At 66.8% G+C, this 55,158-nt stretch carries 57 protein-coding genes (2 of these 57 running past the window's edge); 22 read left to right on the top strand and 35 right to left on the bottom strand.

From position 1 onward, the window contains the following. Positions 1-440 carry the final stretch of an SMP-30/gluconolactonase/LRE family protein gene (locus D4765_RS00835; protein ID WP_136640315.1) on the top strand. Its footprint begins 532 nt before the window's first position, so only the last 440 of its 972 coding nucleotides appear in the window; its start codon lies off the left edge, out of view; the stop codon is at positions 438-440. On the opposite strand, the gene D4765_RS00830 is transcribed toward D4765_RS00835, so the two are convergent. Further along, positions 412-2,661 carry an exo-beta-d-1,3/1,6-glucosidase gene (locus D4765_RS00830; RefSeq protein ID WP_420824517.1) on the bottom strand — a complete coding sequence of 750 codons (2,250 nt, stop codon included), beginning with the start codon at positions 2,659-2,661 and terminating at the stop codon, positions 412-414. The genes D4765_RS00835 and D4765_RS00830 overlap by 29 nt on opposite strands. A gap of 53 nt (positions 2,662-2,714) precedes the next feature. Between D4765_RS00830 and D4765_RS00825 the strand changes: the two genes are divergently transcribed. Together D4765_RS00825 and D4765_RS00820 are read left to right on the top strand one after the other, a co-directional pair. Continuing rightward, the gene (locus D4765_RS00825; RefSeq protein ID WP_136640314.1) at positions 2,715-3,377 is read left to right on the top strand and encodes a TetR/AcrR family transcriptional regulator; all 663 of its coding nucleotides are present in this window, start codon (positions 2,715-2,717) and stop codon (positions 3,375-3,377) included. A gap of 76 nt (positions 3,378-3,453) precedes the next feature. After that, entirely contained in the window at positions 3,454-4,632 is a 1,179-nt protein-coding gene (locus D4765_RS00820) for a glycoside hydrolase family 1 protein (protein WP_136640312.1), read from the top strand. A 24-nt stretch (positions 4,633-4,656) separates the two neighbouring features. Here D4765_RS00820 and D4765_RS00815 read toward each other — a convergent pair whose 3' ends face one another. The 17 genes from D4765_RS00815 to D4765_RS00735 all read right to left on the bottom strand — a co-directional run bounded on the left by D4765_RS00815 (position 4,657) and on the right by D4765_RS00735 (position 24,058). After that, positions 4,657-5,331 (bottom strand): GntR family transcriptional regulator, encoded by a 675-nt coding sequence (locus tag D4765_RS00815; protein WP_136640311.1) that lies wholly within the window; start codon positions 5,329-5,331, stop codon positions 4,657-4,659. Positions 5,332-5,432: 101 nt separating this feature from the next. Beyond that, positions 5,433-7,025, bottom strand: a complete 1,593-nt coding sequence (locus D4765_RS00810; protein WP_136640310.1) for an ABC transporter substrate-binding protein — start codon at positions 7,023-7,025, stop codon at positions 5,433-5,435. Between the two features lie 56 nt (positions 7,026-7,081). After that, a complete protein-coding gene (locus D4765_RS00805; protein WP_136640309.1) occupies positions 7,082-8,068 on the bottom strand; it encodes an ABC transporter permease in 987 nt (328 codons plus the stop codon). Beyond that, complete coding sequence (locus tag D4765_RS00800; protein WP_201799190.1) at positions 8,065-8,991, bottom strand: ABC transporter permease; 927 nt, start codon at positions 8,989-8,991, stop codon at positions 8,065-8,067. Before D4765_RS00800 ends, D4765_RS00805 begins: the two co-directional genes overlap by 4 nt. Further along, a complete protein-coding gene (locus D4765_RS00795) occupies positions 8,988-10,889 on the bottom strand; it encodes an ABC transporter ATP-binding protein (RefSeq protein ID WP_136640308.1) in 1,902 nt (633 codons plus the stop codon). Before D4765_RS00795 ends, D4765_RS00800 begins: the two co-directional genes overlap by 4 nt. Next, positions 10,873-11,760: a polysaccharide deacetylase family protein gene (locus D4765_RS00790; RefSeq protein ID WP_136640307.1), complete on the bottom strand. Its 888-nt coding sequence runs from the start codon at positions 11,758-11,760 to the stop codon at positions 10,873-10,875. The genes D4765_RS00795 and D4765_RS00790 overlap by 17 nt, the downstream gene beginning before the upstream one ends. After that, positions 11,757-13,385, bottom strand: a complete 1,629-nt coding sequence (locus D4765_RS00785; protein ID WP_201799189.1) for an amidohydrolase family protein — start codon at positions 13,383-13,385, stop codon at positions 11,757-11,759. The genes D4765_RS00790 and D4765_RS00785 overlap by 4 nt, the downstream gene beginning before the upstream one ends. Then, entirely contained in the window at positions 13,382-14,095 is a 714-nt protein-coding gene (locus D4765_RS00780; protein WP_136640306.1) for an aspartate/glutamate racemase family protein, read from the bottom strand. Before D4765_RS00780 ends, D4765_RS00785 begins: the two co-directional genes overlap by 4 nt. Continuing rightward, a complete protein-coding gene (locus D4765_RS00775) occupies positions 14,095-15,195 on the bottom strand; it encodes a carbohydrate kinase family protein (RefSeq protein ID WP_136640305.1) in 1,101 nt (366 codons plus the stop codon). The genes D4765_RS00780 and D4765_RS00775 overlap by 1 nt, the downstream gene beginning before the upstream one ends. Further along, positions 15,192-16,382 (bottom strand): SIS domain-containing protein, encoded by a 1,191-nt coding sequence (locus D4765_RS00770; RefSeq protein ID WP_136640304.1) that lies wholly within the window; start codon positions 16,380-16,382, stop codon positions 15,192-15,194. The genes D4765_RS00775 and D4765_RS00770 overlap by 4 nt, the downstream gene beginning before the upstream one ends. A gap of 50 nt (positions 16,383-16,432) precedes the next feature. Further along, a complete protein-coding gene (locus tag D4765_RS00765; RefSeq protein ID WP_136640303.1) occupies positions 16,433-17,215 on the bottom strand; it encodes a BtpA/SgcQ family protein in 783 nt (260 codons plus the stop codon). 222 nt (positions 17,216-17,437) lie between these two features. Further along, a complete protein-coding gene (locus D4765_RS00760) occupies positions 17,438-18,208 on the bottom strand; it encodes a glucosamine-6-phosphate deaminase (RefSeq protein ID WP_136640302.1) in 771 nt (256 codons plus the stop codon). A 9-nt stretch (positions 18,209-18,217) separates the two neighbouring features. Further along, positions 18,218-19,246, bottom strand: coding sequence for a Gfo/Idh/MocA family protein (locus tag D4765_RS00755; protein WP_237280190.1), 1,029 nt, complete (start codon positions 19,244-19,246; stop codon positions 18,218-18,220). After that, positions 19,243-20,268 (bottom strand): Gfo/Idh/MocA family protein, encoded by a 1,026-nt coding sequence (locus tag D4765_RS00750; RefSeq protein WP_136640301.1) that lies wholly within the window; start codon positions 20,266-20,268, stop codon positions 19,243-19,245. The genes D4765_RS00755 and D4765_RS00750 overlap by 4 nt, the downstream gene beginning before the upstream one ends. A gap of 13 nt (positions 20,269-20,281) precedes the next feature. After that, positions 20,282-21,661 carry an MFS transporter gene (locus D4765_RS00745; protein WP_338054609.1) on the bottom strand — a complete coding sequence of 460 codons (1,380 nt, stop codon included), beginning with the start codon at positions 21,659-21,661 and terminating at the stop codon, positions 20,282-20,284. Beyond that, on the bottom strand, positions 21,654-22,832 hold the full coding sequence (locus D4765_RS00740) for an ROK family protein (protein WP_161580297.1): 1,179 nt from the start codon (positions 22,830-22,832) through the stop codon (positions 21,654-21,656). Before D4765_RS00740 ends, D4765_RS00745 begins: the two co-directional genes overlap by 8 nt. 14 nt (positions 22,833-22,846) lie before the next feature. Next, complete coding sequence (locus D4765_RS00735; RefSeq protein ID WP_161580296.1) at positions 22,847-24,058, bottom strand: ROK family transcriptional regulator; 1,212 nt, start codon at positions 24,056-24,058, stop codon at positions 22,847-22,849. Positions 24,059-24,200: 142 nt separating this feature from the next. Here D4765_RS00735 and D4765_RS00730 point away from each other — a divergent pair, with 142 nt between their 5' ends. From D4765_RS00730 to D4765_RS00710, 5 genes are all read left to right on the top strand, one after another. Further along, on the top strand, positions 24,201-25,553 hold the full coding sequence (locus D4765_RS00730; protein WP_136640298.1) for an ABC transporter substrate-binding protein: 1,353 nt from the start codon (positions 24,201-24,203) through the stop codon (positions 25,551-25,553). A gap of 11 nt (positions 25,554-25,564) precedes the next feature. Beyond that, entirely contained in the window at positions 25,565-26,509 is a 945-nt protein-coding gene (locus D4765_RS00725) for a carbohydrate ABC transporter permease (protein WP_136640297.1), read from the top strand. After that, entirely contained in the window at positions 26,506-27,327 is an 822-nt protein-coding gene (locus D4765_RS00720) for a carbohydrate ABC transporter permease (protein ID WP_136640296.1), read from the top strand. The genes D4765_RS00725 and D4765_RS00720 overlap by 4 nt, the downstream gene beginning before the upstream one ends. Before the next feature lie 5 nt (positions 27,328-27,332). Continuing rightward, on the top strand, positions 27,333-28,163 hold the full coding sequence (locus tag D4765_RS00715) for an acyltransferase domain-containing protein (protein ID WP_136640295.1): 831 nt from the start codon (positions 27,333-27,335) through the stop codon (positions 28,161-28,163). 152 nt (positions 28,164-28,315) lie between these two features. Next, positions 28,316-29,368 carry an SURF1 family cytochrome oxidase biogenesis protein gene (locus tag D4765_RS00710; protein WP_161580295.1) on the top strand — a complete coding sequence of 351 codons (1,053 nt, stop codon included), beginning with the start codon at positions 28,316-28,318 and terminating at the stop codon, positions 29,366-29,368. Here D4765_RS00710 and D4765_RS00705 read toward each other — a convergent pair. The 3 genes from D4765_RS00705 to D4765_RS00695 all read right to left on the bottom strand — a co-directional run bounded on the left by D4765_RS00705 (position 29,365) and on the right by D4765_RS00695 (position 34,346). Next, positions 29,365-31,050 carry a chitinase gene (locus D4765_RS00705; RefSeq protein WP_136640293.1) on the bottom strand — a complete coding sequence of 562 codons (1,686 nt, stop codon included), beginning with the start codon at positions 31,048-31,050 and terminating at the stop codon, positions 29,365-29,367. The genes D4765_RS00710 and D4765_RS00705 overlap by 4 nt on opposite strands. Next, entirely contained in the window at positions 31,047-33,428 is a 2,382-nt protein-coding gene (locus D4765_RS00700) for a glycosyltransferase family 2 protein (RefSeq protein ID WP_136640292.1), read from the bottom strand. Before D4765_RS00700 ends, D4765_RS00705 begins: the two co-directional genes overlap by 4 nt. Before the next feature lie 246 nt (positions 33,429-33,674). Beyond that, on the bottom strand, positions 33,675-34,346 hold the full coding sequence (locus tag D4765_RS00695) for a pentapeptide repeat-containing protein (protein WP_136640291.1): 672 nt from the start codon (positions 34,344-34,346) through the stop codon (positions 33,675-33,677). Between the two features lie 117 nt (positions 34,347-34,463). Between D4765_RS00695 and D4765_RS00690 the strand changes: the two genes are divergently transcribed. After that, positions 34,464-34,898 carry a helix-turn-helix domain-containing protein gene (locus D4765_RS00690; RefSeq protein WP_136640290.1) on the top strand — a complete coding sequence of 145 codons (435 nt, stop codon included), beginning with the start codon at positions 34,464-34,466 and terminating at the stop codon, positions 34,896-34,898. 130 nt (positions 34,899-35,028) lie between these two features. On the opposite strand, the gene D4765_RS00685 is transcribed toward D4765_RS00690, so the two are convergent. Beyond that, complete coding sequence (locus tag D4765_RS00685) at positions 35,029-35,976, bottom strand: ketopantoate reductase family protein (protein WP_136640289.1); 948 nt, start codon at positions 35,974-35,976, stop codon at positions 35,029-35,031. Positions 35,977-36,056: 80 nt separating this feature from the next. On the opposite strand from D4765_RS00685, the gene D4765_RS00680 reads away from it, so the two are divergent. After that, the gene (locus D4765_RS00680; RefSeq protein ID WP_136640288.1) at positions 36,057-36,608 is read left to right on the top strand and encodes a TetR/AcrR family transcriptional regulator; all 552 of its coding nucleotides are present in this window, start codon (positions 36,057-36,059) and stop codon (positions 36,606-36,608) included. A 57-nt stretch (positions 36,609-36,665) separates the two neighbouring features. Here the strand turns inward: D4765_RS00680 and D4765_RS00675 are convergent, their stop codons facing one another. After that, complete coding sequence (locus D4765_RS00675) at positions 36,666-37,049, bottom strand: winged helix-turn-helix transcriptional regulator (RefSeq protein WP_136640287.1); 384 nt, start codon at positions 37,047-37,049, stop codon at positions 36,666-36,668. A 103-nt stretch (positions 37,050-37,152) separates the two neighbouring features. Here D4765_RS00675 and D4765_RS00670 point away from each other — a divergent pair, with 103 nt between their 5' ends. From D4765_RS00670 to D4765_RS00660, 3 genes are all read left to right on the top strand, one after another. Further along, the gene (locus D4765_RS00670) at positions 37,153-38,010 is read left to right on the top strand and encodes an SDR family oxidoreductase (protein ID WP_136640286.1); all 858 of its coding nucleotides are present in this window, start codon (positions 37,153-37,155) and stop codon (positions 38,008-38,010) included. Between the two features lie 103 nt (positions 38,011-38,113). After that, complete coding sequence (locus tag D4765_RS00665; RefSeq protein ID WP_136640285.1) at positions 38,114-38,686, top strand: pyridoxine/pyridoxamine 5'-phosphate oxidase; 573 nt, start codon at positions 38,114-38,116, stop codon at positions 38,684-38,686. 56 nt (positions 38,687-38,742) lie between these two features. Further along, a complete protein-coding gene (locus D4765_RS00660) occupies positions 38,743-39,513 on the top strand; it encodes a class I SAM-dependent methyltransferase (RefSeq protein ID WP_136640284.1) in 771 nt (256 codons plus the stop codon). On the opposite strand, the gene D4765_RS00655 is transcribed toward D4765_RS00660, so the two are convergent. From D4765_RS00655 to D4765_RS00640, 4 genes are all read right to left on the bottom strand, one after another. Continuing rightward, positions 39,506-39,757 (bottom strand): hypothetical protein, encoded by a 252-nt coding sequence (locus tag D4765_RS00655; RefSeq protein ID WP_136640283.1) that lies wholly within the window; start codon positions 39,755-39,757, stop codon positions 39,506-39,508. The two genes, D4765_RS00660 and D4765_RS00655, sit on opposite strands and share 8 nt — an antisense overlap. 34 nt (positions 39,758-39,791) lie before the next feature. Beyond that, entirely contained in the window at positions 39,792-40,313 is a 522-nt protein-coding gene (locus D4765_RS00650; RefSeq protein ID WP_136640282.1) for a MarR family winged helix-turn-helix transcriptional regulator, read from the bottom strand. A gap of 73 nt (positions 40,314-40,386) precedes the next feature. Further along, entirely contained in the window at positions 40,387-41,196 is an 810-nt protein-coding gene (locus tag D4765_RS00645) for an alpha/beta fold hydrolase (protein ID WP_201799188.1), read from the bottom strand. Positions 41,197-41,221: 25 nt separating this feature from the next. Then, positions 41,222-43,432, bottom strand: a complete 2,211-nt coding sequence (locus D4765_RS00640; protein WP_420824516.1) for an MMPL family transporter — start codon at positions 43,430-43,432, stop codon at positions 41,222-41,224. A gap of 68 nt (positions 43,433-43,500) precedes the next feature. Here D4765_RS00640 and D4765_RS00635 point away from each other — a divergent pair, with 68 nt between their 5' ends. The 3 genes from D4765_RS00635 to D4765_RS00625 all read left to right on the top strand — a co-directional run bounded on the left by D4765_RS00635 (position 43,501) and on the right by D4765_RS00625 (position 47,201). Continuing rightward, positions 43,501-45,027 (top strand): SulP family inorganic anion transporter, encoded by a 1,527-nt coding sequence (locus D4765_RS00635; RefSeq protein WP_136640280.1) that lies wholly within the window; start codon positions 43,501-43,503, stop codon positions 45,025-45,027. 162 nt (positions 45,028-45,189) lie between these two features. Next, entirely contained in the window at positions 45,190-46,647 is a 1,458-nt protein-coding gene (locus D4765_RS00630; protein ID WP_136640279.1) for an alpha/beta hydrolase, read from the top strand. A gap of 176 nt (positions 46,648-46,823) precedes the next feature. After that, positions 46,824-47,201, top strand: a complete 378-nt coding sequence (locus D4765_RS00625) for a hypothetical protein (protein WP_136640278.1) — start codon at positions 46,824-46,826, stop codon at positions 47,199-47,201. A 6-nt stretch (positions 47,202-47,207) separates the two neighbouring features. On the opposite strand, the gene D4765_RS00620 is transcribed toward D4765_RS00625, so the two are convergent. After that, a complete protein-coding gene (locus tag D4765_RS00620; RefSeq protein ID WP_136640277.1) occupies positions 47,208-47,750 on the bottom strand; it encodes a dihydrofolate reductase family protein in 543 nt (180 codons plus the stop codon). A gap of 111 nt (positions 47,751-47,861) precedes the next feature. On the opposite strand from D4765_RS00620, the gene D4765_RS00615 reads away from it, so the two are divergent. The 4 genes from D4765_RS00615 (at position 47,862) to D4765_RS00600 (ending at position 49,539) form a co-directional block, all read left to right on the top strand. Next, entirely contained in the window at positions 47,862-48,347 is a 486-nt protein-coding gene (locus D4765_RS00615; protein ID WP_136640276.1) for a nucleoside deaminase, read from the top strand. A gap of 109 nt (positions 48,348-48,456) precedes the next feature. Continuing rightward, complete coding sequence (locus D4765_RS00610; protein WP_237280189.1) at positions 48,457-48,789, top strand: DUF7882 family protein; 333 nt, start codon at positions 48,457-48,459, stop codon at positions 48,787-48,789. An 84-nt stretch (positions 48,790-48,873) separates the two neighbouring features. Next, positions 48,874-49,257 (top strand): DUF2256 and DUF3253 domain-containing protein, encoded by a 384-nt coding sequence (locus D4765_RS00605; RefSeq protein WP_136640275.1) that lies wholly within the window; start codon positions 48,874-48,876, stop codon positions 49,255-49,257. A gap of 57 nt (positions 49,258-49,314) precedes the next feature. Continuing rightward, on the top strand, positions 49,315-49,539 hold the full coding sequence (locus D4765_RS00600) for a hypothetical protein (protein ID WP_136640274.1): 225 nt from the start codon (positions 49,315-49,317) through the stop codon (positions 49,537-49,539). 26 nt (positions 49,540-49,565) lie between these two features. On the opposite strand, the gene D4765_RS00595 is transcribed toward D4765_RS00600, so the two are convergent. The 5 genes from D4765_RS00595 to D4765_RS00575 form a co-directional block, all read right to left on the bottom strand. Beyond that, positions 49,566-49,748 carry a hypothetical protein gene (locus D4765_RS00595; protein ID WP_136640273.1) on the bottom strand — a complete coding sequence of 61 codons (183 nt, stop codon included), beginning with the start codon at positions 49,746-49,748 and terminating at the stop codon, positions 49,566-49,568. Between the two features lie 67 nt (positions 49,749-49,815). Next, positions 49,816-50,013: a PLDc N-terminal domain-containing protein gene (locus D4765_RS00590; protein WP_136640272.1), complete on the bottom strand. Its 198-nt coding sequence runs from the start codon at positions 50,011-50,013 to the stop codon at positions 49,816-49,818. 62 nt (positions 50,014-50,075) lie between these two features. Further along, complete coding sequence (locus tag D4765_RS00585) at positions 50,076-51,011, bottom strand: 2-dehydropantoate 2-reductase (RefSeq protein ID WP_136640271.1); 936 nt, start codon at positions 51,009-51,011, stop codon at positions 50,076-50,078. 102 nt (positions 51,012-51,113) lie between these two features. Beyond that, positions 51,114-51,248 (bottom strand): hypothetical protein, encoded by a 135-nt coding sequence (locus tag D4765_RS19920; protein WP_272898600.1) that lies wholly within the window; start codon positions 51,246-51,248, stop codon positions 51,114-51,116. A 40-nt stretch (positions 51,249-51,288) separates the two neighbouring features. Next, on the bottom strand, positions 51,289-52,137 hold the full coding sequence (locus tag D4765_RS00575) for a DUF1206 domain-containing protein (RefSeq protein WP_136640269.1): 849 nt from the start codon (positions 52,135-52,137) through the stop codon (positions 51,289-51,291). Positions 52,138-52,260: 123 nt separating this feature from the next. Here D4765_RS00575 and D4765_RS00570 point away from each other — a divergent pair, with 123 nt between their 5' ends. After that, the gene (locus tag D4765_RS00570) at positions 52,261-52,638 is read left to right on the top strand and encodes a hypothetical protein (RefSeq protein WP_136640268.1); all 378 of its coding nucleotides are present in this window, start codon (positions 52,261-52,263) and stop codon (positions 52,636-52,638) included. A gap of 90 nt (positions 52,639-52,728) precedes the next feature. On the opposite strand, the gene D4765_RS00565 is transcribed toward D4765_RS00570, so the two are convergent. Beyond that, a complete protein-coding gene (locus D4765_RS00565; RefSeq protein WP_136640267.1) occupies positions 52,729-54,237 on the bottom strand; it encodes an MDR family MFS transporter in 1,509 nt (502 codons plus the stop codon). A gap of 145 nt (positions 54,238-54,382) precedes the next feature. Beyond that, positions 54,383-54,838, bottom strand: coding sequence for a GNAT family N-acetyltransferase (locus D4765_RS00560; protein ID WP_136640266.1), 456 nt, complete (start codon positions 54,836-54,838; stop codon positions 54,383-54,385). A 92-nt stretch (positions 54,839-54,930) separates the two neighbouring features. Here D4765_RS00560 and D4765_RS00555 point away from each other — a divergent pair, with 92 nt between their 5' ends. Beyond that, on the top strand, positions 54,931-55,158 hold the start of the coding sequence (locus D4765_RS00555) for a GNAT family N-acetyltransferase (RefSeq protein ID WP_237280188.1). Its footprint extends 291 nt past the window's final position; 228 of the gene's 519 nt are visible here — the first part of the coding sequence; it begins with the start codon at positions 54,931-54,933; the stop codon falls past the right edge of the window.

Raw genomic sequence — 55,158 nt, 5'->3', positions numbered from 1 at the left:
TAGAGCCCGAGACCGGCGACCTGCTCGAGCAGACGGGAAGCATCGACGTCTCCCGCTTCGACGGCGTACCCGACGGCCTCACGCTCGACGCGGAAGGCGCTCTCTGGTGCGCGTTCTGGAACGGCGGCGCGGTGCGGCGCTTCGCGCTCGACGGTACGGTTCTGGCGACCGTCGAGCTACCTACGCGCCTCGTCACAGCCGTCGCCTTCGGTGGCGTCGACCTCGAAACGCTCTACATCACGACGGCGCGCGAGCAGCCGGCACCGGATGCCCGGGGCAGCGCTGTCGGCGGTAACACTGTCGAAGCGGTCGACACGGTCGAAGCGGTCGACACGGTCGATTCTGCGGCTGGCCTGCTCTACCGCTCGACCCCAGGCCAGCGTGGAGTGGTCTCGACCCTCTGGCCCTCCGTCAGTCGACCACGAGGAACCCCGCACTGAGCAGGGTGTCATCGCGCGAAGACGGGCCGACGAGCATCCGAAACTCGCCGGCTTCGACGATTCGGTTGCCGCGAGCATCGACCACGCTGCACTCGGCTACCGGTACGTCAATGGTGACCACGGCCGTTTCTCCCGCAGCCAGAGTGACCTGGCGAAAGGCTTTGAGCTCTTTGAACGCCCAGCTGACAGACGTGACCGTGTCGCTGACATACGCCTGCACCGTCTCGACCGCAGTTCGCGAACCGACGTTCTGCAGGGTGATCTCGGCCGTGACGGTGCCGTCGCGGTTCAGTTCGGTCTGCTGCAGCCGCAGGCCTGAATACTCGACGCGGCTGTACGACAGCCCTTCTCCGAACGCGAACGCGGGGCTCTGTGTGAGATCGGCGTACCGGTCACCGTGTTGCCCACGAATCTGGTTGTAGTACGTCGGCTGCTGGCCTGCGTGCCGTGCGAACGAGATCGGCAGCCGGCCCGACGGTTCGACGAGACCCAGCACGAGTTCGGCGATGGCGCGGCCGCCTTCCATTCCCGGGCTCGCCACCCAGACGATGGCGGCCGCGTTCAGCGCAGACGGAGGAAGCACCAGCGGCTTCGACGCCATCAGTACGACGATCAGCGGCTTTCCCGTGGCGGCCAGGGCATCGAGCAGCGCGATCTGTGCGCCGACCAGCTCGAGGGTCGCCGTCGAGCGGCCCTCACCGACGAGTTCGATTCGGTCACCCACCACGGCGATGACGTAGTCGGCAGCGTGCGCGGCGTCGAGGGCCGCGGCGATCAGCTCGGCGTCGGGTTCGCACGCGATCGCGACAGGCGGGCGGGGCTGGCCGTCGGGAAAGTTCGTTCCCGACGGGTCGGGCCGCAGCCGCAGAATCTCCGCGCCGACGTTCGCCGTGAGCTCCCAGCCGGCCGGCAGCAGCGTGCTCAACCCATCGAACACCGTCGTGATCATGTGCCGAGGCTGGCCGTCGGGAAGCCACCCCGCTTGCCCTGACGCGCCGGCCCAGTCACCGAGCTGGGTCTGAGCGTCGTCGATCAGTGGCCCGACGAGCGCAATGCGCCGGGGCGCCGGCTCGGCAGCCGGTAGCGGCAGCACTCCGTCGTTCTGCAGGAGCACCACGGAACGCCTGGCGATCTCGCGGTTGAGGTCGGTGTGACTCGAGGTGGCGATGGATGCCCGCTGCCTGTCGAGATCGGGCAAGCGGGGGTTCTCGAAAAGGCCGAGCTCGAACTTGAGCGTCAGAATACGCGCGACGGCGGCATCGAGGTCGGATTCGGCCAGCAGGCCGAGTTCGATGGCATCGAGTGCGCCACGAAAGAACCCCGGCGTGGTCATCACCATGTCGTTGCCCGCGTGCACCGCGGCAGCCGACGCGTGTGCGTAGTCGGGTTGCACCTGCTGCTCCCACACCATGCGGCCCACGTTGTCCCAGTCGGTGATGAGGGTTCCGGTGTAGCCCCACTCCCCCCGCAGCACGTCGTTCAGAAGCCAGTCGTTCACGGTGATGGGCACGCCGTCGATCGACTGGTAGCCGAGCATGAAGGTGCGGCAGCCCTCCCTGGCAACCCGCTCGAACGGGGGCAGGAACCACGAGCGCAGCTTGCGCATCGAGATGTCGGCCTCGCTCGCATCGCGCCCACCCTGGGTCTCTGAGTACCCCGCGAAGTGTTTCGCCGTCGCCAGAATGGCGGTCGGGTCGCTCAGCCCGGTGCCCTGGTACCCGCGCACCATCGCAGAGGCCAGCTCGCCGATGAGAAAGGGGTCTTCGCCGAAGGTCTCGCCGACGCGGCCCCACCGCAGGTCGCGCGCAATGCAGAGCACAGGAGAGAAGGTCCAGTGAATCCCCGTCGCCGAAACCTCAACTGCGGTGGCCCTCGCCACCTGCTCGATCAGTTCGGGGTTCCACGACGCCGCCATGGCGAGCTGGGTGGGAAAGATTGTCGCGCCGATCCAGAAGGAGTGGCCGTGGATGCAGTCTTCTCCCACGATGAGCGGAATTCGCAGGCGCGTCTGAGCCGTCAGCCGCTGCGCCAGCTCGAGCCTGTCGGGCGAGGCGTGCAGAATCGACCCGACGTGCGTACTGAGCACGTGATCTTCGATGTCGTCTCGCGCATCGAGCTGCATCATCTGCCCGACCTTCTCTTCGAGCGTCATGCGGGCAAGCAGGTCGAAGACGCGGGCGCCGATGGACTCGGTCGGGTCGAGGTAGGTGATCACGCGAATAAAGTTACCTTCTTGTTAGTAAGTATTCAAGCTCCGAGCGCTACGCTCGCTTCATGACCGAATCGCCCGACGGCCGAGCGCCGACACCGCGACGAAAGTCGCGCCCGCACGCCCAGACCGCCGTGCGCCGCAACGAGATTCTCGAGGCGGCCGTCGAGGTGTTCGGCCGCAAGGGGTACAGCAACAGCACGCTGGCCGAGATAGCGCAGCAGGTGAACATGACCCACGCGGGCATCCTGCACCACTTCGGCTCGAAGCATCAGCTCCTTCTCGACGTTCTGCAGTTTCGCGACGACACCGACGTGCAGAACCTGCCGGGCCAGCGTGTGCCCGACGGCATCGAGTTCTTTCGCCACCTGGTGACGACGGCATTGAGCAACGCCCACCGCGCCGGGCTCGTGCAGACCTTCGTCGTGCTGTCGGCAGAATCGGTCACAGAGGGCCACCCCGCCCGCGACTACTTCGTGAGCCGGTATCAGACCCTGCGCGCCGAGGCCCTGCAGGCCTTCGAAATGATCTGCGCTGAGCGCGGAGTCGTACCGCCGGCACAGGCCTCCCTCGCGGCCGCCGCCATTCTGGCCGTGATGGACGGCCTGCAGGTGCAGTGGTTGCTCGACCCGACGAACGTCGACCTTGTCGCCGCCACCGAATTCGCGATCGACGCAATTCTGGCCTCGGTGCTCGAGCCCCGGGCATCCATTCTCGAACGCGCCTGACGCCGCAACCTCATTTCACTTTCACCACCAGAACCAGACCAGAACCAGAACCAGAACCAGGAGCAGGAGCAACACCGTGCTGACATTTCCGAAGGGCTTTCTGTGGGGTGCCGCCACCGCAGCCCACCAGATCGAGGGCAATAACACCAACAACGACTGGTGGGTGAAGGAGCACACCCCGGGAACCGCCATCGTCGAACCCAGCGGCGACGCCATGGACAGCTACCACCGCTACAGAGAAGACATGAAGCTGCTCGCCGACGCCGGTCTGACGTCGTACCGCTTCAGCCTCGAATGGAGCCGCATCGAGCCAGAACCCGGGTTCTTCTCCCGCGCAGAGATCGACCACTACCGCCGCATGGTCGACACTGCCCACGAGTTCGGGCTCGAACCCGTCGTGTCACTGCTGCACTTCACTGTGCCGCAGTGGATGTTCGCGCGCGGGTTCTGGCGTAACCCCGAGGCCCCCTCGCTGTTCGCCCGGTTCACCGAGGCGATCGTACCGATCGTGTCAGAGGGCGTCGAGTACGTCTGCACCATCAACGAACCGAACATCGCGGCCATGCTCGCCGGCGGCGAGACCGCCTCGAATCTGGTCGCCTTCGGGCTCCCTCGCCCCGACCTCGCCGTTGCCGACGCACTGCTCGCCTCGCACAGAGCCTCGCGCGAGGTGCTCTCCTCGGTGAGCGGGCTGAAGACCGGATGGACGATCGCGACCCAGGCATTTCATTCGACCGGCGAGCCCGGCGCCGACGAAACGCTTCGCGACTACCGCTATTCGAGCGACGACTGGTACCTCGAGAATGCCCGCGGCGACGACTTCGTCGGAGTGCAGGCCTACACCCGCACGTTCATCGGGCCTGACGGGCCCCTCCCCGTCTCCGACGACGTCGAAACCACGCTCACCGGCTGGGAATTCTTTCCCCCGGCGCTCGAGCTCGGCGTTCGAGCCGCGTGGGAGCTCAGCGAGCACGTACCCGTCATGGTCACCGAGAACGGCATCGCGACGGCCGACGACGAACGCCGCATCGACTACACCGACGGCGCGCTGCGGGGGCTCCACGCCGCGATCGCCGATGGAATCACGGTGCTCGGCTACCAGCACTGGAGCGCCCTCGACAACTACGAATGGGCGAGCGGCTTTTGGCCGACGTTCGGCCTCATCGCCGTCGACCGCGAGTCGTTCGTGCGAACCCCCAAGCCGAGCCTCGCGTGGCTGGGGGCGGTCGCACAGAACAACGGGCTGCCCGAGTGACCGGGCGACGATAGTCGGGGCTGATCAGACCGTGTCGAGCGCCGTGAACGACGGCACCCGGTCGCGCTCGATGTGGGCGTAGGCCACCGATTCGGCGACCCGTTCGTTGCCCGAGGCGATGGCGTCGCGCAGCGTCACGTGGTCTTCGAACGCGTCGTCGGCATCGAGTTTCGAGGTGAGGTAGAACAGCCAGAGCATGCGGCCCGTGACCGATCGCATCAGGGTCGTCATCAGTTCGTTGTCGGCAAGGTCGACGATCGCCTCGTGGTACCAGGTGCTGGCCTGGGCGATTTTGTACGCGTCACCCTCGTGAACGACGTCTTGGGAGTATTTCAGGGCGCTGTCGAGCACCTGCATCGAGGCACCCCGGGAGACCTGACGAGCGGCGAAACGGGCGGCGCCCACCTCGAGGCAGAGGCGAAGGTCGAAGAGGTCGTCGACCGTCTTCGCGTCCCACTTGAGCACAACGGCTCCGCGACGGGGGTAGGTGCGAACGAAGCCGTCTCGTTCGAGTTGAGGCACGGCTTCACGCAGCGGCACTCGCGACACCTGCAGTTCTTCGGCGAGGCGCTGCTCTGCGAGACGCGAACCCTGCGGGTATCGGCCCCGGATGATGCCTTCACGAACGGCGAGGTAGGCCTGCCTGGAGAGGGAGTCGGGTCGTTCAGCTTCGATCGGAGCATCTGTCTCGACGGTCATGGTGACTTTCTCTTGAAAGGGTACTGAGGGTGACGGGCGAGAGCGATGACTCTGCCCGCCACCATCAGGTGATGATGTACGACTGTATTACTGGTGCTGTGCTACTTGGCAATGCCGAGCATGCTGAAGTCGAGCTCGTTGGCACCGAGGTTCTGCGCGGCGGCGACGCCCGTCAGCCACTTCTGCGAGACGACCCAGTCTTTGTTGTACGACAGGTTCATGTAGCATCCGGTCGCCGAGTAGGTCTGGGCGGCCTTGGCGTACAGGGCCGTGTCACCCGTCTGCACGGCCTGGTTCAGGTCGGCGTCGGTGCTCGGGTCATCGCAGAGAAAATAGTTGATGCCGCCGGTTTTGTCCCAGAAGACGTGGCCCCACATGTACGGGCTGCCGCCATCGGGGCCGTTGTTGCCGTCGATGAAGGCGTCGGGCCCGGTGGTCGGGTCGTTCGCCCAGCCGAACACCTGAGAGGTGGGGAAGCCCTGCGCGGTCGCCTGGATGCCGTCGGTCTGCAGGTTCGCAGCCACGATGTTCGCCATGGCCTGGGCATTGGTGTTGTCAGAGGCGTAGCCCAGCACCATCGGGGTGCCCGACGGAAGCGTCTTGGCGTAGGCCGCCATCGCTGTGGGGTCGTAGCTGATGTTCTGCTTGTCGCTGCCGTCGGTGATCATGCCTTTGGCGTACAGAGTGGTGGCCGGCTCTGAGCGGTCGCCCAGAACCTGGCTGACGAGCTTGGTCTGGTCGATCGACGACATGAACGCCTGCCGAGCCTGTTTGGTGGCGAAGAACGACTTGCTCGGGTTCGTGGTGATCAGCGCCGACTGCAGGGTGGGCAGCAGGTCGCTGTTGAACGTCGCGTTGTTCTCGTACTTCGACAGGCTCGTCGACGGGAGGTTCGCCACGCTCACGCTGACGTCGCCGCTGTTGATGGCGAGCTGCAGGGCAGACGCGTCGCTGTAGACCGGCAGGTTGACGGTCTTGAACGGCGAGACGGTGCCCCAGTACTTGTCGTACTGCGTGAGGCCGTACTTCGTGCCCACCTCGGCATCGGTCAGCATGTAGGGGCCGGTGCCGAGGTCGTGGGTCTGCAGGTAGGTCTGGGCATTGTCGGTGCCGGCGTTGGCGGCGAGGCCGGTCGGCGACTCCATCTTCGGCCCGAACGGCGAGGCGAGGTAGTCGAGGAAGGCCGAGTTGGGGGCGTTCAGCGTGACGACGGCGGTCAGATCATCCGGAGTCGCAACCGACGTGATGCCTGCCGTCATGTACGCGGCCCCACCGGCGACGGCGGTACGGCGGTCGAACGACGCCTTCACTGCGGCCGAGGTGAACGGGGTGCCGTCGTGGAACGTGACCCCGCTTCGCAGTGTGAAGGTGTAGACGGTGTTGTCGGGCGAGACGGTCCACGAGGTGGCCAGGCGCGGCGAGTATGCCACGTGGTCGAGGTTGTTGGTGTACTGAACGAGGCCCTCGTACGTGTTGAGCACGATGGCGAGGCCGTTGTTGGCGTAGTAGACGTCAGGGTCTGGCGGCTGGCCGATGTCGCCGAGCAGCCCGACGGTGAGCGTTGCGTTGGTGGGCGCCGGGTTTGCTTTCGCGCTCGACGAGCTCGACGAACAGGCCGCGAGCGCGAGCAGCGGCAGGATCGCCAGGGCGGCGATGGCAGCACGGGTGCGCTTGCGATTGAGAGACAGCTTCACTTCAACTCCTTGGTTTGCGAGGGGTGGTGGTGGTGCGGGTGGTGCTGATCGACGGCTCACGCATTCAGGCGCGGGTCGGCGATGGCTTGGAGAACGTCGACCAGCGCATTCGCAACGATGTAGATCGTTCCGAGCACGAGGGTGACGCCGGCGATGGCAGGAAAATCTGAGGTGGGGATGCTGGCGGCCAGGTAGTTGCCGATGCCCGGCCAGCTGAAGATCTGTTCGACCACCACGACGCCGGCGAACATGAACCCGAGTTGCAGGCCCGCCATCGAGAGCCCGGGGCCGATCGAGTTGCGTACGACGTGGCGTCGTAGCACACGAAACGGCGTGAGCCCTTTCGACTCGGCGGTGCGCACGTAGTCGGCGCCGAAGGTGTTCTCGAGGCTCGAGCGCATGATGCGACCGATGGCGATGGCTGGGGCGATGGCCAGAACGACCGCGGGCAGCAGCAGGTGTTGCGCCGCGCTGGCGAAACCCGCCGTGTCGCCCGCTACCAGGGTGTCGATCAGCAGAAAACCCGTCGGCCCTGTTTCGCCGGGGCCACGGCCGTTGGCCGGCAGGATGCCCAGCTGCGCATAGAACAGAACGATTCCGCCGAGCGCCAGCAGAAACGGCGGCGCCGTCGCGAGAACAAGCAGTGGCGCGCGAAAGATCGAGCTGCCCCGCCACCGCAGCGCACCAGAGACAGCGAAGATGCCGCCCAACAACACTGCGAAGACGAACGACCAGATCACGAGCTCGATCGTCGCCGGCAGAAAGGTCTGGAGGTCGGTCACGACGGGGCGGTGGGTTCGAAACGAGATGCCGAGGTCGCCATGCACGAGGTTCACGATGAAGTTCACGTACCGCACGGGCAAGGGGTCGTTCAGCCCGAGCGCCTGGCGTTCGGCAGCGATGGCGGCCGGCGAAGCATTGGCGCCGAGGTAGGCCTTCACAGGGTCGCCGGTCGAGACCGACTGCAGAACGAAGATCACCGCGGAGAGAACCAGAATGAGCACGACGGCCGAGGCCAGTCGCCGAACGATGAAGCGGGTCATCGCCGGCCTCCGATCAGGTTGCGCACGGCGTCGCCGCCGAGATTGGCAATGAGACTGAGCATCAGAACGGCGAGGCCAGGGATGATCGGGATCCACGGTTCGGTCAGAAGCTGCCCGAGGTTTCGGGCCGTATCGGCCCCGAGTTCGGGCGCCGGGGCCGGCTGGCCGAGACCGAGGAACGACAGGCCGGCGAGCAGCAGAACCACGTTGCCGATGTCGAGGCTGGCCGTGACGATCGCCGTCGGGATGACCCCCGGGATGATGTGCCGAAAGACGATGCGGGTGCGGCTCGTTCCGGCAAGCCGGGCCGCCTCGACGTGCGGCCGGGAAGCGAGCGACTTCACTTCGCCGCGAATGATGCGGGCGTAGTACGGCCACCAGACGATGGCGATGCCGAGCAGCGTGTTCTGCAGGTTGTAGCCGAGCGCGGCCACGATGGCGATCGCGACGAGCGTGCCGGGCAGGGCGAGAAAGAGGTCGGTGAAACGCATCAGCAGGTTGTCGAGCCAGCCGCCGAACACTCCGGCGAGCGTGCCGATAAGACCGCCGATGATGAGGCCAGAGGCCACCACGATGAGCGCTGCGAACCAGCTGACCTGAATGCCGTAGAGCGTGCGCGAGAGCAGGTCGCGGCCGATCGAGTCGGTGCCGAGCAGGTTTCCGGGCGTACCCGGGGGCAGGTTCAGCCCGCTGGCCGGCTGCACCGGGTCGAAGGGGGCCAGCAGGCGAGCGAAGATCGCGAGCAGAGTGAGGGCGATGAGCAGGGCGATGATGACCCAGCTGAGCCGCCGACCCGGTGTTCTCTGCCCGCGGGGGAAGCCGGGCATCCGGAACCGCGGCGAGATGACCTCGGGCGCTCCGGTGACGGTCGAGACGGTTTCAAGCGGCGGCAGGAGGATTTCGTTCGGGTCAGACGCGCTCATGACAACACCCCTATTTCGGGAACTGAAGCGAGCAGCGCCTGGGTGTACGGGTGCGAGGGGCGCTCGATGACGTCAGCCGACGGCCCGACCTCTACGATCTCGCCGTGGGTCATGACCACAATGCGGTCGCCCATCAGCCTGGCCACCGAGAGGTCGTGGGTGACGAAGAGCACCGTCATCTCCAGCTCTTTGCGCATCTCGCGAATGAGGTTGAGCACGCTCGCAGCGAGAGACGCGTCGAGCGCGCTGGTCGGCTCGTCGCAGAGCAGCACGGCCGGGGCGATGATGGTGGCGCGGGCGAGCGCCACGCGTTGCCGCTGGCCGCCCGACAGCTCAGAGGGCCGAACACGCGCCACGGTGAGGGGCAACCCGATGGCCGTCAGTGCGTGGTCGATGCGCTTCTGGCTCTCAGGCCGGCTGAGCTTCAGCGGCAGCAGCCGCTCGCGCAGCATCTCGCCCACCGTGAGCCAGGGCGTGAGCGACGAGCCGGCGTCTTGAAAGACCATCTGCGCGCCGCCGCCGGCAAGGGTGACGCTGCCTGAGGTGGCGGGAGTGAGACCACCGATGACCCGCAGCAGGGTCGATTTGCCCGACCCGCTCTCGCCGACGATCGACACTGCTTCGCCCGGCTGAATCTGAAGGCTCACGCCGCGGAGCGCGCGGACTTCGGCGGGTGAGGTGCGACCACCGCCCCGCCCCCGGCCCCGCCAGCCCGTCTTGAGGCTGAAGGTGACGGTGAGGTCGGTGACGCGCACGGCCGGTTCTCGGGCTGCACCCGAAACGCTGACGGGCAGAACGGATGCCGCGCTCACGCCGGTGTGGATGAACCCCTGCACGTCGTCGACGCTGCGCCAGCAGGCACGGTCGTGGCTCGTCGCGGGCGCTGGTGCTGCCGCGGTCACTGTCGCGGTCGCGGTCGTTGCCGCGGGCTCGTTCTCGAATGCGGTCTCCGTGTCCGTCGCGGTCGCGGGCGCCGCCACCGAGACGAGCGGCGGCTGTTCGGCCCGGCACTCGGGCACGGCAAGGGGGCAGCGTGAGTGATACGCGCAGCCGAGCATCCGTTCGCCGGCCGATGCGGTCTCGGGCCGCAGTGTCTGCAACTCGAGGTCGCGGGGCGTGCTAAGTGACAACCGCGAGCGCAGAAGCCCGACGGTATAGGGGTGCGTGGGCGCGTGCAGCACGTCGGCCGCCGGGCCGATCTCGGCGATGCGACCCGCGTAGAGCACGGCGATGCGGTCGGCGATCTGACCCGCGACGGCGAGGTCGTGCGTGATCAGAACAACGCTGCAGCCGAACTCGTCGCGCAGCTCTCTCAGCAGGTCGAGCACCTGCGCCTGAACGGTGACATCGAGCGCGGTGGTCGGTTCGTCGGCGATGATCAGCGACGGCTTGCCGGCGACGGCAATGGCCGCCATGACGCGCTGCCGCAGGCCGCCCGAGAGTTCGTGCGGAAAGACCGTGAAGCGCAGCTCGGCGTCGGCAATGCCGACCGCAGACATCAGCCTCAGCGACTCGGCTGCGTTTCGGCTCGATTCGGTCACCTGGGCGCCGATGCGCATAGTCGGGTTCAGCGAGGTCATCGGGTCTTGAAAGATGACGCCGAGTTCGTCGCGGCGCACAGCCCGCAGCTCATCGGGCCGGCCGTCGACCATGTCGACTCCGGCTACGCGGATGCTGCCGCCCACCACGGGATTCGAGCGCTCGGGCAGCAGACCCATCAGCGCCAGTGCCAGCACACTCTTGCCCGAACCGCTCTCACCGACCAGCCCGATGATCTCGCCGGGCAGAACCTCGAGGTCGATGCCGCGCAGCACGTTCGAGCGCACTCCGTCGCGTTCGAGGCTGAGTGTCAGGCCTGAAATCGACGCGGCGCTCCTGTCGTCACTCGGCGTGAGCATGGGCCACCACCTCGTAGATCTCGCGGGGCTGGGTGAACCAGACCTGATCGGCATGGGCCGCGATGTGTTCGAGCGCCCTCGTCAGCTGTTTCAACCGGAAGGGAACACCTGAGATGAAGGAGTGCACGATGATGCTCATGACGAGCGGCTTTCCCTCGTCGATCGCCGCCGCGAGCAGCTCGTCGAATTCGTCGATGATCATGTCGGCGAACTCGCTGGGCGCCACCCCGCGACCGATCATCGACGTGCTGTCATTCAGTTCGAGGCCGTACGGCATCGCGAGCAGCGGAGCGCTGCGGGTGTTCAACCACACCGGCTGATCGTCGAGACGCAGGTCCATCACGTAGCGGTAACCGGCCTCGGCGAGCAGATCGAGCGTGCTCTCGGTGTGTGTCAACCAGGGGCTCGACCATCCGGCCGGCCGCGCGCCCTCTTCGAGTTCGATACGCCCGGCGACCTCGTCGAGGTATGCGAGTTCGTCGGCCTCGTTCAGTCCTTCGAGCGAGTCGGAGTTCGACACCCCGTGCCCCACTATCTCGGCGCCCTGCCGCCGGGCTTCGGCGAGTAGCTCTGGCGCCGAATCGTAGACGGCAGTGTTCAGCAGGATGGTCGGCCGAATGCCGAAAGACTCGAGTCGCTTCAGCAGGCGGAACGCCCCCACCCGGTTGCCGTAGTCGCGCCAGCTGGCGTTCACGAGGTCGGGTGCGGGCACACCGTCGAGCAGGTTCTCGACGTGCCCGTCGCCGAAGTGGTAATCCTCGATGCCCACCGCTATATAGAGGGCGAGCTTCTTATCGTCGGGCCAGGGCGCCTGGGCGCGACTGGCGATGGGCGCGTAGTCGTAACGATCGTGGGTGCTGAGCGAGCTCATGAGTTTCCGATCCATCGGGTCATGCCGACATCTGTTGCTGCGGCACGGCGAACCATCGCCTGGTAGTGCCCGAAGTTCGCGTCTTCGTTGCGTCTGGCCCGCTCGATCACGGGCAGTTTCTCTGCGAACAGCTCGCGGGCCTCGTCGAGCAGGGCGGTCTCGTCGACCGTCGTGACGGCTCCGTTCTCGAAGACCACCGCGCCGTTCACGACGGTCAGGCGCACGCTGCCGCCCGCTTCGCAGTACACGAGTTGGCCGCGCAGGTCGTTGAAGGGCGTGAACGCACTCGAGTGCAGGTCGAGCATCGCCAGGTCGGCAAGGTAGCCTTCCCGCACGGCGCCCAGCTGGTGCGATTGCAGCATCGCGGATGCCCCACCGCGCCAGAGACTGTCGAGTACTTCGGCGGCCGCCGGCCACAGGTCGCTGTCAAGACCCGAGACGTTGTGAATCAGCCCGGCCGCCTTCACGACACCCCACATGTTGGCGCTGTCGTCGCAGATCGCCTCGTCGATACCGAGGCTCACGGTGATGCCGAAGTCTTTCATGCGGCGAAACGGTGCCACTCCGCTGCCGAGGCGCAGATTGCTCACCGGGTTGTGGGCGATCGTCGCACCGGCTGCGGCGACGAGGGCCAGATCGGCATCGTCGACCCACACGGCATGTATGACGTTCATCCGCTCGCTCAGCAGACCGAGGTCAGCCGTGTACTCGATGAGGGAGCGCCCCGCAAAACGCGGCTGGTGCTCTGCGAGGGTGCGCTGCACCTTCGTTTCGAGCATGTGGGCGAACAGCGGCACGGTGTGGGTGCGGCTGAGCTCGTTGATCGCTTCGAAGTACTGCGGGCTGACCCGCTGCGGCGCCGAGATCGACACCGCTGCCGTCAGCCGGCCGCCCTCGGCTCTGTGCCAGCGCGCCAGCAGATAGTCATACGCCTCGAGCAACCCCGAAGCGTCGAGGGGCGCGGGGTTCTGCAGTGAGCGCCGAAGCTGTTCGTCGGCTGTCTCAGCAATGAACGGCAGCTTCTCGGCTTCGCTGAGTTCGGGCTGGTCAAGCGCCACCGATGCTCGTATGCCGCAATCGGCATACGCCTGCATGACAGCATCGATGATCTCGGGGGTGGGGAAGGGCATGAGAAATGCGTCGTCTTGCACGCTGGTGGTTCCGGTTCGCAGCATCTCGAGCGCGGCGAGCATTGTGCGCAGGTACGCCTCGCGCGGAGAGGGCGTGAGGGCCGGGTCGGCGGGAGATTCGTAGAGCATGAAGAGTTCGAGCGGCAGGCTCCGAAGCGAGCCCTTGAGGTGGTTCGCGGGCGAGTGGAAGTGCGCGTTGATGAGACCGGGAACCAGCAGGTGGTGGCGCGCTCCGTCGATGATGCGATGGGTCTCTGGCTGCGATTGCCGGCTCTGCGATGCGGTGTCTGTGCGAGCCCTTGCGCCAGTGTGAGAACCGGCGTCAGCGCCAGCCACCGCTCCGCCCGTGATGTCGGCGTTCAATTCGAACGCGAGGCGCGCTCCGGCCCCGATCGTGTCGATGCGGTTGCCCCGAACGAGCACGTCGGTGGGCCCGAACATGCCCGACTCGGCCTCGGCGTCGTAGATATAGACGTCGGTGAAGAGGATGCTCACGAGACCATTCCTCCCGCTCGACCCCACGTGCTGGCGCGCGACGTCGACAGCCCCTGTGCAACCAGTCCTTCGGCCAGCGTGATCGCGGCGGCGACACCCTCGATCACGGGCACACCGAGCGCGGCGGTGAGAGGCTCGACGAGATCGGCGAGCCCCGCGCATCCGAGAACGATCGCTTCGGCGTGATCGTCTGTCATCGCCCGGCGCGCTTCGGCCACGAACAGTTCGAGCAGGTGCAGCGAGCCATTCGTCACCTCGGCGACGGGCTCGTCGACGGCCCGAACGGTGACGCGGTGGCCCATTCCGAGGGTTCGCACGACGCGGTCGGACTGCTCCATGGTGCGAGCGGGCATCGTGATGATCGTGAACCGGTGCGCCAACAGCGCGGCGGTCATCAGCGCGGCTTCGGTCATGCCGACGACCGGGCCCGAGGCCGCCTCGCGGGCGCCCGGCAGGCCGGTGTCACCGAAGCATGCGATGACGTAGGCGTCAGGGCGACCATCCGTGGGGCCGCTCTCGAGCCGCTCGATCTCGAACAGCACCGAGGCCGCGCCGTGCACCTCGTCGATGTGGGTCTCGATGCTCGGGGCCCCGGTCAGGGGGGTGACGCCGACGAGGGTGGTGTCTGCCCGGGCAGACGACGCGGCGAAAGCGACGACGGTGTCGGTCATCGACGAGGTGGTGTTGGGGTTCACGATGGCGATGCGCATCAGCGGGCACCGACTTCGCGGTGGGCAACGTGGTCGTGGGGTGCAGCGTGCTCGCGGGGTGCAACGTGCTCGATGGCCGCCGCGGCCAGTGCGTCGATGCCGAAGCCGCTGATGGCGATGGCTGCGGCAGCCGCACCGGCGCGGGCCGCCTCGATGGCGTCGCCGGTCTGAACGTGAGTGGCGGCGAAGGCTCCGCAGAACGCGTCGCCGGCACCGGTGCTGTCGACGGCATCGATCGGCGCAGTGGCCACCGCGGTGACAGTGTCGCCGTCGAACACGAGGCAGCCGTGTTCGGCCCGCTTGATGACCACGATGCCGGGGCCGAGCGACTGAAAGAGGCGGCCGGCGGCGGTCAGGTCGTTCGTTTCGGCCAGGGTGCGCGCCTCGATCTCGCTGGGCATGAACACGTCGCACGCGGCGATGATGCCGAACAGAGCGTCTCTGGTGCCCTCGAGGTAGTCCTCCTGCAGATCGAGGTAGAGGGTCGCGGCAGAGTTCGCGCGAAGCCACGGCGTGAGGGCCAGCTGCGACTCGAGGCTCATCGCCGAGATGAGAATGGCGTCGGCGTCGAGCGCCCACGCGGGCACGTCGGCCGGGTACACCGAGAGGGCATCGAAGTCGGCCTCGGAGCAGAGCATGTTCCAGCGGCGCGTTCCGTCACCGAAGTAGTCGATGACGTTGCGCACGGTGGGAAGGTCGCGGTGCGGCAGATCGGCGGTCGTCACGCCGGCTGCGGCCAAGGCGTCGAAGAACGAGTCGGGCAGATCGGTGCCGATGGGTGCCAGCATCCGAACGTCGGCGAGGTTCAGGCGAGCGGCCAGAGCGGCGTACGCGGCATCGCCGCCCATCGCCGGTGCGCTGCGGATGCGTTCGCCCGTCGCGCCCGTGCCCGCCGCGGCAGGCACGGTGCCCGGCAGGGCGTCAAGCGCCGCGTCGCGCAGGGAGCCCGGCGCGGCGGCAGGCAGCACGCCCGGCAGAGCACCAGGCGCCTCGACGACCGGGGCATCGTGAACGGCTTCGTCGATCGTGAGGTTGCCGATGCAGACCAGCGACGACACGGCTCCGCGGCCGGCGCGGGTGGCGCGGGCGGGCGACGTCACCGGGCGCCCTCGGCGAGCGCCCGCTCGGCGGCCGCGAACTTCGCCATGCCGAGGTGGTACCCGATCATCTGGGCCGGCACCAGGTAGACGAGCGAGCTCAGCGCCTCGGTGATCGGCGGCACCGTGAGCACGGCGTTCGCGTGCTCGTCGAACGCGTGCTCGCCGGTCGTGGTGATCACGTACAGCTGGCCGCCGTAACGCCGGGCATCGCGGCCGGTGTCGACGGCCCGCGGCACCGACGGGCCGCTCGGCGCAAAGATGAACAGCGGCTCGAACGGCTTCTGCGTGTTGTAGTGGTGGTACTCCTCGACCTCGATCTCGACAGCGTGGTCGGGTGTGGTCTCCTTCACCTTGGCCGAACCGACGATCGCCGCCGCCCAGTTCGGTCCACCCGCAGAGAACAGGTACATGGTTCGGGCGGCCTCTGCCCGGGCGATCTCGGCGATCGGCTCGTCGTTCGCCGTCAAGACATCGCCGATCACGTCGGGAAGTGTCTGCAACTCGGCGACCAGTTGCGCGGCATCCGGAGCACCCCGGCGCACACCGACCTCGGTGGCCAGCTTCATGAGCAGCGCGATCGCGGCCGTCGACGACTGGGTCGGCCAGCCCACGCGCGTCGCCTCGATGAGCAGCGTGCGCTCACTCTCCTGGTCGAGCGACGAGCCGGGGGTGTTCGTGAGCGCGATGGTCAGGGCGCCGGCATGCTGCGCCACGAGCACGGCCTCGACCGTTCGGGTCGTCTCGCCCGAACTCGACAGGGCGATCACCATGCTTCGCTCGGTCACGAGATGCTGCTGGTAATACGCGAACTCGAGGCTCGGTACGGGTTCGCACGGAACCCCGAGCATCAACTCGAGTGCCCGGCGAGACGCGATCATGACGGCAAGCGAGTCGCCGGCACCGACCAGAAAGACGCGATCGGTCGTGCGCTCGGCGATCTGCGCGCTGATCTCGACCAGCGCGTCACTGTTTCGCGCCCACGTGGCCCGAATAGCCTGCGGCTGCCCGAACATCTCATCTCTCGTGACCTCGACCCGGTGCCGGCGCTTCGCGTCGAGCGGGTCGTCGGTCGGCAGCGACAGGATGCTCGCCCGCTCGGCCGCGGAGACACGCACGACAACGGCTTTCTGTCGCTCGTCGAGCGGGCTGTCGGGGCCGAGAAGGGGGCTGTCGAGGGTGGTGGTCATGAGGTGGGGCGCTTTCTGGTGGGTGAAATCGGGGAGAGTCGGGGTATCAGCTACGCGGCATGGTCGCGAGCGGCCTCGCCGAGCAGGCGCGAAGCAACCGGGTCGATGCGTGCGTCGTGCCCCGAGCCGGTCTTCAGCACGCTGCCGAGAATCGCACCGTCAGAACCGGCGATCGCCGCAGCGAGGGTGGCACCGGTCACCCGGCCGCCGATGAGCAGGTCGACCGCGTCAGAACCGAACTGAGCCCGAAGCCGGGCGATGTCGTCGATGGCGTCGGCCACGCCACTGTCGCGGGTGACGATGATCTTGTCTGCCGCACCGAACGAACGGGCCTCAGCTGCCGCCCAGTCGGTATTGCCAGACAGTGCGAGGCTGGTGGCTTCGTGGGCGTCGGCCCACACCTCGACAGCGCTGCCGAGCATCCGTTTCATCAGACTGACGTCGTGCGAGCAGCCTTCGATGAACCCGGTGGGCCCCACCGAGACGCCGGTGAGAACCTTCACCCGAACGAACTGGGCGTCGATCGCGTGCGCAATGGCGACGGCCGACGGCCCGTCATTGTGGCCGACGACGATTCCGACAGGTATCGTCACCGCGCGGCGAACCGCTGCCCCGATGACACTCATCGCCGCCACCGTGGCCGCACCGACGCGGTCGGCCTGCGGGTTGTCGCTCGCGTCTTGAATCATGACGTCAGTGAAGCCGCTTTCGGCGAGCACTCGGGCGTCAACCGCGGCGATCTCGGCCAGCTCGCCGACCTTCGCCCCGGCGTAGTTCGCGGCCCCGGGCAGCGGCGGCAGGTGGAGTACCCCTACCAATCGAAATGCGCCCATGAGCCTTCTCCAAATATCGAAACCCGAACAACTTGCTCAAACGGTATACCATTTGATGTGTCGGCCATGTTTCAGCGCGTTAAAACTGCGTTAATCAACGCAACGGTATGCAGTTTGCGAAACTGTTCAGCGATGAGGGGTTTCGGGAAGTGGGCTCAGCGGGTGGGCTCAGCGGGTGGATTCGGCGAGTGGATTCGAGAAATGGGCTCCGCGGCCCGCCGACTATCGCTGAAAGGCAGGGCGGTTGTCGAACACGAAGCGGTAATAGTCGCTCAGGCGCAGGTCGGCCGCCGCCTGCTCGTCAACGACGATGGTCGCGTCGGGGTGCAGCTGCAGCGCCGACCCGGGGCACATCGCCGTCAGCGGCCCCTCGACCGCCGCCGCTACGGCCGCAGCCTTCTGCCGACCCTGCGCCACGAGCACCACCCGCCGGGCAGCGAGAATGGTGCCGAGCCCCTGCGTCATGCAGTGCAGCGGCACCTGGTCTGGCGTGTCGAAGAACCGCGCATTGTCGGCGCGGGTCTCGGGCGTCAGCGTCTTGATGCGGGTGCGCGAGGCGAATGACGAGGTCGGCTCGTTGAAGCCGATGTGACCCGAGCCGCCGATGCCGAGAATCTGCAGGTCGACACCACCCGCTTGGCGAATCGCCTCTTCATAGTCGAGACAGGCCTGCGGCAGGTCGTCGGATGCCCCGTCGGGAACATGCACGCGGGCAGGGTCGAGGCGCAGCCGTTTCGTGACCTCCCGATCGATGACCGCGTGATAGCTCTCGGCGTGCGAGTAGGGCAGCCCCACGTATTCGTCGAGCGCGAAGGCGCTGATCGATGACAGCTCGGGGGTGCGCCGCCGTTCGAGCGCCTCGTAGACCGGCAGCGGCGACGAACCCGTCGCGACCCCGAGAACCTTCAGCGAGCCGTCGTCGACCCCGGCCAGAATGACGCCAGCAACGTAGTCGCCGATCTCCTCTGCGTTCTTCAGAATGATGACCTGCATGGTGTTCTTCTACCCTTCGACGATCTGCACGGTGCGGCCGGTGGCCACCGACTCCTGCGCGGCGAGCACGATCTTCAGCGTGCGGAGTCCGACGGCCCCGTCAGGTTGCGGCTGTACCCCTGTGCCTACCGCCTCGAGAAAGGTACCGAGCAGCGCCGCGTCGAAGTCGGGCCCGTACGGCAGTTCGAGAGGCACGCCCGAAGCCGAATCGAGGCCGTGCACGCGGGGGCCGAAGAAGTCCACGTCGACCGTGCCGCGCGTGCCGGCGACCGACAGCCTGACGCCGCCCCAGGTCGGGGCCGTCTCTGCGCGGCTCCACGAACAGTCGATCGCGGCGATCACACCGTTGTCGTAACTGATCGAGACCAGCCCGGCCGTCTCGGCCTTCGCCCGGTCGGCGTACAGCTTCTGGTTCGCCACCGCCGTGACCGACAGCGGCGCCGCGTGCATCAGGGCCTCGAGGAGGTCGGCGATGTGCACGACATGGTCGACGAGAGCTCCGCCACCCGAAAGCGCTGGGTCGGTGAACCATTCCCGAGCGCTCGGCAGCTTTCCGTTGTTGCTGCCGCGAACCGAGAAGACGTCGCCGAGGGCGCCAGCGTCGTAGTCGGCCTTGAGATGCAGAAAGGTGCTCGCGAACCGCACGGGGAACGCCACCATCAAAATGACCCCCGCCGCCTGGGTTGCCGCGAGCATCGCTTCGCCGTCGGCGAGCGTCGTGGCGAGCGGCTTCTCGCAGAGAATGTGGGCCCCGGCGCGCGCCGCCAGCTCCACGTGTTCGCGGTGATGGGCGTTCTCACTGGTCACGATGACCGCGTCGGGCTGCCAGGCGAGTAGCTCGTGATACGTGTCGACGTAGTCGACGCCCAGTTCGTCGGCGAGCGTACGCCCGCGCGTCTCAGCCGGCGAATGGATGCCCGGATCTGAGGTCAGCACAGAAACAGAACGGTTCTGCAGCAGCAGTTCGACATACCCGCGTGCGTGCGTGTGGGCGAACGACATGACGGCCACCTTGAGGGGGCGGGAAGCGGTGTTCACAGCGCTCTCTTTTCTTCTGCTTCGGCGCTGGCATCGACTCGCGAGACCAACTCCACCGGCTGGCCGGTCTCGAGCGAGAGCAGCGCGGCGTTCGCCAGCCGCACCGCCTCTGCGCCATCGACCACACTCACGCGCGGCTCCGGGCCGCCCCCAAAGGCCTCGGTGAACTCCCGCAACTCCGCGAAGTACGGGTTCTCGGCGGGGTCGACGTCGGGCAGCAGCCCGCCCTGCTCCGCCGCCTCGAGCAGGTGAGCGGTGTAGTTGCGTTCGGCCACCGACGAGTGTTCGAGGCTGCCGAGCGTTCCCGTCACCGAGTATTCCGTGGTGAAGGGCAGATGCGCGGGCCCCCAGATGCCGGCAACGTGGCTGATCGCACCCGAAGCATGCGTCAGCAGCACATGCGCTGCCTCAACGGGCGCCGCGGCAGTACCGGCGCGGTTCGAGACCGCCGAGACCCGCACAACCTCGCCCGCGACCCAGCGCGCGATGTCGATGTCGTGAATCATCTGATCCATGATGATTCCGCCCGACAGCGCCCGATCGGCGAACCAGGGTGTGCGCGTCGGGAACGCGCCAGAGCGGGAGAACCGCAGCACGGCGAGGTCTCCGAGCAACCCGCTCTGAACCGCCTCGTGCAGCCGCACGTATTCGGGGAAGAACCGCACCACGTGGGCCGGGTAGAGCCGCCTGCCGAGGCGCTCGGCCAGCTGCACCAGCTCGGCCGCCTCCTCGTCGGTTCGCGCGAGCGGCTTCTCTGAGATGACGTCTTTGCCGGCTTCGAGGGCCCGCTTCGCCACCGCGTAGTGCGTGAAGGTCGGCGTTGCGACATCGACGTAGTCGACGATGGCCAGCAGCTCGTCGAGTGTGTCGACGACCGTTCCCCCGTGGCGCGCCACAAGGTCAGCCGCACCGGCGTCTGAAAAGACGTAGACATCGGCACCGAGGGTGAGCAGATGCGGCAGGTGCGAATTGCTGATGCCGCCGGCCCCCACGAGGCCGATTTTGAGCGAAGAGAGTGTCATGAGTGTCTTTCCATCACGGTTGAGAACGGGTGGCGGGTCTACGAGAACGAATAACGTCACGAATGAGAGGGAGGTGGATGCCCAGGGTGGCCATGTGCGCACGAGTACGTCGTCGCTCGCGAAGCAGAGCGACGACACCGATCGCCCAGATGGGAAACTGAACGAGAAAGGCGACTTTGAAGGCCTCGAGCGAGTAAGTGGCCGGCGTGCCGGCATTCTGCAGATCCATCGCCACCCCGATGAGGAAGATCGCGATGACACCGGCCAGAAAGCCGCCCCCGTTCACGATTCCGGTGGCGGTACCGAGGCGGCTGGCGGGGTTGTGCGCCCGGGTGAAGTCGAACGCGATCATTGACCCCGGCCCACCCGCGCAGAGCACCAGGGCCAGGGCGATGAGCACGGCGAACGGGGCGCGCCCGGGCCACACGATCACGAGCATCCAGACCGCCGCCTGCGAACCGATGACCGCGAGTACCAGCCACGACCGCCGCAGTGGGTGCCGGGCTGACAGGGTGCCGACCACGGGCCCGAGCACCGCGCCGAAGACGACGTAGAGCGTGAAGATCGCCGAGGCGCTGCCGGCCGAGAGCCCCTCACCCTGAATCAGGAACGGATACCCCCAGAGCAGCGCGAACGCAGTACTGGCGAAGGGAGTCGAGAAGTGCGACCAGAACGCGAGGCGGGTACCCGGATGCCGCCAGGCCTCGGTGAACCCGCGCCGCAGGTCGCGCGGGGCGGTGATCACGGTGATCGCACCTGTTCGCACGGGTTCATTGCGCACAACGGCGAAGGCCAGTACAGCAACGAGCACACCGAGCGAGGCGACCGAGAGAAAGGCGGTCTGCCAGCCGGCCGCGTGCAACAGCGCGGCGAGCGGAATGACGCTGGCAATCTGCCCGAACTGGCCGAGCAGCCCGGTGATCTGGGTGACGACGGGTGCCCGACGCGGCGCGAACCACGCGGCGATCACCCGCAGAATGCTCGGAAAGATCGCGGCATCACCCGCGCCGAGCAGCACCCGGGCCCCGATGGCAACACTCACGTCGGTGGTCAGCGCCATGACGACCTGCCCGAGGGCCATCACGATCATGCCGGTGGTGAGCACCTTTCGCGCGCCGAACCGGTCAAGAAGCAGCCCGGCGGGAATCTGCAGCGCGCCGTAGACCAGCAACTGCAGCACGGCGAACAGCGAGAGCGTCGAGGCGTCGGCGTGAAAGCGGGCAGAGGCGTCGACACCGAGCGCAGACAGCGAGGTGCGGTTGAGGATCGAGACGGAGTAGGCGATGACGCCGACGATCCAGATGAACATCAGTCTGTGGTCGGTGCGCGCTGTGCGCACTGTGCGCACCGTGGCCGCGAGGTGGGCCTGCAGCCCGGCGCCGGTGCTAGCCATGGGCAGCCCCCACCGGCGGGCTCGGGGGTGACGGCGTGAAGCCCGACGGGCCGGCAGCTGACGGTTCTCTCACAGCGGTGGCGGTGGCGCTGCCGAGCATGCCGTGCGCACGCACAGCGAATCCGGGCTCGAGCTCGTGGCCCGCCCAGCCGAGCATCGCAGCGCCGATGAGGCCGCCCTGCGAGGTGAGCGCCGACCGGATGATCAGCGGAGCCGCACGCCAGCCGAGCCGCCGCTCGACACCGGCTCGCAGCGGCAGAAGCACGGCGTCGCCCGCGGCAGAGAGCCCGCCTCCGATCACCACGACGGCGGGGTCGAGCACCGCGGTCAGCCCGACCACCCCGACGGCCAGCGCTTCGACCGCGTCGTGCCAGACCGCTCTGGCGATGGGATCGGTGTCGAGCGTCGCCGCGAGCTCCCGCGTTGAGCCTGCGGCTGTGCCGCCCGCTGCACGATAGCGCGTGAGGATGCTCGTGGCCGAGGCGTACGCCTCAATGCACCCGTGCTGTCCGCAGGCGCACAGGTCGCCGTTCGGAACCGCCGGAACATGGCCGAACTCCCCCGCGGCACCCGCCGCACCCCGCACCAGCACGCCCGATGTGACAACGGCCGCAGACACGCCCGTACCGATCGGAATCAGCACAAAATCCGCGAACGCGTCGGCCGGCTGGGGCTCTGCCGACCCCACAGAGCCCGCCGCACCCGTCGCTCTTGCCGCCGCTGCACCGACCGCCGCCGCTCCGACCTCCGCCGCCCCCGCATGCGCGGCCCGCTCAGCCAGCGCCGCCGCACGGGCGTCGTGGTCGACCCGCACCGGGATTGTGAACTCCTCTTCGAGGCGATCCCGAAGCGGTAGCGCCTCCCAGCCGAGGTTCGCTGCGAACGCGATCGTTCCCGTCGCGGCGTCGACCAGCCCGGGTGACGCGATGCCGATTCCCACGGGCAGGTAGCCATCGGCGAGCACACCCGAGTGGAGCATCCGGATGACCGCCAGAACCGCCGCATAGGCATCACCGTCAACGTCGAAGGTGCCGACGGTGAACTTCTGAACGACTACACCGAAGCGGTCGACGGCGGCCCCTTTCACGGTGGTGCCACCGATATCGACGGCCAGTGCCACCGCGGCGCGAGAAGTGGGGTGGTGCTCGGCCGCGCGGTGGTGCTCAGTCACGGGGTGGTGCTCAGTCACGATGCGGCGGCCCCGTCGAGCTCGCGCACGAGCCGCTCGATTCGCGCGGGTGCCAGCACCTCTTCGAGAATCAGGTGTGTAGCCCCGCGCACACCCGCATCGCCCGGGCTGCTCGCAGCGCGCACTTCGAGGTCGTTCGTCACGAGCGGCAGGCACTTCTGAAAGAGTTCGGCCCGAATGGCTGCGACCAGCGGCGCCGACGCCGACATGGCTCCGCCCAGAACCACGTCGCGCGGATTGAAGAAGTTGACGATCGATGACAGCACGCCGCCGATCGAGGTGCCGGCGGTTCGCAGAACGTCGACCACGTGAGCGTCTCCACCCCGGCCCAGCTCGACGACATCGCTCGCCGTTCGCACGTCGTACCCCTCAGCGGCCAGCCGTGCGACGATCGCGCCGCCGCTGGCCACCGACTCGAGGCAGTGCGGGGCCCCGCACACGCACGAGATGGTCGATGTGCCCTCGACCGACGTGTGGCTGATCTCGCCCGCCGCTCCCCCCACCCCGCGGTGCAACCTGCCCGACGAGATGATGCCGCAGCCGATGCGCGTGCCGAGCTTGATGGCCAACAGTTCGTCGGTTTCCGGATGCACGTTCGACTGCTCGGCGAGAGCAATCAGGTTGGCGTCGTTCTCGACCAGCACCGGCACCGCCGTGTGAGCAGAGAACAGAGCCGGGAGGTCGGCGTTGTGCCAGCTGGGCATGAACGAGGGCAGAACGACCCGCCCGCTCGGAAACTCGATGGGAGCGGGCAGCCCGATGGCCACGCCGCGAAGCAGTTCGGGTTCGAGCCCGTTCGCCACCACGAGATCGGTGAGCGCACACCAGAGACGTTCGACGGCAGACGACGGGCCGTCTTCGATCGAGACCGGAACGTCTTCGACCACGAGCAGCACCCCGGTGAGATCGGCGATGGCCAGCTGCACGTGGTGGGCGCCGACATCCATAGCGCCGACGAAGCCTGCAGAACCCGGCACCTCGAGCGAGCGGGCACGACGGCCACCGCGGGAGAGCTCGTTGTCGCCTTCAGTAACAAGGCCGAGCCGCACGAGAGCGTCGACCCGCAGCGAGACCGTCGACGGCGCCATGCCGATCTTGCGGGCCAGCGCCGACCGCGACGTCACGGCGCCGGAACGAATGAGGCGGAAGATGTCGCCCACCGAACCAGGGGCGTATTCCTGGTCTCGGAACAGTTCGGGTCGTTTCATGTGCTCAAGACTACTCGCACAAATCGAACAAAGACTACCGATTTGCGAATGACTTGAGCTAGTCTTCGAATCGTAACTCGCACGAAACATACGAACCGTAGCGTGGAACGTACGCCGCACCATCACGTATCGAGGAGACAGCATGGCCAGGAAGACCCGGATTTGGACAGGATCGATAGCATTGTCGGTCGCCGTAGCTCTTTCACTGAGTGCGTGCGCTCCGGGCGGTACCGCGGCACCCGCGGCCTCCTCCGGGCCCGTGTCGACCGACGTCGCCTCAGCCGGCCCGGTCACCCTCACCGTGTGGGATCAGAACACCGATGAGGGCATCACTGATGCGCAGGAAGCGTTGAACGCGGCCTTCACCAAGAAGTACCCGAACGTCACCATCAACCGCGTCACACAGTCGTTCGCCGACCTGAAGACCACGCTGAAGCTGGCACTCTCGGGTGACAACCCGCCCGACGTCATCCAGGCCAACCAGGGCTACCCCGACATGGGCGCGTTCGTGCAGGGCGGGCTGATCCGGTCGCTGAACGACTACAACGATGTGTACAAGTGGAGCTCGTACTACCCCGAGTCGCTACTGAAGATCAACTCGTTCAGCGCTGACGGCAAGAAGTGGCAGGGCGACAACCTCTACGGCATCTCGCAGACCGGCGAGGTGGTCGGGGTCTACTACAACAAGAAGATTCTCACGCAGCTCGGGGTCGCTGCCCCTACCTCGCTCGCCAGCCTCGAGACCGACATGGCAGCGGCGAAGAGCGCGGGCATTCTGCCCATGGCCTACGGAGACATCGAGAAGAGCCCGGGCATCCACCTGTTCGGCATCGTGCAGGCCTCGCTCGCCGGCGCCGACGCGGTCAACAAGCTGGTGACCGGGCAGGGTGGCGCGTGGACAGACGATGTGTCGGTGAAGGCGGCCACGACCATTCAGAACTGGTCTGACGAGGGCTACATCACCAAGGGCGCCAGCGGTATCTCCCGCGACGACGCACTCGCCCAGTTCGAGGCCGGAAAGTCGGCCTTCTATGTGGTGGGCACGTGGAAGCAGGCGGCCATTTCTGCAACGCTCGGCGCAGACGCGGGCTTCACGACGCTGATTCCCGCCGGCGGCACCACGCCCGTCACGACCGGCGGCGAAGGCCTCGCCTGGGCCGTGACGACCGGCTCGAAGCACCCCGACGTCTCCGCTGCCTACATCGACTTCATCAACAACGCTGACGCGGCCCAGACCTTCATCGACAAGAAGAGCCTGCCCTCGGTCATCCCCGCCGGGTACACCCCGACCGCGGGCCTCGAGACCGACGTGTTCAAGACCTACGGCGCGGTCACCGCGTCGGGCGGCCTCGTTCCCTACCTCGACTACTCGACGCCAACGTTCTACGACACCCTCACGAGCGCCGTGCAACAGTTGACAGACGACCAGGTCACCCCGAAGGCCTTCACTGAGATTCTGCAGAAAGACTATTCGAGCTTCCTCTCGAGCAAGTAGGCCGATCACTCATGACAGTCACCGCTCGAGTTCGGTCGAGTGAGCTGCGCCAGACGGGCACGGTCACCAAGAACCGTGCCCGTCGTCGCCGCATCGACGCGTGGAAGGCATTTCTCTACGTCGTTCCGGCCCTCGCGTTCTCACTCACCTTTCTCATCGTTCCCACTTTCCAGACCGCGTGGTACTCGTTCTACAACTGGAACGGGCTGAGCGCGGCCACCTGGGCCGGCGTTCAGAACTACGTCAACATCGTGCAGGACGAGAAGCTGCGCGACTCGTTTCTGCACGTGGGCGTGCTCGTCGTCTTCTACTCCTTCATCCCCATCGTCATCGCCCTGCTGCTCACCATGGTCATCTCGCGGGCGCATGCCCTTCGCGGCATGTCTTTCTACCGCACCGTACTGTTTCTGCCGCAGGTCATCGCCTCCGTCGTGGTCGCGACGACCTGGCTCTCGATCTACTCACCGAACGGGCTGCTCAATACGGCGCTGCGAGGTGTGGGTCTCGACTCGCTCACCAAGGTGTGGCTGGGCGACTTCAGCACGGCACTCGTCTCGGTGGGCTTCGTCGGCACGTGGCTGAACGTGGGGCTCTGCCTCGTGCTCTTTCTGAGCGGTGTCGGCAACGTGCAGCCCGAGCTGTTCGAGGCAGCCCGCCTCGATGGCGCGAGCAGCCTGCAGGAGTTCTTCGGCATCACTCTGCCGGCCCTTCGTGGCCAGATCACCGTCGCGCTCACGCTGACCGTGGTGTCGTCGCTGAAGACCTTCGACCTTGTCTACATCACGACCCGCGGCGGGCCGGGCGATGCCACAACCGTTCCCGCATACGAGGCGTACAACCGCGCATTCAACTCGGGCCAGGTGGGTTCGGCGGCCAGCGTCGCCGTGGTGCTCACCATCGGCATCCTGATCATCACCGCGCTCATCGGGCGACTGCAACCGAAAGAAACCGAATGAAGATCTCTCTGCCAGAGAAGCTCGTCACCTATCTGGTGCTGACGTTCTTCGCGGCCTTCGCTCTGGTGCCCCTGCTCGGCGTGGTCATCACCGCCGTCACCCCCTCGAGCACCAGCGGGGGGTTTCAGATTCCCCGCTCGATCGACCTCGGCAACTTCGTCGAAGCGTGGAACCGGGGGCACTTCGCCAGCTACCTGCTCTCGAGCATCACCGTGGTGGTCGCCGTGGTCGTCATCACGACCGTGCTCAGCGTGCTCGCCGGCTTCGCCTTCGCCCGCCTGCGCTTCTTCGGCTCGAACATCATCTTCTTCGTCATTCTCGCGGGGCTGCTGCTGCCCGCCGAGGCCTTCATCATTCCCCTTTATTACAACCTGCGGTCGGCGCACATCACCGACAGCTACTGGGCGCTCATCCTGCCGCAGGTGGCCCAGTCTCTCGCCTTCGGCATCTTCTGGATGCGCAACCAGTTCATGACCTTCCCGAACGAGGTCATCGAAGCGGCCCGGCTCGACGGGGCATCCGACCTGCGCACGCTCTGGCAGATCATCGTTCCACCCTCGGCGCCGTCGATCATGACGATGTGCCTGCTCATCTCGATGTGGACCTGGAACGAGTTCCTCATCCCGCTCGTCATGGTCACCCGCGACGACCTGCGCACCGCACCCCTCGGGCTGGCGTTCTTCCAGGGCCAGCACGCCACCGACTACGCGTTGCTCGCGGCCGCCGGCATCATCATCGCGGCCCCCATCGTCATCCTCTACTTCTTCTTGCAGAAACGCTTCATCAGCGGAATGCTCGGCGGGATCTCGAGCCGGTGACCGCCATGAACACAACCGAGCTGTTCGACCTGCTCGCCATCGCCGAAGCCGACCGCGAAGACTGTCTGGCCCTGCTGGCCGACCCGGCCCACGACATCGTCGTCGCCGAGGTCGCCGCTTCTCTCACCCGCAGCTTCGGAACATTCAACGAAATCACCGTCACCGAACCGACCCAAGACCCCCTGGTCTGGCTGAAGGCGTACTTCAGACTCACCCCCGCGGTGCTCGAATGGCACCGCGAGCGCGGCATCCCCGAGCAGGTCACGCGCGACACCCTGGCCGATGTCGGCCGACACCTGGCCATCAGCCGCCGTGTCACCGGCGAGTTCAGCCTGCAGACCTGGCGCTGGCTCACCCACCACTTCACCGTGCGCATCTTCGCGCTCGGCCGGTTGCAGTTCGCGCTACAGCGAACCGATCTCGAAGCCGCGGGCGCCATCACCCCGGGCGACTGGGTACTCGCGGTGCACATCCCCGAACAGGGCCCGTTGCTGCCCTCGCTGGTCGACGAGAGCCTTGCCGCGGCGCGCTCCTTCTTTCCCCGGTTCTTCGGCGACCGGCCAGTCACCGTTGTCACCTGCGACTCGTGGATGCTCGACCCCTTCTTGCTCGACCGCGTCTCTGCGACGAGCAATGTCGGCGCCTTCGTCAGACGCTTCACCCCCCTCGGGCACTCAACCGACGGGCACACGGATGCCCTCTACTTCGTCTTTCGCACCCGCGACCTCGATCGTCTGAGCGAGCTTCCCCGCGACACTTCGCTGCAGCGCGCCGTGCTCGATCGCCTCGAGCTCGGTGAGACATGGCAGGTCGCGTGGGGGTACTTCCGACTCTGAGGGAAAACCCGAAGGCGGCCCCACACGCGCCGCCCGTCGGGAACACCCCGCAGGATGCTTCGAGGGTTCGCGTCATAAGCTGTACGGGTACCGCTGAGCACCAGGCCTGCCCATCAGCACCAGGCCGTCACAGAGACCAGGCCCGAGAAGAGATGACCGAAGAGACGGCGAGAACCGCTCGGCAGCGTACCGAGGTTGCCACCGGCGTCAGCACCGACGTCGAGGTGCGGCGCTCCGGCGGGCTCGCCCGACCGGTCAGGCGGCCCGGGGCGACCGTCGCCGTGTACGACACGGTCACCGAGGGCATGACCGGGTGGCAGTTTCTCCGCACATGGCGCTGGTTCGCGTTCATCGCTTCGGCAATCGTCTTCGCCGTGGTCTGCGTGTTGCTCGCCCAGTGGCAGCTCGACCGCGGGCTTCAGGCATCGGCAGACAACAGCATCGTCTCGGCCAACTTCGCCGCCGCCCCGGTCGCGCTTGAGAAAGCTCTGCCGACCCTGGGTTCGTACGATGCGACGCAGAGCTGGCAGCGGGTGAGCGCGACCGGCGTGTATCTGGCCGACGACGAGCTTGTTGCGCGAAACCGTTCGAACAACGGCTCCAACGGCTTCGAGGTGATCACTCCCCTGCAGCTGAGCGACGGCTCCGTCTTCATGGTCGACCGCGGCTGGGTGGCGCCCTCAGCCACCAACGCGCTCGCGCCGGGCGAAATCACGCCGCCGGCCGCCGGAACCGTCGATGTCGTGGTGCAACTGCGGCCGAGTGAGGCTGCGCAGGGAACTGCGAACGCGCCGGGAAACCAGATCGCGTCGATCACCCTCTCGCGAATTCACGATCGGTTCGGCACAGATGTCTACACCGGCGCCTACGGGGTGCTGAACAGCCAGTCGCCAGCAGCGAACCCGGGCCTCGCGGCGATTCAGACAACGATGCCCACCGAAGATGTCGGGCTGCACTACTCCTACCTGGTGCAGTGGGTGTTCTTCGCGCTGATCGGGTTTCTGGCACTCGGTTTCGCGATGCGCAAAGAATACCGCCAGCTCAACTCCGACGACCCGGAGGAACGAGAGCGAGCATCAGCGCGACTGAAAAAACGCGCACGCAAGCCGTTCAGTGACGAAGAGCTCGAAGACGAGGAGATCGACGGCTTCCTGCCTCTCACCCGGTGGGGTGTTTCGGGTACAGCAGGCGACCCGAAACCCTAAGGGGTAGCCGCGGTACCCGCGGTACCGGCGCTGACCGCGGCCACCTGCGCCGCCGTCAGCGGGAGCCAGGGCGAGCTGTCAGCGCTGAGAACTGCCGCAGCCGGGCTGTCGCCCCTCGTCCACCACTTCGCCACATACGGCACCGTGTTGAACAGCACGCGGTCACCCTCATTGTAGGTGGCGTTGCCCGACCAGTCGGGGTAGGTGCCGACCGGCAGTGTCGGCACAACATACGGCGTCTCGCCCGCCAGAACCGGGCCGATGAGCGCCCAGGGAGTACTCGACGCAGTGAGCACCGGGTTGTCTGGAACGTCGCCGAGAGTCCACCACTTGGCCTCGTAGACGGTGGCGTGCCAGACGACCTTGGTGCCCGCGACATAGGTCACGCCTGCGGCCCAGATCGGGTACGGGCTGGTCGCGGGGTCATCGGCAGGCGGGTCGGATTCGCGGCCGCGCGCTGCGGGAGCCGTAGAAGTGGGCGTCGGCGTCGGCTGTGTGCCCGCGGCGTCGCTGGCAGGCACCGTCGTGACGGGCAACGGCGTGGCGCTCAGGCCGCCGCCGAAACCTGCATTCAACACCTCGGCAAAGGTCGTGCTGCCCTGGTCGACCCCGCTGCACTGGTTCGACACCGTGGCGAGATCGAGATAGTTGGGGCCGCACGAGCGGTCGCGGTTGAGCGACCAGGCCGAGAGTCGCCCGAGCTGCTTCAGCTGGCCGAAGGCGTTCAGCTGCGCCGCGTCAGCGAGGGTGAACACCTCGCCAGCGACATCGTTCTGGCCGATCATCGGCGTCGCGCCGAGCTTCGCCCAGAGCGACGCGTCGGTCAGCTGCGTGCCGGCCGTGATGTACTGACTCGCGAGTTGGGCATGCACGGCGTTCAGCGCGTCGATGGCGACCTGGCCCATGCTCTCGTTGTGCAGGTCGATGCCGTAGTCCATCGTCATGATGTTCACCCCGGCCAGATCAACACCGTCGGCAAGCATCTGCGAAACCAGACGGGTGCCATCGGCAGTGAGGCCGGTGGGCATGGTGGGCAACGTGAGCCAGACCGTGAGGTCGTCGCCCTGTGCCCGGCGCTCTGACTGCAGAGCGGCGATGGCAACGGCCCGGCGCTCGCCTGCCAGCGAATCGCTCAGGTCGCCGGCTTCGACATCGAGGTCGATGGTCGACAGGTCGTAACGGTCGATGACCGACTTGTACGCCTTCGTCAGATCGCCGACGTTCGTGCAGGCGGTGGCGAGGTCAGTGTTGATCGCGCCCCCGAAAGACACAATCGGATCCCCTCCGAGCTGGCGCAGCCGCGCGATTCGGCGATCGATGTCGAGATTCTCTGCCGCGGCATCCAGAGTGTAGGCCGCACCCCAGCTCGGCGTGCAGTCGGTGGCCGAATGCGCGACGACGAACGACAGCACCACATCGTTCTGCGCGTCAGTAGCCGGGGCCTCGAACGCATACTGCGGCGTCACGGTGGCGTCGACATAGCCGGCGAACGACGGCGCAGCCTGGCTCGCCCGGGCCTGATCGACCACGAAGAAGCGAAAACCGAAGATGCTCACCAGCACCACTGCAGCAACGACAACGAGGCCGAGCAGTACTCGCCAGAACGACAGCCGCTTTCCCGCGCGTGGGCTGGAGGGTTCGGCAAACGGCGGGCGGCCGGCAGGAAAGACGGGCAGGCTCATGCGGTGGGGCTCTCGTTCTCGCTACCACCGAGAGTGCCGACGGCGATGGGTTCAGGATGATCGGGGGTCTCCGCGAGCGCGACAATCGGTGTTCGACGAGAGGGCTTCTTGCGCTTCACGCGGTGGTTGCGGTCGCCCGACCCGGCCGGAGCGTGCCCATGGTAGAGCGCTGTCTGCCAGTCGAAGTCAGTACCCAGCGTCACCACAGTGTCGTCGGAGTGCGTGCGTTTGCGGTCGACCCACATCCAGTCGGTCAGGCCCAGCCAGATGTCGACGAGCGAGTTCAGCACGCCGATGTTGTCGACGATGGCCCACGCGGCGCACATCGCGTTGAATGCAGCGAACGCTGCGTTGCCCCAGTTCTGGTCGACGACGTTGCGCCAAACCGTGAACACCGAGAAAGCGACGATCACATAGGGCGCCACCACGTAGAGAAGGGGCGACGCGGTGCGGTTGCGCACCTTCGGGGTGCGGGCGAACGGAATCTTCTTGCCCGTCAGCGACTGCTCGACCGACTTGACGACACCGGCCAGGTTGACCGGCAGCAGAATCAGATTGAAGCCGTAGATGCGAAAAATGTCGGCGAACTTGTACCCGCACGCGCGGAGGTCACTCGTCTGCGCGATGAAGTACGGCAACGCCGCCACGAGCACCAGCGGGCTGAGCAGCCGACTGTCGTACGGGTAGACGAGAAGGAACACGAGGCCGACGCTCGCCCACGAGATCGAGGCCATGTAGTTCACCCGCAGCATGCTCTCGAGCCAGCGCACCGGGATGCCCGCGCGCTTTCGCGCCTTCAGCTGGCGCAAGAACTTCGGCAGAATCAGAAGCCCACCGTTGGCCCAGCGACGGCGCTGCACGATCAGCGAGCCGAAGTCGGGCGGGGTCGCGCTGTAGCTGAGCCGCTCAGGGTAGTTCACCAGAGTCCAGCCGTGTTCGGCGAGGTCGATGCTCGACTCGGTGTCTTCGATCACGGTTCGGTCTTGAACGTACCGGCGCACCTCGAAGGCACCCACCGATTCGATCTCGAGGATGTCGTCGAGGGCCTCCATGCGAATGACCGCGTTCGCGCCCACCCAGAACGTAGCGTTGTACTCGGTCAGCCCCTGGTGCAAGATGTGCTGCAGATCGGTGGTCGCCCCGGCGAGGCGCTCAATGCGGGTCGGAGAACCCCGAAACGCGGAGTAGGGCGTCTGCGTGACAGCCACTCGCTCGTTGTCGGGCTGCTCGAGCAGGTACACGAGCCGCAGACAGTAATCGCGAAGCAGCAGGGAATCGGCATCGAGAGTGAGCAGGTACTGGGCGTTCGGCACGACGAGTTCGGCCTGCTGGGCATCCGTCACCGGCCGCAGGAAGGGGCCGTCGGGGGTGAGCTCCGTGCGAAAACGCCCGCCCATCAGGCCGATGTAGGCGTTGAGGTTCATCGCCTTGTTGGCCTCGTGCGAGAGGGAGGCGTATTTCTTGCGCTCGAAGGTCGCGGTCTCAACAGTGAAGATCCAGACCAGGCGACGGTGCAGTTCGAGCATCCGGTCACTGGTGAGATCGATTGAGCCATCGAGTGAAGCTTCGATCGCCCGGCCGGTGAGCTCGAGGTCATCGGCCAGGCCGCCCAGCACCTCGTCGATGAAGAAGGTGTCGACGTGATCTTCGTGCTCTTCGGCGGCGGCCATGTCGCGCAGCCAGCGGGTTGCACTGTCATACTCACCGGCGAGCGCGCTGACAGCCTCAGTGGAGACGGTGCCGGTTGCCGACAACCCGCTCTCGAACGCGAACAGGGCGTCAGAGAAGCGGGTGCTCGGGTCGATCAGTGCTTCGGCGATCTCGTTGGTGAGGCGGCGAGTCGCGTCGAGGCGGTAAGCCACATACGGGTCGGTCGGGGCGGGCGGGTCGTCGAGCAACAGCACGAGGTGCAGGCCCGGGTACTCCTGCAGCGCCGCAGACCACAAGGTCTTGCGCACCACCGACGGCTCTTCGGCGTACGAGGGCACGAGAACAGTCATGCCGTCGAGATGCGGTTCGGCGAAATGACGGTCGAGCTCGGCCCTCGGAACGCGCACATGGTCGCGGAACCGGCGGAGTGCACCCTGCCGGGCAACCAGGTACATGAGCGCCGAGAACGTGAGAAAGGTGACGACCACCAGGTAGAAGATCGCTTCGAGCGACAGACGAAAGTCTTGGTTGCCGTATTCGAAGATCAGGCGCGCAATCGTGGTGATGACGTAGAGGATCCACGCGGTCACCGTGATCACCACCGCAATGCGGCCCCAGACGATCTTCGCGTCGGAGGGGCGTTTGTGCACGGTGGGCAGCGGGATGCGGTTGCGCTCGGATCCCCACTGGCGTCGGCGGGTGGTGGGAGGTTTCGTCGACTTCGGCATGCGTCCTAAAGTTCGGCAGGGCGCCGGAATCTCGCCACGAGACTGGGTGGCTCGCGTGCAGAACGTCGGCTATGAGGTCTAAAGCGAGAGTGCACGCGCGGGTGCTGCGGCAGGGGCTCGGTGTTCAGCACATTACCCGACTCTCTGTGCCATCGAACAGAAACCTGTCGCAAAACTGGGGCAAACCTTACCGAACGACGGCGCTACTGAACGGTTGGGCCCGAAAAGCGTGTATTGGGCTGACCGCTACTCGACGCGCAAGCCGAGGTGCTGGGCGAGCCACGGCGCGAACAGGGTGAGCTGCGCGTCGTCGATGGTGGCGCCCGCGAGGCCGGCCAGCCCGTGCAGGGCAGAGAACTCGCTCGAGCGCAGGTCGACGTTCACGAGGGTGGCCCCCGTGGTGTCGAGGGTGCCGATACGGCAGTCGATGAGTGCGACCCTGTTCGCGGTGACGCCGCCGAGGTCGAGGTCGGTGATGGCGCACCCTTCGATGACCACGTTCGACAAGCGGGAGCCCCGCAAATTCAGGTAGTCGATTTTGCCACCGCGCACGTGCACGGAGTCGAGTTCGGCGTCGAACAGTTCGGCTGATCCCCAGCGCGGGTTCTCGATCAGAACATCACGCCACGTCGTACGGGCTGCCTTCAGCGAGTGGGCGAACGTCGAATCGAAGACGGTCTCGATGAAACGACTGCCGCGCAACTCGGCGTCGGTGAGGGTGACAGAGGCGAAACGGCACTCGAGAAACGAACATCCGGCCAGGTCGTACTCGGTCACATCGGCGCCGGCGAACAGTTCGGCTTCGCGGTAGTCGCCGGCCATGAGCTCTTCTGCGCCGGCCGGCTCGAGCCGCGACACCGCGCGCGGTTCGAAGTCGACGCGGGGCGGTTGGGGCTGGGCCTTCGTTTTCTCACGCACGCGCCCACTCTATTCGCGGCGACTCGGTTCGGTCTGTGCGGCGACTGTTCACGACCGCCCCTGCAGCGACCCTCTGCGGCTGGCTAGGCTGGGCGCGACGACGACGAAAGTGAGACCATGCCGCTGCTCAGGGAACACGCGACCGGCGCCCTCGCCCCCGCCTCGGCGGCCCGGCTCGCGGGGGTGCTGCGGGGCATCCCGAACCCCGCCACTGTGACGCTGGCTCTGGATGCCCAGACCCTCGACCTACCGCCCGAAGCCGTCTCTGCCGTGGTCGACCTGCTGCAACGGTTCGCCGACGGGCAGGCCGTGGTGGTGGGGTCGACCGACTCGCTGCTGACCACCTCGCAGGCCGCCGAACTGGTGGGCGTCTCGGCGACATACCTGCTGCGGCTCGCGAACGAGGGCGTGATCGCGGTGGAGTACCGCGGTACGCACCGCCGTTTTCGGCTCGCCGATGCGCTGGCCTACCTCGAGACGTCGCGCCGGGCGAAGGCCGAGAAGGCCGCCGCGGCTGCAAAACCGGCTGGGGCTGATGCCGAGCCCTCGTAGATCACACCTGAAAGGTGACGTGAGGAGGGCGGGCCCAAAGATCATCCACCCCGCCACAGTACGGTTTTCGATAGCGACGATCTACACAGCACCACAACAACTTTTACCTATCGAAGCCCTGGCAGCGATGTCAGGCTGGCGACGCAATACCCGCCGACTCGTCAAGGCGCGGGGTGGGGATGTTGAGCCGGCGGGCTTCGCGACGCGTGTCTGCGAGTACGGCCAGGGGTTCGGGCGCGTGGGGGTCTGTGTGGGCAGCGAGGCTGGGCTTGGCGAGAGGCAGTACCACGGTCACCCCTGCCATCATCGCGCCGACCAGGCCGGGCAGCCGATACGGCAGCATGGCGGCGTGGTGTCGACGGAAGTCGACCCCCCGAGCCTTGAGAACGGGCAGAAGCTCACGAGCCGTCAGGAACGCGTCTCGGAGTGCTCGACGGTCGCCGATCATGTTCGCCAGCGACCCGCTCCGAAGCCCCTGAGCGAACATGCCTGCATCAGAGATGAAGTGCAACCACAGCCACCCTCGCATGTCCCGCTCTTCGCGAATGGTGAGACCGGCCTGACGAAAAGCTGTCTGCACATCGCGTTCCCGACGCGTCGGCGAAGCACCGGCCGTGCCGACAATGACGGATCGGAGCAAACCGCCGTGCAACACACCATCGTCCCCGAAGCCGCCGCCTGCCTGTGGAAACCCAAACACGACGCGATCGACGGGAAGCGGTGCGATCGCGTCGAGAGGCTCCTCCCACACGTTGCCGAAGACGAACACCGATGCCTCGCCGAGCCGGGGAGCCAAAAATGCCGCCGCCTCTGAAAGACGGTGGTGCGCGACGCTGAGCACGATGAGATCGAATCCGTCTTCCGCGGCTACGGATTCACGCAACCGAATTGCGAACGACTCGCGGTTCCGCCTGCCGAGCGGCCAGCGACGCGCGTCGATCAGGTCTATCCGCACGTCATCGCCGTACTCCGCTGCGCGCCCCGGACGGACATAGAACTCGACGTGGTGCCCGGCTTCCTGAAGCAGGCTTCCGTAGATCGTTGCAATCACTCCGCGACCGAACATCAGAATTCTCATGCCGCACCCTTCGGATAACATGGAGATTGTCTCCATGTACGAGAATATGGAGATCGTCTCCAATTGTCAACGGAGGACTCATGACGGAGCCACGATCATTGCGCGCCGATGCCCGGCGTAACCGGGATGCGATCGTAGCGGCTGCGCGAGCGGCATTCGATGACGATGAGCAGTTTCGCTTCGATGATTTCGCGGCGCGCGCCGGCGTGGGCGTGGGCACGCTCTACCGGCATTTCCCCACCCGGGAGGCGTTGGCCGCGGCGGTGTACCAAGGCGAGGTGACTGCGCTCTGCGATCGGGCCCGCGACTCTCTACAGTCGCCTGGCGAGAACCTCAACCTGTTTCTGCGCGGCTTCGTGGACTACGTGGTGGAGCATGCCGGCCTTGCGCGCACGCTGGCAGCCGTCGTCGCTCCCGCCGTTCAATCCGACGGCGGGAGCCAACTCGAAGACACCGTCGCCACGCTGATGACCCGGGCTGTCGCCGACGGCGCCATCCGCCACGATGTCGCCGCAGGGGCGGTGATGGTCGTTCTGCACGGCATCGGTTCGGCGACTGACCGGCCCGACTGGGCGTCCGAGTCACGCGCCGCGGTAGAACTGCTCATCGCCGGACTGGCAAATGTTGCTTGAAAACCAGGGCTCGAGAACGTCATGACGAAATTGCTCTAACGCGCCACCGACGGTAGCTCAGCTGGCGCCAGCCTCCGGCCGGCCAGCCACGATCTCAACCGCATTGTCGCCGACCCACTCCACCAGGGGGATGAGTCGGTCGGCGAGCGAGCGCCCGCGATCGGTGAGCTGGTAGTCGACGCGGGGCGGAATGGTGGCCTGCACCGTGCGCAGCACCATACCGTCGGCCTCGAGCACACGGAGGGTCTGCGCCAGCATCTTCTCGCTGATGCCCCCGATGCTGCGCCGCAGCTCGCCCCACCGCAGAGTGTCGCCCGAGAGCGCCACGATCACCAGTACGCCCCACTTGCTTGTGACATGGTCGAGCACGCTGCGGCTGGGGCAGTTCGCCGCGAAGACGTTCACGCCAACGACGGTTTGCAATGACACGGCTTCACTCATGGTTAGTAGCTTACCAAATAGTGGGTACCTTCGTTCGGGAAGTACCGAGGCCCTTCTCCCGTTGACCCCTGATGTAGCTCGCCTCCACGAAAGGATCCACCCCATGTCACTCGTCGTCACCGGTGCCACCGGCCACCTCGGCCGCCTCGCCATCGATCACCTCATCGCCCGCGGCACCCCGCCCGCCGACATCGTCGCGGCTGGTCGCGATGCCGGTCGACTGGATGCCCTGAAGAGCCTCGGCGTTCGCACCGCCGTCATCGACTTCACCGACCCGGCCACCCTCGCCGCCGCCTTCGAGGGCGCCGAGGGTGTTCTCCTCGTTTCAGGAAGCGAAGTGGGCAGCCGCGTACAACAGCACATCAATGCCATCGACGCAGCCAAAGCGGCCGGCGTGACACAGATCGTCTATACGAGCGCTCCGAAGGCCGACAACACGACGCTCGTGCTGGCCCCAGAACACACGGCGACCGAAGAGTACCTGCGGGCATCCGGAGTCGACTTCACCATCGTGCGCAACAACTGGTACAACGAGAATTACACCCAGACCCTCGGGCAGGTTCAGCAGACCGGCGTCTACCTCGCCAGCACCGGCACGGGCCGCGTCGCCAGTGCCAGCCGTTCCGACTACGCCGAGGCTGCGGCTGTGGTGCTCAGCACCCCGGGGCACACGAACGCGACGTACGAGCTCTCGGGCGACGTAGCGTGGAACGGCGACGACTTCGCCGCCACCCTCAGCGATGTGCTGAACCGCGACGTCGTCTTCGAGTCGGTTTCGAGCGAGGCCCACACCGAGGTTCTGCGCTCGGCAGGCCTCGACGAGGGCACCATCGGCTTCATCACCGCGCTCGACGCCAACATCGCCGCCGGCGAGCTCGACAAGATCACGGATGACCTGTCAACGCTCATCGGCCACCCCACCACCCCCGTCGCCGACACCCTGCGCACCGTGCTCAGCTAGCCGCCGGGCCCTGGCCCTAGCAGTGCGAACGCCCGGGGTCGAGCCCCGGGCGTTCTGCTGCTGAAACCGCACTACTCGCAGCGGCGCGACGTAGGCTCGCACCGTGAGTGACACTTTTCGCCGCCGACTGCGCGCGCTGCCCGATTTCGCCGAAACTCTGCCCTCGTTCGACCCAGAGGCGGCACCGGATGACCCTGCCGAGTTGTTCGTACAGTGGCTCGACGAGGCCATCGCTGCCGGCATCCGCCAGCCGCACGCTTTCAGCCTCGCCACCGCGCTGCCCGCCGCGCACAGCCCCGTTCCCGGGGCCGACGGCGCCACCGGGCCCGCACTCGTGACCCTCTCGTCGCGCATGCTCATCTTGAAGAACCTCGACGAAGGCGGCTGGCAGTTCGCCAGTTCGCGCACCTCCCGCAAGGGCCGCGAGCTCGAAGCCAACCCGTTCGCGGCGCTCAACTTCTACTGGGCCGATCTGGGGCGTCAGGTGCGCGTCGCCGGCCCGGTCACCCTGCTCTCTGCCGAGGCCTCAGCGCTCGACTGGTCTGAACGCCCGGCGGCAGACGCCCGGCCCAACCCCACCTGGCAGCTCTACGCCGTGCAGCCCACCGAGGTGGAGTTCTGGCAGGCCAGCCACGACCGACACCACATTCGTCACAGCTACACGTTTCCCGCGTGACCGGCTTCCCTGCCTGACCTGCTTCTCTGCCTGACCGGCACCGTAGTGTTGGTCGTATGGCACGCGACAACACCCACGCCCTCTCGTTCGGCCTCGCCGTCGACGACTACGAGCGTGGCCGCCCGAGCTACCCCGCCGCTGCGGTCGACTGGATGCTCGCCCAGTCGAGCCCGAACGAGCCCCCCAGCGCGGCTGATCTCGTCATCGTCGACGTCGGAGCTGGAACCGGAAAGTTCACCGCCTCCTTCGCCGAACGCGGCCTGAACGTCACGGCCGTCGAGCCCGACTCTGCCATGCGCGCCCGATTCTCGGCCCGATTTCCCCACGTCGAAGCGCTCGAGGGAACCGGCGAATCCCTGCCGCTGCCCGACACAAGCGTCGACCTCGTCACCTTCGCTCAAGCTTGGCACTGGGTCGACGTCGAAGCCGCCTCGGCCGAGATTGCCCGCGTACTGAAGCCCGGCGGCACGCTCGGGCTGATCTGGAACATTCGCGACGATTCGGTGGAGTGGGTCAGGCAGCTCGGCGAGATCATGGGCGCGAGCGCAGCAGAGGAGTACGAGACGCTCACCCCGCCCGTGGGGGCGAGCCTCGAGCGCGTAGCCCACGCCGACTTCTTCTGGGACAACCCCCTGAGCCGCGAGCAGCTGCTGGCGATGGTCACGTCGCGCAGCTACATCATCGCGATGAGCGAAGACAAGCGACGGGCGCTGCTCCAACAGCTCGAAGAACTTCTCGACGAGCATCCACAGCTCGCAGGCCACGACACCTACGTGATGCCCTACGTCACCTCGGTGACGCTCGCCAGAGCGCTACCCGTCAGCTGAAGCGCTTCTTGGCGCGCTTAGCTGCCTTCTTCGCGGCCTTCTCGGCTGCGTCACTGGCGTCGGCGGTGGCCTTCTTGGCGGTCTTTACGGCCTGCTTGCGGGCCTTCTGAACCTTGGGATCGTTCCAGAACGTGCTTGCGGTGGTCGCGATCTCTTTGTAACGGGCTTTGCCCGCTTTCGCACCCAGCGTGTAGGCGGCGAAACCGATCACAACGACAAAGAACAGGGTTACTTTACTGCGCATGGGTATGTCTCCATTCGTTTCGTGAACAACTCAATCATGCTTCGCTGGGCCGCTTCTGAGCGACCCCTTGACGCGGCCGCAGCTTTCCGTCGGGGTCGAGGGTTGCCAGCATGCGCCCAGTTATGCGGGCAAGGTCGGCCACATCGGCAGCGTCGAGTGGGGCGATGACGTTGCGGATCACCGTCGACACGTGCCCCGGAGCCGTGGCCACGACCTTCTGCCAGCCCTGCTCGGTGAGCTTCGCATTGGTCGCCCGCCGGTCTGCCGCGCACGGCAGCCGACTGATGTAGCCGCGGCCCTCGAGCCGCGATACCACGTGCGAGAGCCGGGGCAGCGTCGAGTTCGTGGCGGCCGCGAGCGCAGTCATGCGGAGGGTCTTCTCCGGAGCCTCTGAGAGCATCGCAAGCGTGAAGTACTCGAAGTGGGTGAGGTCGGCGTCGTGCTGCAACTGCGTGTCGAGCACGCCGGGCAGCAGCTCGACCACCGCAATGAAGTTCACCCAGGCGGCAGCTTCGTCATCGCTCAGCCACCGCTCGTGGTTCGTGTCGCTGGTCATGAGAACAGTCTATCCAGTTGGTTTACGCAACAACTGTTCGAAAGTGCGGCAATCGTCGAGCAGCCGGGGTCGACTACGACGCGAGAAAGGCTGCGGCTCGGGCACCCCAGGTCTGAACATCCGAACTCGTCGTCGACACAACCAGCTCAGAGTTCGGTATCAGTTCGGCCAACTTCTCAGCCGTTGACACCGGATGCCCGGGGTCGCCGGCCCACGCCAGAATCAGTGTGGGCTGCGTGATGCCGCTCAACGCCTCGAACGGAGGAAGATCAGACTGACCGGCCCCCCTGAACACCGTGGGCAGCAGCGAGATGTCAATGTCGGGAACGGCACCGAACTCGGGCAGATCAGCGAAGATCTCCGGCAGCGGCACCGAAGCGAACAGCTCGACGAGTTCGTCGGGTGTGCCCTTCTCGATGACATCGGCCATCTGGTTGTACATGCCGGCTTGGCCGGCGCGCGTCTGCCATGCGGTCGGCGGAGCGCTCAAGACGAGCCGGTCGAACCGGCCGGGCAGATGCGTGACGGCGTGCAGCAGGGTGCCGGTTCCCATCGACAGGCCGATACCGGCCACGGGCGCCTCGGGTGAGAAGTGGTCTGCCACCGCGAGAAGGTCGAGCGCCAGCTTCGACCAGTGGTACTCCTCGGCCGACCTGCCGCCGCTCGATTCGCCGTGCCCGCGGGCATCGTATGAGACGAGCCGCCGATGCCCGCCTTGACCCACGGCGGTGTAGTCGCCCACCCCGGAGCGCAGCGTCGATGCTCGGCTCGACGTCAGCCCATGCGCGCTGATCGCCAGCGGCAGATTCTCAGCGCCGAAGTCGGTGAAACCGAGCCGCGCGCCGCGCACATCGAGAGAGGAGGAGGTTGCCGGAATGCTCACGAGAGACCCTTTCGTCTCTCGCAATCTACCCCTTCGACAGTTTCGAGGGCCACCAGATGGCGCGGCCCACGTCGTACGACAGTGCCGGCACGAGCAGCGAGCGCACGAGGAACGTGTCGAGCAGCACACCGAACGCCACGATGAACGCGATCTGCACCAGGAACAGAATCGGCACCACGCCGAGGGCCGCGAAAGTGGCCGCCAGCACGATCCCGGCCGATGTGATCACGCCGCCGGTCGCCCCGAGCCCGCGCAGAATGCCGGGCCTCGTACCCCTCACCAGCGACTCCTCTCGCACCCTCGTCATGAGAAAGATGTTGTAGTCGACCCCGAGGGCCACCAGAAACACGAACCCGAACAGCGGCACCGACGGGTCGGCGCCCGCGAAGTTGAACAGGTGGTTGAAGACGAACGCCGAGATGCCGAGCGTGGCCGCGTACGACAGCACCACCGTGCCCACGAGCAGCAGCGGCGCCACAATCGAACGCAGCAGCAGAAACAGCACCACCAGAATGACGAGCAGCACGATCGGGATGATCGTGACCAGGTCGCGCTGGGCAGTGGTGTTCGTGTCGAGGCTCAGCGCGGTCGTACCGCCCACGAGTGAGCCGGGGGCCGCGGTGCCGAGGCGGGCGCGCAGGTCGCTCACCACACCGGCCGCCTCGTCGGAGTCGGGTTGCGCCGTGAGCGTGGCCTCGATGAGCACCTGGTCGCCGACGACGACGGGGGCAGGTGTGGGCGTGGCTGTCGGCGTGGCTGTCGGCGTGGCTGTCGGCGTGGCTGTCGGCGTGGCCGCGCTGCCCTTCGCGGCGCTGCCGCCCTGCGTTCCCGAGTAGACGTACGCGCCGGTCAGGCCGGGCGTGGCCGCTGTCGCGGCGAGCGCCGCAGCCGCCTGCGTCTGGCTCGTCACGACGATCACCGGGCTGCCACTGCCGGCGTCGAAGTGCTGGGCGAGGGCTTTCTGGCCGTCGACCGACTGCGACGCCGAGAGCAGCAAGTCGGTCTGCGGCACCCCGCTCGCACTCAGCTGCAGCAGCCCCAGGCTGAACACTCCGAGAAGCAGCGCCGTGGCCACCCAGGTGACCCGCGGGCGGCGGGCGATCAGGCGGCCCAGGGCGGCCCACACCCGTCCGATCGTGACGACATCGGCGGCCGCCCGGGCATCCGGAGCCGCACCGTCATCCGGAGCCGCACCGTCATACTGAGCCGCACCCACATACTTCGGGCGGAACGGCCAGAACGCAGCCCGCCCCGTGAGCACCAGCAGCGCCGGCAGCGCGGTGAGCGCCGACAGCAGGGAGAAGAGAATGGCGATCGCCGCCACCGGCCCCAACCCCTTGTTCGAGTTGAGGTCGGAGAAGAGCAGGCAGAGCACCGCCAGAATAACGGTGGCCGCCGACGCGGCAATGGGCTCGACCGCTCGGCGAAGCGCTACGCGCATGGCCTCCCACGCCGTCTGCTCGGTGAACAGGGCCTCCCTGTAGCGCGAAACCAGTAGCAGCGAGTAGTCGGTGGCGGCGCCGATCGCCAGAATCGCCAGGATGCCCCGGCTCTGGCCCGTCACCGTCACCCACCCGGCTTTGGCCACGAAGTAGACGAGCAGAATGCTGCCCGTGAGCGCGAACGCCGACGTCAGCAGCACCAGTACCGGCAACAGCAGCGAGCGGTACACGAGCAGCAGAATGAAGAACACGGCCGCGAGCGCGACGAGCAGCAGAATGCCGTCGATGCCTGCGAACCCGGCGCCGAAGTCTGCGCCGAGCGCCGACGGCCCGGTCACGTAGCCGGTCAGCCCGGGCTCCGGATGCGCGGTCAACACGCTTCGCAACGCTGCGATCACCGTGCTGCCGTCGGCCGCCTGGTCGACCGAGACGAACACCTCGAGCGCCTTGCCGTCGCTCGAGGGCACCCCGGGCGACGCGCTCTTCACTCCGGACACCGCCTGGAACGCTGTTATCTGCGTGGCCACCGCAGCCTGGTCTGCGGGGGTGATACCCGCATCCCGCGTGTAGAGCACAATGGCCGGAATCGTGTCAGAGCCGAAGAACTGCGTCTGAAGCGCCTGCACCTTGGTCGACTCGGCGCTGGCCGGCAGGTACGAGCTCTGGTTGTTGTTCGTCACCTCGCCGATCGTGCCGAAAGTGGGCCCGCCCTGCGACGACACGAAGACCCAGAGGCCTACGAGTACCAGCGGAAGAACGATGCGCAGCCAGCGCGGCGGAAGTGTGCGTTTCACGGGCATCACCATACCCACCCGCGGGGGCCCCGGCCAGCCCGTAGACAGGGGGCCGATAGCCTTGACAGATGCCCACCACCCGCAGAGAACCCCTGTCGACGCGCGCGCTCAACGCGCGGGGGCGCCTGCCGCTTGCGGTGCAGCTCCGAAACCCGGCGCTGCTCGGCACCGAGGCGCTGGCCGGGCTGGTGACGACCCTCGCGCTCATCCCCGAGGTCATCTCGTTCTCGATCATCGCCGGGGTCGACCCGATCAACAGCCTGGTGGCCTCGGTGGTGCTGGCGCTGAGCATGTCGGTGCTCGGCGGGCGTTCGGCTATGGTGACCGCTGCGGCCGGGTCGGTGGCGCTGGTGGTGGCGCCGATGGTGAAGTCGAACGGGGTGGAATACCTGTTGCCGACGGTGATCGTTGCGGGGGTCATCCAGATCGCCTTCGGAGCGACCGGGCTGTCGAAGCTCATGCGTTACATTCCGCGATCGGTGATGCTGGGCTTCGTGAATGCCCTCGGCATTCTCATCTTCGCCGCCCAGGTACCGCACCTTCTGAACGTGCCGTGGCCGGTGTACCCGCTGTTCGCGCTGACATTCGCCATCATCTGGCTGTTCCCGAAGATCACGAAGGTGGTGCCGGCTCCGCTCGTCGCGATCGTTGCGGTGACCGCCCTCACTGTGGCGTTCGGCATCGCGGTGCCCACGGTCGGAGACGAGGGCGCCATCTCGGGGGGCCTGCCCGGGTTCACGCCGTTCGGGGTGCCGTTCGACCTCGCGACGCTGGGCATCATCGCGCCCACCGCCATCGCCGTCGCCTTCGTGGGGCTCATCGAAACGCTGCTGACCGCCAAGCTGGTCGACGACCTCACCGACAGCCCGTCGTCGAAGACGCGCGAGTCGTGGGCTCTCGGCGTGGCCAATGTGATGGCCGGCTTCTGGGGCGGCGTGGCGGGCTGCGCCATGATCGGGCAGACCGTGGTGAACGTGAAGATCGGCCGCGCCCGCACGCGGCTGTCGACCATCGCGGCGGGGCTCTTTCTCCTTCTGCTCGTCGCCGTGCTGTCGGGAGCCATGGCGCGCATTCCGATGGTCGCCCTCGCCGCGGTCATGATGATCGTGGCCGTGCGCACGGTGAACTGGGGCAGCGTGCGCCCGCGCGTGATCCGCCGAATGCCGGTGCCTGAGACGGCGGTGATGGTGGTGACGGTGGTCGTGGTGGTGGCCACGGGCAATCTGGCCATCGGGGTGGGAGTCGGGGTGCTGCTGGCGAGCATCCTGTTGCTGCGGCGGGTCGCCGGGCACCGCTCGGTGACGCGCGAACTGTCGGCCGACGGCTCGAAGGCGCATTATCGCGTGGGCGGCTCACTGTTCTTCGCGTCGAGCAACGATCTGCCCGAGCACTTCTCGTACGCCGCCGACCCCGCGCTGGTGGTCATCGACCTCAGCGATTCACACATCTGGGACGCCTCGACCGTCGCGGTGCTCGACGCCATCGAGGCCAAGTACCACGCCATCGGTACGTCTGTCGAAGTGCGGGGGCTGGATGCCCGCAGCGGGGCCCTGCGCGAGCAACTGTCGGGGCACCTCAACGACGCGCCCGAGTAGGCGGCGGCAGGGCAGCGTGTGCCGGCTGCTGCCGGCACATCACTACTCGTCCACAGGCCCGCATTTCGGCATGGGTAGTTCACACCATCGACGCGAGCGGCGCCTCTCGCTACTGTGAAGCCAGCGGAGGCACCCGGCCCCGCCCCGAACGGGAGGTTCGACATGGCCGAAGGGTTCGTGGGCGCCGATGTCGACCAGCTGCGAGAACTCGCCAAGCACATGAGCGCGGCAAGCCAGAACCTCGGCAGCGCCGAATCGCAGCTCACCGCCCTTGTGGCGGTGAGCCGGTGGCAGGGCCCGGATGCCCAACAGTTCGTCTCGCACTGGCACTCCACCTACCGCGGCAGCATCACCGCGGCCGCGCGTTCCCTCGAACAGCGCTCGACCGAGCTCGCGCGCCAAGCCGACGAGCAGCAACGCACCAGCACGAACGACGGGGGCGGCGCAGGCGGGGCTGGGGGTACGGGCGTGACAGGTACGGCAGCCCGCGGCAGCGACTCCGCCAGTGCCGCGGCCGAGGCCCGGCTCGAGTCGTACGCGGCCGACAATAACGCCGACCCGAAGGCCGTGGCGAAGTGGTGGGCCGGGCTGACCGCGGCCGAGCAGAAAGAGCTTCGCCTCGAGCATCCACAGCTCGTCGGCTCACTCGAAGGGGTGCGCTACGCTGACCGCGACGTGGCCAACCGCGCCGTGCTCGACACCGGCATCGCAGCCGCGAAGGCGTCCGGTGACACGACCACTCTGAAATACCTCGAGTCGGTCGAGAAGTCGCTGAAAGGGCAGGTCGACCCTCCGTACCAGCTGATCAGTGTCACCTCGGGGCCGCCGCCACTCGCCGCGATCTCTGTCGGCGACCTCGACAAGGCGAAGTACGCATCATTCGTCATCCCCGGCATGGGCAGCAACAGCGCCGGCACGCCCACCGGTCTCACCGGCGCGGCGCGCGACCTGTGGCAGCAGGAGCATCGCGACGCCATCAGCAACGGTCTCTCGAAACAGATCGCCGTTGTGGCGTGGATGAACTACGACTCACCAGAAGTGCCCTCCGTCGACAACAAAGACCTCGCCGTATTGGCGAACGACTCGGCCAACCTTGGCGGTTCGCGGCTCGAGAAAGCGCTGCTCGGGTACGACGCGACGCTGAACGCGCAGGATGGCCGGGGCAGCGACTCCTCGCGCCTCAGCGTCGTCGGGCATTCGTACGGCTCCACCACCGCCGCCGTGGCCCTCACCGACATTCGGCCGGGCGTCGTCGACTCGTTCACCACCGTCGGCTCCGCGGGTGTGGCACCGACTTTCGCCGGGGCCGGGTCGATCCACGTGCCCGGCGGTAGCGTGTACGCCATGCAGGCCGACGAGAAGATTCCGTTCGCGGCCATCGGCACGCTCGGCTCGGGGCGCGAGTCGCCCACCTCGCTGTTCTACGGCGCCGACGTGCTGAGTGCCGATTCGGGCAGCGCGGGAGGCGTCGCCACGAGCTCGACCACGGTGCACGATCTGACCACCGCTTCGTCGAGCGACGACCGCGGCTACCTCAGCCCGGGCACCACCTCCCAGTCGAACGTGGCGTACGTCAACCTCGGGCTCGCCGCCAAGGCCCAGCGACCGGGCTGGTGGTGATGGCGAGTGGGCGGGTGCCCGCGGCCTGGCGTGCTGCCCTCCTCATCGCGGCGGCCGTGAGTACGGTTGTCGCGCTGGCGGCGTGCGCCGGGTTCGCGGGCAATCCCCCGCCCGGCGCATCCACAGATTCATCCACACGTTCATCCACAACCGCGCCTGTATCCCCGGAGGTTCGCATGACACCCGACGAAGCCATCGCAGCCCTCGCAGGGTCGTTCGACGAGGTCGAACCCCTCGTCGGCGGCACCTGGCAAAAACTCGACGACCCCGCCCCGAGAGCGTGCGAACAGCCCGGGGGGCAGCCGGGCATCCGGTTCAACGCCTACCGCTTCTCAGAAGAGCCGGTGGCCGACCGCCAGCATGCGTTCGACCTCGTCTCAGCCCATTGGCACTCACTCGGGTACGCCCTCACCTCCCGGGAGGAGACCGTAGCCGCGCCCATTCTGCGGCTGTTCGCCACCACCCCCGACGGCCGCAACCTGCAGTTCAGCGCCGCCGATGCCGCCCTCACCCTCGAGGGCCTGAGCGCCTGTGTGACCGATCCCGCGGCGTGAGTGCGTTCAGTCGGCGGGAACGTAGGTCAGAATCGCCACTCCGCTCTGAGTGATCAGACTGCTGGTGAGCTTCAGGTCGATTGGCACGGCCCCGTCGGCGAACAAGCGTTTGCGGAGCCCCACAACAACGGGGTAGATCATGAAGCGGTACTCATCGATGAGGTTGTGCGCGCTCAGAAGGCGAAACAGGTCGGCGCTGCAGTTCAGCAGCAGCGTGTCGTCTGCGGTCGCCTTCAGCGCCGCCACGGCCTCGGCGATGTCGCCACGCAGAAAGGTGGCGTTCCACTCTGGCTGACTCGTCGACGTCGTTGCCACGTACTTCGGCAGCGAATTCATACGCTCGCCGAAGCCCGCTTCGTCGCCCTCCATCGACGGCCATGCGGCGCGAAACCCGTCGTACGTGACGCGCCCGAGCAGCAGAGCGTCAGCGCCGAACAGGTTGTTCATCTGAAACGTGGCGACCTCGTCGTTGAAGTAGGGGCCGCTCCAGCCCGGCTCTTCCATGACCCCGTCGCGCGAGAGGTATTCCACAGCAACGATTCGGGTCATCGGGTCTCCTTTCGGGAGCGCCGCAGAACTGCGGGCGCGTCGGGATGCTGCCATCCAAGCACACAAGCGGCGCACGGCGACGGGGTATTTGCCGCCCTAAAATAGACGACTATGACCTCCTCTCTTACTGAGACCGACCTCGCCCGCCTTCGAGACGCCATCGCCGTATCGAAGAATTCGGTGGAGCACGGCAACCACCCCTTCGGTGCCGTCCTCGTCGATGCCGCCGGCACTGTCGTGCTCGAGGCCGAGAACACCGTGGTGACGGGCAACGACTGCACCGGTCACGCCGAGACGAACCTCGTGCGCCTGGCCTGGCAGGCCTTCGGCCCCGAGAAGCTCGCCGAATACTCTCTCTACACAAGCTGCGAGCCGTGCGCCATGTGCTCAGGCGCCATCTACTGGTCGGGCATCAGTCGCATGGTCTTCGCGATGAGCGAGGCCGAGCTGGGCGAGATCACCGGCGACCACGTCGAGAACCCCACAATGTCGCTCACCAGCAGCGTGGTCTTGAACAGCGGCCAGCGTGAAATCGTGGTGCTCGGGCCGGCTCTGAGCGCTGAGGCTCGCGAGGCGCACGCAGGTTTCTGGAGCTGACACGCAAACCGAGTCGCCGATGGCTCCGAATGTGTGAAGTCACATAATGTGCTTAGTGGGTGCGAACTATTCGGGCGCGCAGCTGCGGGGCAGTCGGAGATGATCGGTTGTGGGAAGCATCATGTACGGCCATCCGCAGGCCACCCTGAAATTCGACGATCGTGTTCTGGCGCATCTGCGCGTCGTGATCGTCGCGAAACTGCGACGAAGCGAGCCGTTCACCCTGCAGTTCGGCACCGAGTCACGCACCACCGCGGGCAGCACCGTTGTGTGGTTCCACCCCTCGATTCCGCTGCAGTTCACGTTTTCGGGTGGGCGAGAGGTTCGACTCAACCGCGCCTGGATCGACGAGATGATGCTCGGCGCAAGCAGCAATGGGGGCCTCGTGCTCGGCTCCGAACCCGAACTGACTGCGTTGCCCGCGACCACCGTCGCAGAGTGATCGCGCGCCTGACGGCTCCGTAGCGCTCGGGCGGGCATCGCGCCACCCCGTGCGGGCGCGGGCGGGGCACGGCAGAATTCTCCTATGTCGAGCCGAGCACCCATCGAGGAGAAGACCTGCCGCTCGTGTGGGCGCCGCATCGAGTGGCGCAAGAAGTGGGAGCACAACTGGGACGAGGTTGCGTACTGCAGCGACGCGTGTCGTCGACGCAGGGTGACGTCGTCTGACGTGGCGCTCGAGGAGGGCATCCGGTCGCTGCTCAACAGCCGGGCGGCGAGCTCGAGCATCTGCCCGTCAGACGTCGCCCGGGCCACCGACCCCGACGGCTGGCGCGAGCTCATGGAACCGGTGCGCCGAGCTGCCCGCCGCATGGTGGCCGCGGGCGAGGTCGAGATCACCCAGGGTGGCTCTGTGGTCGACCCTTCGACCGCGAAAGGCCCCATTCGTATTCGCAAGCGCCGCAGCTGAGGCGACCGTCGCACGCCACCCGTCGACCTTCACAGGTTCGGCGCGCACACTGAACACATGGATGCGACTCGGCGCCTGATGTTCTGGCTGAAAGTGCCCTACGCGGCCGATGTCGCGCTGGTGCTCATCGGCGTGGGCCTGCTGCTGGGATCGATGAGCGTGGGCTGGTGGGTGTTGGTGTTCGCGGCCGTTCGCGCCGCGGTCGGCACCGTCGCGCTCGTCTGGTTGGCGCCGCGGATGATCGCTCGACGCACGCTCGAAACACCACCCGACCAGGGCTAGTGCCCCACGCGGCCGAGCGCCGGCGGCTACGCGTCGAACTCGACCTCGACCCGGCGCACGGGATCACTCATCGCGGCTGCCGAGTGCAGCAGGTACGACGGAACACTCTCAGCGTCGAACCAGTCAGAAACAGCACCGGCAGAGACGAAGGGCGGGCGTGACAGGCTCGACTCACCGACAGCCTGGTGTAGCTCTGAATTCATATGCATGGAGACAATATAGACCACGCGGGGTCACGCCTCACCTTTAAATGGCCTGCCGGTGCCAGCCGAGCGATCAGCGGCGCGCGCGGGTCACGCGACCGCGACCGAAGATGAGCCACAGAATCGAGCCGAGCAGCGAGAGGAAGAATGCCACCAGGATCCACACGAACTTGCCCACAGCGCCGTGGTTGGGGTTCTGGGCGATCGACACCACGGTCACCACGAAGATGATGAGGCCGACGAGGGTGAATCCTGCGCTGATCGGTTCCATTCGAGCGTCTCTCTTCTGCGCACGACGGCGCTCCACCCCAAACTAGCCGAAAGCGCGGTGACTCACGCCGCGCCGATCGACTGCCGGTACACGCTGAGCCCCGTGTAGGCGAGCGCGAGCAGGGGCACCGATACACCGAGGGCGCCGGCACGGTTCACGAAGTCACCCACGATCTGCTCGCTTTCGACGTCGAGGCCCTGAGCGAGGTCGCGGTAGAGCGAGGTGGTGAACGGCGATCCCGGCTCGGTGAGGGTGGCGAGGGCGCGATCACGTGCAACCTGGTCTAGCGCAAAGCCCGCGGCAGCGGCGATGGAGAACGACTCTTCTGCGATACCGCGGGCGACGTCGGCGCCCCCGGGGGCGGCCACGATGAATCCGACGGGGCCGCGCAGAAGAGTGGTGAGAGCACCGCCGGCAGCGAGCAGCACCCACTTCTGCCAGAGCGCCTGCTCGATCGACGGTGCGACGCTCGCCGAGAAGCCGGCGTCACTGAAGGCGGAGTGCAGGGCGAGCATCCGGTCGCTCACCGGCTCACCCGGTGCCGCACCGAATTCGCCGAAGATGACGGCGGCGCCGGGGCCGATCTGCTCGATGACGCCCTCGCTGAGTTGGGCAGCGATGAAGCAGAGGCCGCCGACGATGCGCTCGGCGCCGAAACGTTCGCGCAGCACATCGAAGTGGCGCAAGCCGTTGAGCACCGGCAGAATCACGGTGGTGGGGCCAATGGCCGGTGCAATGTCGCTGAGAACCTGCTCGAGACCGTACGCCTTCACCGAGAGCAGCACCACGTCGTATGCGTCGTCGAGCTGGTCGGCCGTGACGGTCTTCGGCGTGTGAGAGAACGGCTCGTCACGGAACGGCCGGATGCTCAACCCCTCTGCCCGCAGAACCTCAGCCCGTTTCGGCCGCACCAAGAACGTCACGTCGCGACCCGCACGCGCCAGCTGCGCCCCGAAGAACCCACCGACCGCGCCGGCACCCACCACCAGAATGCGCATGGCGCCACCCTTTCGTCACCTCGAACCTATCGCGCTGCCCGGCCGAGGCGCTCTCGGGGCGGCCGCCCGTGTCATTCGGCGTCAGGCGCGGTCGTTCAATCACTATTCGGCGAGCAGGGCCTGGTCGTCAGTCGACAGAACAATCAGCTGAACGAGCCCCCAATTGCCGGCGTGGTTCGGTGCTGCCACAAGGTGGTCTTGCCAGTCTTCGACGTACTCGCGGAGCAACTCGACCATCTCGGTGATGGCGTGGTATAGCTCCCCCCGGTGGCATGGACTACATGCGTCCCCATCGCGCCCGCGCACCGAGGTAGACGCCGTAGGCGATCAGCCCGAGGCCGACCACGACGAGGATGACCACCCCGAACGGCAGCGCGGCGAGCGCCTTGAGCGCTCCGTCGAGCCCGGTGGCCTTCGACGGGTCGACCGTGAATGCCGCAACGACGAACAACACGCCCACTACCGCGAGCGACACACCCTTTGCGATGTAGCCCACCACGCCCACGGCGACCACGGCAGACCCGGTCGGCGGCGCAGGAAGAGTGAGATCATCCGTGAACTTCCGCGTGATGCCGCGAACGACGAAGAACACGCCGATGCCCACGACGACCAGCCCGATCACCACCAGCAGAAACACCCCACCCGGCGTCGAGAGCACCTTCGCACTCAGCGACGTGCTCGAATTCGACGAGCTCGACGATCCGCCCCGCGCGAACGTCAGCGCCGTCACACCAATGGCCACGTACGCGATGGCCTTACCCACCTGCGACGCCCTCTTACCCCAGCGCTTCTTCGCGTCGGTCTCGCTCACCAGAAGGCCCTGGATGATCTGCCACAGCGCGAGAGCGAACAGCCCCACGACCACGACCCAGAGCAGGGCCGCGCCGAGGGGGTTCTGCGCCAGCTGACCGAGAGCGCCAGACTGGTCGGCTTCTCCACCTCCGTTACCGCCGGCGCTGCCGCCACCGCCTGCACCACCCCCTCCTCCCACTGCCACCGAGATGGCGGCGAACCCGATCAGTACGTGCAGGAGGCCATTCACGGCGAATCCCGTGCGCGCGAGGATGCGGAGCGGGCGAGAGTTGTGCGCCTCACGGGCGGCATTCGAAGCAGTGCGGGCGGGCATCCACCCAGCGTATGGTCGACCGCGAAACAGGGCGAGAGGCTTGCGTGAACCAGCCTGGCTGTGCAGGCTCTAGGCTTAACCGGAGTGCGCGAGCGCGCAGACGTGAACGAGGAGCGTATTCAGATGGTTGACAACATTGTGGTCAGGTCTCCTGGCGCACCCCTGCCGAAGCCGCTTGCCGGGCTGGCAACTGTGCTGATGTGGGCCGTCGGAATCGTGCTGTGGAGCATTGCGCACCTCATTGTCGACCCTCGCGCCGGTGCCTTCGCTGTCGACACTGCACTGGTGCTGGTTGCCGTCGGTTTTGCTCTGTTGTTCGTCGACTACACGCGTACCGCCGTGCGTGCGATGCTGTTCGGTCTCGTGGGCATCGCGCTCTTCGCGCTGGTCGACTTCGCCGACCTCACGGTGTTCGTTTACATGCTGCGCATCATCGTTCCGCTGTTCGCGCTGATGATGCCGGTCAACCGCATCGCCAACGGGTTCCGCATCTTCGCCTAGCACCCAGCCGGCGAGCGGGTGCCAGCAGCCCGATGCGAGACGGGCCGAGCGGAGTACGAGACAATCTCGCCGAGCCCGGCCCACCTGAACTCAGTGCCCGGCCGGCACGCCTTCGGGCAACTCCGAGTCGGCCGGCTTCTTCACGAAGAACGCCACCACGATGGCCCCGAGCGAGATGATCGCTCCGATCGTGAATGCAGCTCGCACACCCGACGCCTGCGCCAGAATCGGGTCTGACCCCGTAACGACGAGCCGGGTCGCCTGCGAGGCCATGATGGTCACGAACAGTGCCGTTCCCGCCGCCCCCGCCACCTGCTGAACCGTGCCGACGACGGCCGACCCGTGCGAGTAGAGCGCGGGCTTCAGCGAACCGAGGCTCGCCGTGAACAGCGGCGTGAACATGAGCGCCAGGCCCACACTCAGCACGATATGTGCCACCAGCAGCTGCCAGATGGGGGTTGTGCTCGTCACCTGCGTCAGACTCCACAGCACAACGCTCACGATGATCGAGCCCGGAATGAGCAGCATCTTCGGCCCGCGCTTGTCGTACAGGCGGCCCACCACGGGGGCGAGCGCCCCCATCACGAGCCCGCCCGGCAGCAGCAGCAGTCCGGTGCTGAGGGTGTCGAGCTTCAGAACGTTCTGCATGTACAGGGGCAGGATGATCAGGGTGCCGAACAGCGCCATCATGCTGATTGCGAACATGACGATCGACAGCGTGAAATTCTTCGAGGTGAAGGTGCGGAGGTCGAGCAGAGCGCGATCGGTGCGCTGCAACTGAAGTTGGCGCAGCACGAAGAGCGCGAGCGCCACAAGACCGACGACGAGCGGCGCCCAACTGGGCATCCACCCTGTCGTCGTCGAACCGACCGTGGTGAGCCCGTAGACGAGCCCGCCGAAGCCGATGGCCGAGAGAACGACCGACAGCACGTCGAACGGCGCACGCCGGGGTGTGGTGACGTTCGGAATCTTGAGGGCGCCCACCACGAGAGCGGCGACGGCGATGGGCAGCACGAGCCAGAACATCCAGCGCCAGTCGAGAACGTTCAGAATGAGACCCGAGATGGTGGGGCCGATGGCCGGGGCGACCGAGATGACAATCGAGATGTTGCCCATGGTGCGCCCGCGCGACGCCGGCGGCACCAGCGTCATGACCGTGGTCATGAGCAGCGGCATCATGATGGCCGTGCCGCACGCCTGAATGACACGGCCGACGAGCAGCACCTCGAAGCCGGGCGCGGTGGCAGCGATGAGCGTGCCCACGCTGAAGAACAGCATCGACGCGATGTAGACCGGCCGCGTATTGAACCGCTGCAGCAGAAAACCGGTGATCGGAATGACAACGGCCATGGTGAGCATGAACGCCGTCGTGACCCACTGGGCCGACTCGGCCGGAATGTTGAAGCTCGCCATGAGGTGCGGCAGCGCCACGCTCATGATGGTCTCGTTCAGAATGACGATGAACGCGCTGACCAGCAGAATGCCGATGACGAGCTTGTTGCGGGCACCGAGTCGTGCGTCTTCGAGGCTGTCGGGCGAGACCGAACCGCTGGGGGCGGCAGGGCCGCGAAGGTCGGGGAGGGTGTTTTTTTCAGACACCGGTGCTCCTGTCGTTACAAGCGGTCGTGGGAAAGTCACGCAGCAGGGCGCGAAGGTGCTTCTGGGCAAAGCTGCTGCGGCCCGGTATTATTCCGCCCCCGCAGATGTATACGTCGTCTACATTAGTGCATTGCGGGCCGACCTGCTAGAGCAGACTGCGGGCAAAACAGAGCGAGCCCGCCGAATCGACGTAATAGCCGAATTTCGCAATCGGTCGATAGCCTTCACGTTCGTAGAACCGCACCGCATCGGGCTGCGCGGGCCCCGTTTCGAGCTTGAGCGTGTGAAGACCGAGCCCGCGGGCTTCGTCTTCGAGCGCGCGCAGAATGGCCGTCGAGACGCCGGTACCGCGCGCAGACTGCGTCACGAACATCCGCTTGATCTCGGCCTCGCCCCTACCGAGCAGGCGAAGGGCGCCGCACCCCACCGCGGCACCGGATGCGTCGCGAGCCACGAGAAAAATCGCGATGTCATCGGCAGACGGCTTGGTTCCGGGCTCGGTGTCGGCGCCGTACCGGGTGTCGAGTTCTGCGCGTTGCGCCGACCGCAGGGCTTCGGCATCGGGGTCGGCCCAGTCTGTGCGGAGGATGGTTGTCGTCACGCCTCCAATTCTGGCGCACGGCACCGACACTCCCGCGCTTGGCCGGAGGGGAGGGGGTTTCCCGCTCCCCGCCGTCGCCCTAGGCTCGAAGGGTGAGTACGCCCTCGATCGCCATTCGCCGCACCACCGAACTCGACTGGCGCCAGGTTCGCGCCCTCCGTCTCGAGATGCTTGCCGACACGCCCCTCGCGTTCGGCGAGACCGTCGAGGCCGCGGGTCAGCTCGACGAGAACGTCTGGCGGGAGCGGGCCCGTCGGGGCGAGTCGCCCGTCGGCATCGCCCTGGCCGCCATCAGCACAGACAAGTCGGGGGCCGAGTGT

Source organism: Subtercola vilae (assembly GCF_004923255.1).
GTDB lineage: Bacteria > Actinomycetota > Actinomycetes > Actinomycetales > Microbacteriaceae > Subtercola > Subtercola vilae.
The sequence above is the reverse complement of the archived record's forward strand: the minus strand, read 5'-3'. Positions and strand labels throughout refer to the sequence as shown.

Excerpts from the sequence above, each read along its gene's own strand:
- D4765_RS00805 (WP_136640309.1), bottom strand. The coding sequence starts at position 8,068 with ATGACCCGCTTCATCGTTCGGCGACTGGCCTCGGCCGTCGTGCTCATT.
- D4765_RS00675 (WP_136640287.1), bottom strand. The coding sequence starts at position 37,049 with ATGAGTGAAGCCGTGTCATTGCAAACCGTCGTTGGCGTGAACGTCTTC.
- D4765_RS00800 (WP_201799190.1), bottom strand. The coding sequence starts at position 8,991 with ATGAGCGCGTCTGACCCGAACGAAATCCTCCTGCCGCCGCTTGAAACC.
- D4765_RS00780 (WP_136640306.1), bottom strand. The coding sequence starts at position 14,095 with ATGCGCATCGCCATCGTGAACCCCAACACCACCTCGTCGATGACCGAC.
- D4765_RS00585 (WP_136640271.1), bottom strand. The coding sequence starts at position 51,011 with ATGCGCATTCTGGTGGTGGGTGCCGGCGCGGTCGGTGGGTTCTTCGGG.
- D4765_RS00635 (WP_136640280.1), top strand. The coding sequence starts at position 43,501 with ATGCCCACCACCCGCAGAGAACCCCTGTCGACGCGCGCGCTCAACGCG.
- D4765_RS00650 (WP_136640282.1), bottom strand. The coding sequence starts at position 40,313 with ATGACCAGCGACACGAACCACGAGCGGTGGCTGAGCGATGACGAAGCT.
- D4765_RS00765 (WP_136640303.1), bottom strand. The coding sequence starts at position 17,215 with ATGGGCGCATTTCGATTGGTAGGGGTACTCCACCTGCCGCCGCTGCCC.
- D4765_RS00630 (WP_136640279.1), top strand. The coding sequence starts at position 45,190 with ATGGCCGAAGGGTTCGTGGGCGCCGATGTCGACCAGCTGCGAGAACTC.
- D4765_RS00725 (WP_136640297.1), top strand. The coding sequence starts at position 25,565 with ATGACAGTCACCGCTCGAGTTCGGTCGAGTGAGCTGCGCCAGACGGGC.
- D4765_RS00600 (WP_136640274.1), top strand. The coding sequence starts at position 49,315 with ATGGATGCGACTCGGCGCCTGATGTTCTGGCTGAAAGTGCCCTACGCG.
- D4765_RS00720 (WP_136640296.1), top strand. The coding sequence starts at position 26,506 with ATGAAGATCTCTCTGCCAGAGAAGCTCGTCACCTATCTGGTGCTGACG.
- D4765_RS00770 (WP_136640304.1), bottom strand. The coding sequence starts at position 16,382 with ATGACCACCACCCTCGACAGCCCCCTTCTCGGCCCCGACAGCCCGCTC.
- D4765_RS00625 (WP_136640278.1), top strand. The coding sequence starts at position 46,824 with ATGACACCCGACGAAGCCATCGCAGCCCTCGCAGGGTCGTTCGACGAG.
- D4765_RS00760 (WP_136640302.1), bottom strand. The coding sequence starts at position 18,208 with ATGCAGGTCATCATTCTGAAGAACGCAGAGGAGATCGGCGACTACGTT.
- D4765_RS00605 (WP_136640275.1), top strand. The coding sequence starts at position 48,874 with ATGTCGAGCCGAGCACCCATCGAGGAGAAGACCTGCCGCTCGTGTGGG.
- D4765_RS00700 (WP_136640292.1), bottom strand. The coding sequence starts at position 33,428 with ATGCCGAAGTCGACGAAACCTCCCACCACCCGCCGACGCCAGTGGGGA.
- D4765_RS00790 (WP_136640307.1), bottom strand. The coding sequence starts at position 11,760 with ATGAGCTCGCTCAGCACCCACGATCGTTACGACTACGCGCCCATCGCC.
- D4765_RS00795 (WP_136640308.1), bottom strand. The coding sequence starts at position 10,889 with ATGCTCACGCCGAGTGACGACAGGAGCGCCGCGTCGATTTCAGGCCTG.
- D4765_RS00590 (WP_136640272.1), bottom strand. The coding sequence starts at position 50,013 with ATGGAACCGATCAGCGCAGGATTCACCCTCGTCGGCCTCATCATCTTC.
- D4765_RS00690 (WP_136640290.1), top strand. The coding sequence starts at position 34,464 with ATGCCGCTGCTCAGGGAACACGCGACCGGCGCCCTCGCCCCCGCCTCG.
- D4765_RS00715 (WP_136640295.1), top strand. The coding sequence starts at position 27,333 with ATGAACACAACCGAGCTGTTCGACCTGCTCGCCATCGCCGAAGCCGAC.
- D4765_RS00570 (WP_136640268.1), top strand. The coding sequence starts at position 52,261 with ATGGTTGACAACATTGTGGTCAGGTCTCCTGGCGCACCCCTGCCGAAG.
- D4765_RS00615 (WP_136640276.1), top strand. The coding sequence starts at position 47,862 with ATGACCTCCTCTCTTACTGAGACCGACCTCGCCCGCCTTCGAGACGCC.
- D4765_RS00685 (WP_136640289.1), bottom strand. The coding sequence starts at position 35,976 with ATGAGAATTCTGATGTTCGGTCGCGGAGTGATTGCAACGATCTACGGA.
- D4765_RS00660 (WP_136640284.1), top strand. The coding sequence starts at position 38,743 with ATGGCACGCGACAACACCCACGCCCTCTCGTTCGGCCTCGCCGTCGAC.
- D4765_RS00670 (WP_136640286.1), top strand. The coding sequence starts at position 37,153 with ATGTCACTCGTCGTCACCGGTGCCACCGGCCACCTCGGCCGCCTCGCC.
- D4765_RS00710 (WP_161580295.1), top strand. The coding sequence starts at position 28,316 with ATGACCGAAGAGACGGCGAGAACCGCTCGGCAGCGTACCGAGGTTGCC.
- D4765_RS00815 (WP_136640311.1), bottom strand. The coding sequence starts at position 5,331 with ATGACCGTCGAGACAGATGCTCCGATCGAAGCTGAACGACCCGACTCC.
- D4765_RS00680 (WP_136640288.1), top strand. The coding sequence starts at position 36,057 with ATGACGGAGCCACGATCATTGCGCGCCGATGCCCGGCGTAACCGGGAT.
- D4765_RS00745 (WP_338054609.1), bottom strand. The coding sequence starts at position 21,661 with ATGGCTAGCACCGGCGCCGGGCTGCAGGCCCACCTCGCGGCCACGGTG.
- D4765_RS00825 (WP_136640314.1), top strand. The coding sequence starts at position 2,715 with ATGACCGAATCGCCCGACGGCCGAGCGCCGACACCGCGACGAAAGTCG.
- D4765_RS00620 (WP_136640277.1), bottom strand. The coding sequence starts at position 47,750 with ATGACCCGAATCGTTGCTGTGGAATACCTCTCGCGCGACGGGGTCATG.
- D4765_RS00750 (WP_136640301.1), bottom strand. The coding sequence starts at position 20,268 with ATGACACTCTCTTCGCTCAAAATCGGCCTCGTGGGGGCCGGCGGCATC.
- D4765_RS00730 (WP_136640298.1), top strand. The coding sequence starts at position 24,201 with ATGGCCAGGAAGACCCGGATTTGGACAGGATCGATAGCATTGTCGGTC.
- D4765_RS19920 (WP_272898600.1), bottom strand. The coding sequence starts at position 51,248 with ATGGTCGAGTTGCTCCGCGAGTACGTCGAAGACTGGCAAGACCACCTT.
- D4765_RS00705 (WP_136640293.1), bottom strand. The coding sequence starts at position 31,050 with ATGAGCCTGCCCGTCTTTCCTGCCGGCCGCCCGCCGTTTGCCGAACCC.
- D4765_RS00595 (WP_136640273.1), bottom strand. The coding sequence starts at position 49,748 with ATGCATATGAATTCAGAGCTACACCAGGCTGTCGGTGAGTCGAGCCTG.
- D4765_RS00655 (WP_136640283.1), bottom strand. The coding sequence starts at position 39,757 with ATGCGCAGTAAAGTAACCCTGTTCTTTGTCGTTGTGATCGGTTTCGCC.
- D4765_RS00735 (WP_161580296.1), bottom strand. The coding sequence starts at position 24,058 with ATGAAACGACCCGAACTGTTCCGAGACCAGGAATACGCCCCTGGTTCG.
- D4765_RS00575 (WP_136640269.1), bottom strand. The coding sequence starts at position 52,137 with ATGCCCGCCCGCACTGCTTCGAATGCCGCCCGTGAGGCGCACAACTCT.